Below are 56,262 nucleotides of genomic sequence, written 5' to 3' on the forward strand. Positions count from 1 at the left end.
ATCGCGACCTTGGCCGGCTGTCCCTCGTTGCCCAGCACGAGGTCGCTCCCGCCGCAGCCCACCGCGGAGAGCAGGGTCAGGGACGTGACCAGACGACGGATGAGGCGCACTGACACCGTACCCGTGAGCGTGAGCGAGGAAAAGGGAGCCCCGAAGCTTATCAAGTGCCGATCCCGATGTCGATCTTGAACGTCTGAAAGTCGCTCACGTCCACGCCCCCGTTGGCCGTTCCACCGGTGTCTTGCACCCGGACCGAGACCGTGACACTGACCGGAGAGACCAGGAGGACGCTGGGGGTGTACGTCAGAGTTCCGGTGGCGCTGATCGAGGGGGTTACCAGGAAGGCGGCGTCGTTGTCAGTTGAGGTCTCGAAGGAGAGGGTCTGTCCCGACTCGTCGGCCGGCCCTGGGCTCAGCCCGGTGGCCCAGCCCAGGATCGTCTGGATCCCGCTCAAGCTCCCCACGCTCTGATCGGCTCCCTTGATGAAGCTGGGCGCGTCGTTCACCGGGGACACGGTGATGGTGACCGTGGCCGTGTTGGAAGTGAGCGAGCCGTTGTTGGTCCGATAGGTGAAGCTGTCGGTGCCGTTGAAGTTGGCGGCCGGCGCATAATCGAACGACCCATCGCCATGCAGCGCGAAGCTGCTCGCGTTCGACGGTCCGGCCACCAGCTCGGCGGTCACCCCGCTGCTCGGCGTGTCGTTCTGGAGCAGGCCCGTCCCGGCGTCGACGCTCAGCGACCCGTCCTCGTCCACGCCGAAAGCGTCATTCGTCGCCGCCGGGGCTGCGGCCACCACCTGGGTGATGTCGCTGGAGGTGCTCCCCGCGAAGTTGGTCGAGCCGAGATAGACCGCCGTGATGCTGTGGCTGCCGCTGGCCAGGCTGGTGGTGGAGAGCGTGGCCACGCCACTCCCGTTCAAGGCGCTGTTGCTGCCGATCTGATTCGCCCCATCGAAGAACCGCACTTGCCCCGTCGGCGTGCCCGCGCCTGGCGCGGTCACCGTCACGGTGGCGGTGAAGGTCACGCTCTCGCCCGGATCGGTCGACAGGTCGGACGAGACCACCGTGGTCGAGGTGGCAGCCTGGTTGACCTGGTGAGCCAGGTTACCGGAGGGGTCGGAGTTGAAATCGGCGCTGCCGGCGTAGGTCGCCACGTAGTTCCTGCTGCCGACCGCCGTGGGCACCAGCGAGCAGCTCCCGACCGTGGCGTCGGCCTGGCAGCTCACCGCGCCGCCGCCGCCAGTCCCGGCGACCGTGACCAGCCCCGTCGGAGTTCCGGAGCCGGGCCCGTTCACAGTGACCGTGAAGCTGAACGTGACCGGCTCGCCGAAGACCGAAGGGTCGGGATCGTCCTGGATGAGCTGGGCCGTGGTGTTCGCCTTGTTCACCTGATGGGTGCTGGAGGCCGAGACGCTGCTGGCGAAGTTGGCGTCGCCAGCGTAGCTCGCCGTCAGCGAACGGGTCCCGGCGGTGGTGAAGGTAAGCGTGCAGCTCCCGGCCGCGACACTCGCGGAGCAACTGGTACCCGCACCGTCGCTCACCGTGACCGTGCCGGTCGGGGTGCCGCCGCCGGCGGTGGGAGTCACCGAATACGTCGTGGTCACCGCCTGGCCGGTCACCGATGTCGCCGGGGTGTCTCCATCCAGCGTGGTGGTCGTCCCCGACTTGCCGATGTCGAAGGCATCGCTGACGGCGTTGCTCAGGCCCGAGGCATGCGCGGTCAGCTTGAGGCCGGAGCCCGCTTGGTTGATGGAAAGCCCCGGGAAGACGGCAACGCCGGCAATCGCGTTCACCGCTCCTCCTCCCACCAGCGTTCCACCGACGGAGGAGGTCAGGGTGATGGCATTGGTGGCGGTGGGGACCAGCAGCCCCTGCGCGTCCCGCACCGAGACCTCGACCGCCGGCGTGATCGTCTCTCCCACGCCGGCGCTGCTCGGTTGCACATCGAACGCGAGCTTGGCCGGCGCGCCAACCGTGGCGGTGGAAGTGAAGCTCACCGGCGAGCCAGTGAGCCCGGCGACCGCCGCAGTCGTGCCGTAGGTGCCCGGGACGAGCCCCAGCGTCCGGCTCACCTGGGCGATGCCGCTCGCATTGGTGTTCGAGGTCGGAGCGGACACGGAACCACTGTCAGCGGTCCAGGTGACCGACACGTTGGCGACGGGATTGTTGTTACCATCCGTGACCTTCACGGAGAGCGGGAGCGCCAGCGTGGATCCGACCGGTGCCGACTGATTGTCGCCGCCGTTCAGGACGATCTTCGTCGGCACGTCCGACGTGGCCATCGCGGTGAACGGCACCGAGGGTACGCCGGAGAACACGGCGTTCAGCAGATTCGAGCCGGCCGCCGGGCCGAGGGTCCAATGGGTCGAGGCATAGCCGTTCGCGGTCGTGGTGCTGTTGAGCGGCGTCACGGAGCCGCCCTGGCCCAAGGGTATGACCCAGGTTACGGCCTTGCCGCCCACGCCGTTCCCGTTGTCATCCACCAACCGGACCATCAGCGAATCCGCCAAGGGGAACCCGGCCGGCGCCGTCTGCCCATCGCCCGCCACGTAGACCAGCGAGGTCGGGTTGGCGGCCTCCGCCGTGCTGGTGAAGGTGACCGGCGAGCCGGCCAGCCCATCGACCGTCGCCGCCGCCGTCTGGGTGCCGGCTGAGCTCCCGAGCACCCGCTCGGCCGCCGCCAGGCCATCCGCGCCGGTGGTGACAGTCGCCGGGGTGATCGACCCACTGGACACCGTCCACAGCACCTCGACGCCGGCAACGGGGTTCCCCACCGCGTCGCTCACCTTGACCACGAGGGAATCGGGAAGCGCCGAGCGGACGGCGGCGGTCTGATTGTCACCGCTCACCTGGGAGAGCGCCGAGCCGGCCCCGGTCATTGCGGTGGCCTTGAGGTCAACCGCGACCGTGCCGGTGACGCCGCCGCCGAACGCACGCGCCTGAACCCGCTGCTCGCCCGCGGGCGCCCCCAGCGTCCAGGAGAACGAGGCCTTCCCAGCGGCGTCGGTGAACGCGGTGTCGGGGGTGACACTCCCCGCGCCGCTCTTGACCTCGAAGACGACACCTTGGCCTTCGACCGGCCGGTTGCCCGGGTCGGTGACCAGGACCACCACCGGCTGCTCCAGGGTCGATCCTGCCGGAGCCTGCTGATTGTTCCCGGCGAACGCCGCAATGTTGGAGGCGTCTCCGTTTCCCGGCAGTGCCAGGCCATCGCCGCCGCAACCGTAAGCAGCGGTGGCGAGGCCGATCGCGAGCAGGGACGCGAGACGACGAGTCATGGGCACCGGTGATCGGGTTGAATGATGGACGACAGTCCCGAAACAAGCAGATTACGTGCCTTGCTCTGGACTGCCAATTGCGTTTTAAGTGTCTAAATTACAATAATTTGGAAGTGCAATCGGGAACAGTGTGGCGCGCGCGCAACAACAAGGGTCAGAACAGGACCGTTGCCGTGAAGGTCAGCGGGGAGCCGGTGGCCCCCTCGACCGCCGCGGAGGCCCGTTGCAGCCCGATACCAGGTCCCAAGGTCCAGGCCACCGAGGTGGTCCCGTCCGATCCCGTCGCAGTCTCCTCCGCACTCAGTGATCCGCCCCCACTGGTCACGCTCCAGTGGACCGCCGCGCCGGGCACCGGATTGCCGAACCGGTCGACCACGGCCACCACGAGCGGATCGTCGAGCTGGTGCTCCCGGCGGCCGAACTGATTCTGGGGACTGACGGCACGCACGGTATCAGGGGGCCCCGCATGAGCAGTGGCAGCGAAGGGGATGCTCGGCGGCGCGGTGGAGTCGGTGGTCACCAGGCGTGCCTCGCCCTGGTATTCACCGGGCCTGGTTCCCAGCACCCAACGCGCGGAGGCCTGTCCCTCGGAGCTGGTGATGGCCGTGTCGGGGTCGATGGTGCCAGCCGACGGATCCGAGAGCACGAAGGCAACCCGTCTCCCTCCGATCGGCTGGCCGGCCTGGGTGGCCACCTTCACGACCACCAGCCTGGGTAGCGGCTCACCCACGACTCCGGTCTGCGTCCGTCCGTCCACGATCGAGAGGTCGATCCCGTTACCGGACGCATCCGGCAGCGTCAGGTCGCCGCCGCAGCCCAGGCCGCAGCCCAGGAGGACGGCGAGAGCGACCGGGAGGAAGCCGCGTCGGGACACCAGCGGGACGGCCTGACTCATCGATCGCCGATCATGAAGGGGTATGCCGCGTAGGATAGGCAGCTAGCGACCCGACTGGAAGAGGATGCCCAGGCCGAAGTTGACCAGCCGCTCGTGGTAGCGGTCACCGACGCGTCCGGTGTAGCGATGGCCGACCAGGTCGATGGCCGGATTGAGATACACTCGCCGGCCGACCCGGAGCTCCCACCCCGCGCCGACCAGTCCGGCGAACCCGGTATCTCCCACGTCGAATCCGTTGCGAAAGTCCACCGCGTTCCGGCCCACCCCGAGTCCGCCCTTGAGATAGAGTCCCGCCGTCGAGAGCGGATAGGCCTGCGCGATGAAGAGAAAGCTGCTGAGCGAGGCGGTCTGATCCCCCTGGTCGTCGATCCAGGAGAGGAGCTCTCCTCCGAGGCGGAGATGCTGATTGACGGTGCCGCCGAGGCGGACCGAGATGGTCGGCTTGTAGAGCTCGTCACTGTAGCCGACGCCGTCGAGGAGGTCGAATGCCTCTCCCCCGGCGCCGAGCCCGACACCGCCCCAGAAGCCGGCCCGTCCGCCGCGCGCCACCTCGACCAGGCCGCGGGGGGCGGCCTGCGACCAGCCATCGCCCGGCCCCAGGAGCACGATCGTCGCCGCCAGCGTGAAGCCCCGCCAGATGGTCAGCATACATCGCCTCGCCGCAGTTAAGTTGTCCGCTGGTCCGCTGTGGACCTTCCGGCGCGTGGCAAGGACCGGACCGCGGCGGGAATGCCCGAATCCGCGGGTCGGGGCTGAGCGTCGTCCCTTATCGCGTACAGTCATGTCACCCTGGGCTCGACGCCTGCTCATGGCACTGTTGCTGGTGCTGGCTGCCGGATTCGCCAGGCTGGGCATCTGGCAGCTCTCCCGCCTGCACCAGCGCCGCGGCGCCAATCGGATCACCCTGGCCGCGCGGAGCGCGGCTCCGGTGCGGCTGCCCGGCCCGGCGCTCCGCCGGCCGGACACGCTGGCGGAGCATCGGTTGATCGCCCGGGGGCGCTACGACCACGATCACGACATCGTGCTTCGCGGAGAGGCGCTGCAGGGCGTGCCCGGCGTTCACCTGGTGACGCCGCTCAGGATGGCGGGAACCGATACGGCCCTGCTGGTCGATCGGGGATTCGTCCCGGCGCCCGATGCGGTGAGCGTTCAGCCGGAGCGCCTGCGGGAACCAGGAGAGATCGTGGCGGAAGGCACGGCGGTTCCGGTGGGCACCGGAGGCGGGAAGCCGATCGTTCACGCGGGCCGCACCACCTGGGCCCGGCTCGACCTGCCCGCGCTGCGCTCGCAGCTCCCCTACCCCGTGTTGCCGGTCTATCTCAGGCAGACTCCCGGCCCCGGCGTCCCGAGCTTTCCCCGACGACTTGAGCCGCCACCGATCGACGAGGGACCCCACTTGAGCTACGCGATCCAGTGGTTCCTCTTCGCCGGGCTGGCAGCGGCGTTCGCCTTTCTGGTGGTGGGCCGGCAGACCTGAACGTCAGGTAGCCGGGCGGGTCTGCCGTCCGTCCAGGGCCTCGATGGTGGCGGTCGAGGGCGGCCGGCTCCGCTGCAGCCGCGCAGCCGTCGCCTCCGCCTGATGCAGCACCCGCAGCAAGTTGCCTCCCGCCAGCTTCTTGAGATCGCCGTCGCTCCAGCCCCGCCGGATCAGCTCCGCGAACAATTGGGGAAAGGTGGACGTGTCCTCCAGCCCCACCGGGCCCCCCTCCATCCCGTCGAAGTCGCTCCCGATGCCGACGTGGTCCACGCCCGCGACCGCCCGCACATGGTCGATGTGGTCGGCTACCTGGGCCAGGGTGGCGGTGGGGCTCGGGTGCGCCGTCTTCCACGCCTCCCACTGGCGGGTCTGTTCCGCCGTGTCGGTGACGGCGGCTTTGATCTGCGTGAGCTGGCTGTCCGACCGCGCTTCCCACGCGGCGACAGCGGTGGAGATGAAACCGGGGACAAAGGTCACCATCACGACGCCGCCGTTCTTGGGCAGCCGGGCGAGGATGGAATCGGGCACGTTGCGCGGGTGGTCCACCAGCGCGCGCGCGGCCGAGTGGGAGAAGATCACCGGCGCCTCGGCGACATCGAGGGTATTGCTCATCACTCCCGGCGAGACGTGCGAGAGGTCGACCAGCATGCCGAGCCGGTTCATCTCCCGGACCACCTCCCGCCCGAAGTTGGTGAGTCCGCCGTGGCGGGCCGTGTCCAGCGCGGCGTCGGCCCAGTCCAGGGTGACGTTGTGGGTCAGGGTCATGTAGCGGGCGCCCAGCGTGTAGTAGGACCGGAGCGCACCGAGCGAGTTCTCGATCGCGTGGCCGCCCTCCATTCCCAGAAGCGAGGCCAGCCGGCCGCGCTTGAAGTCCCGCTCGATGTCGTCGGCCGTGAGTGCCAGCGCGAGACGGTCAGGATAGCTGGCGATCATCCGGCGAGCGATGTCGAACTGCTCCAGCTGCACCCGGGCGAAGCCGCTGTCCTTGATCTCGCCCGGAATGTAGATCGACCAGAACTGGGCGCCGACCTCGCCCTGCTTGAGCCGGCCCAGGTCGGTGTGCTTGGGGGCCCGCTGCCGGAGATCGTACGCCGCCACGTCCCGCGGCGCCGTCTTGGAGACCCGGATCTCCCAGGGGAGGTCGTTGTGCCCATCGATGAGCGGGGCGGAGTGCAGCAACTTCCGAGCGTGCTCCAGCGCCCGGTCGGGCGACGTTTGGGCAGACATGGGCAATGGAGTGAAGGCCAGAAAGGCTGCTGCGAGGATGACGGTGGGCGAGCCCAGCTTCATGTGAAGGACCTCGAGGTAGGTGATCAGCGCCGACCCAACTGCACCAGCTCCGGCCGCGCGAGGAACTCCCCGCAGATGGTCCGGTCGTATTCGTAGGGACCGCCGGTCTCCGCGTCGGTCCAGGGAAAGCCGCGGCAGACGGCGGGGTAGTAGCTCTCCGCGTGGATGGTGCACACGTTCTCCCGGAGGAACACGCAGCGCTTTCCGCGGACCCGAGTGCGCCACTCGCCCCAGCGGCTGCGGTAAACCTTCGCGGCGCCGTGGTGCCGGATGATCGCGGCGGCCTCCTGGTCACTCAGGGTGACACCGTAGGCGCAACAGGAGGATTGATGGGGACAGGGATAACACGGCAGCGATGGAAAATCGCGCATGCGAGAAGTTAGCGGGGCGCCCGCGCCGGTGGCAGGGTCACCCGCCCCGAGGCGCTGGCCGGCGACCCGATCAGCTCGGAGACAACGAAACCACTATCGTGACGATCGCCCGGGGGGCCGCGGTGAAGCGGACACCGCGGCGGTCGGCATCGAGCGTCAGCTCCATCGGATCGCCCTGTTCGTCGGCGCGCACCCGCTGGGCGCGGACCGCGGCCCAGGGGAGGCGCCACCCGCCCTCGCTCGGCAGGTCCGACCCGTTGTAGCAGCGGAGCACGATCCCGCCGCCGGAGTCCGCCGGCTTGAGTGCCGAGAAGACCAGGCCCGCTCCCTCCAGCTCGAGTGCGCCGGTGGAGGGGCGAAGCGGGATGGCCTGGCGCAGCCAGACGGCGCGCGGGGGCAGGAAGACATCCTCCCAGAGCCGGGCTAGCGTGGCGCCGTTCTCCAGGTCCCCCGCACCGACGGCCTGCAGCGCGAGCTGGACCCGGTGGCAGCCCTGCTCCTGAGCCTCGGGTGTCGGCGTGGGCCAGCCCGCGTGGCCCTGCCGGGTGGGGAGATCGTCGCGGGAAAGCTGGCCGATGGCACGGAACAGGGTGATGACGAGATCGCCGCGGGCGGTGTGCTCGTACTCGAAGAACCCGGGCGCGAACAGCGCGAGACCCCGGCCGCCGATTGCGGTGGCCACGAACCGCTGAGCGGGAGCCGTCGCCACTGGGGTCTCCCGCGGGTAGCGTCGCTGGTTCGGCTGCACCGGCCGGCGCTCGACATGCCCGAAGGCGGCCCCGGCCACGGCGCTCTGCCCGGGCACTCCGGAGGGGCAACGCACCCGCACGCGATGATCGAGCGCCTGATTATCGAGCTCGAGGGTACAACGGAGCGCCGGGCTCTCCGTGTGGACGGACAGAACCAGTCGCACACCGACCCGACCCGTGGCCAGCTTCAGCACTCCCCGGACTTCCAGGGCACCCACCAGCGGACCACTGGCGAGCACGCGAACCTCGGGTGGCCGTTGCAGGGAACGGATCCGATCTCCAGCCGGCGCCGCGTAGCTGTAGGTATCCCCCACGTCCCCACCCGACTCCAGCGCGAAGAGCCCGGTGAAGCGCTGACCCGTGGCGCGGTCATGCAGACCAACCGATCCATCGGGACCGACCGCGATCTCGATCAGGCCGTTGTCCAGACCGCGCTCGGTGGCGCCGACGCCCGGCCGCGCCGGCTCCAGCGCCTCCGGCCCTGCCGGCGCCAGCTCCGCGAGCCCGAACCCGCTGAGACGCGGCGCGATCAGCGCCACCCGGGTGACCTCCACTTCATCCTGGTCGGGATAATGCCGCGCCGAGTCCAGCCGCTCCTGGGCAGCGTACCTCCCCAGCTCCTGCATCTGGAGGGGACCCGCGGGGCCCATCAGCCGAAGCGGGACTGCAGCGCTCCCCGTCCTCGGGCTCCGGTCACCGGGCGGGCCGATCAGGACGTCGCACCGGAACGAGGTGAGCTCGGCGATGACGACGCCCTCCCGTTCACGGGGAACCGGATTCCAGATCACCAGCCGTGGCGCTGTCTGCTCGGGGTGATCCCGGGCCTGATCGGGGTTGTCGCCGGCCAGAGCGCCGAGGGCGGAGCCGGCGATCTCCCGCGCCAGGCTCTCCGCGTCCTCCATCCGGATCAGCACCCGGCGGGCAACCTCATCCGAGGTGCAGCCGCCGATGGAGTCGTGGAACTGAGATCGCACCAGCGTGCGCCAGGCGTGTCGCAGCAGGGGACCGCGGTCGCCGAGGCCGGCACCCGCCGCCAGTGCCGCGAGGGGCTCGGCCACCCGCTCCAGCCATAGCTCGGCTTCGGCGTGCCGTCGCTTGAGCGAGGCGCGCGTTCCCTGCACGCCTTGCAGCGTCCAGGTGTAGCCGTAAGACCAGCGGAGCTCGCCGGTCAGCTCAGGCAAAGGGCCGGCCTCCTCGGCCGCAGCGATCAGGAAGTCATCCAGCCGGGAGACCCGCACATCTGCCTCCCGCTCCAGCCCGGACAGGCCCTCGCGGAGGCCACCCACCTGGGGGTGGGCGGCGTGATGATCGGCGCCCACGAACACGGCCACCTGGGAGGTGACGGCGCGGGCGGTGAGCGCCGCTCGCAGGCGCGGCCACGCCTGGGCCAGGGAGACGGTGTCGGCCGGTAGCGCGGCGCCGACCTCGTATCCGTCGGGCGGCAGGTGATAGAGCAACACCGAGCGGCCATCCGGTGCGCGCCAGCGGTAGAGATCGCCATCCTGCCCCGCCTCGCCGCCCAGCCCCCGCCAGAGGACGCCGTAGCCGATGCCGAACTCCGCGGCCAGCGCGGGCCAGGCCGCGGGATGTCCGAAGGCGTCGGGCGAGTAGAGCACATCGCTCCGGCCACCCAGGTGTGCCGCATCGAGCTGGCCCAGGAGAAGGTTCCGCACCAGCGATTCACCGGACGGCACTAGCTCGTCGGCCAGGACGTACCAGGGACCAAGCTGCAGTCGTCCGGCGCGAACCAGGGCCCGCACCCGCTCGGTCTGCTCCGGCCGCACGCCGAGGTAGTCGTCGACCAGCACCGTCTGGCCGTCCAGCAGGAAGCTGCGGAAGGCGGGCTGCCGCTCGAGGCGATCGATCAGGTCATCCAGCATCGGAACCAGGCGGGCGAGAAACGCCGCCCGCGGGAGATACCATTCCCGGTCCCAATGGGTGTGGGGGATGAGAAGGAAGGTGAGGCGGGAGCTCGAGCGGACCGGAACGGACGCGGAGGTCACTCGTAGTCGACGAAGGGCTCGGTCAGCAGTCGAGCCCCGCGCGGGCGGTACTCGAACACATGGGTGAGCCGGAGAGCGCCCTCGAGCCGCTCGACCCGGGTTTCCGCCAGGGACAGATCGGGCAGATCGGCCAGTCCGAGCTGGTTGAGCCGTTCGGCTTCGCGGAGGCAGACGTCCCCGGGCGTCGGCCGGCTGGCAGGATAGGCGTCCTCATGGTGCCGGATCAGTCGGTCCCAATGCTCGTCGCCCGCGCGCTCCACCGCGGCCCGCACGTCCTCACGCGTAAACGGCACCGATCTGCCCGTCCATCAGCCGTTCGATGATCTGAATGCCCATCGCGCCACCAGCAGGGCGAAGAGGCCGACCAGGAGATACCGCATGACCGACCAGTCCACGCCCTGCCCCAGCGACTGGAGGTCGGTGGCGAACCCATGAAGGCCGTTGCTCGCGAGCAGCATGGCGTATTCGACCACGGTCCCTCCCGAAGAGGCCTCCCGCTAGTGTACGCCCGGGAAACGGCATCGTCAACGCGGGCTCCCGGCGTCGACCGTCAGGAGCCGGCGGCTGGCGGCCTGGAACCGGTCCCGGTCCAGGAGCCCGGCGATCGATTGTGCAGGCACCTGCATCCAGCCGTCGGTGGACATCGTCAGCTCGATCACGTCGAGGCCGGGGCCGAACCAGCGGGCGCTGGGCTCTAGGTCCGACGGGTAGACGAAGCCGGGGAGGCTGGCCGCCGCCAGGGCCGCCTGGGAGCCGAGCCCCGACTCGGGCATCGTCCCGGCCCAGAGCGCCGCATTGACCGTGCCGGCCGTCCGCACGATCCGGCAGACCTCAGACAACCCTCCCACCCGGTGCACCTTCACATTCCAGGTCCTCGGCCCGTCGAGCGCGACCAGCTGGCGGGCTGCCCGGGCATCTCGCAGCGTCTCGTCGACGCAGACCGGCGTCCGGAGCACTCGAGAAAGCTGGACGTGACCCACCAAGTCGTCCGGAGGAAGCGGCTGCTCGAAGTAGAGCAGCCCGGCGTCATCCAGCGAGCGCAGGGCCGCTTCGTGCTCCGGCCATTCGTAGCCGCCGTTGGCATCGACCGTGAGTGGCAGCCCGGTGCCGGCCAGGACCTGCCGGGCAGCGCCCACGGGCGCCGAGTCCCAGCCGGGCGCCACCTTGATCTTGACCCGCCGGTACCCCTTGGCCACCGCAGCCTCGATCCAACGCTGCAGGGTGCGAGTCAAGCGATCCTGCGGAATGCCGAGCGCGACACCGCACGGAATGGCGGGCGCGGGTGCGAGACCGAGCCGCTCGCCCAGCAGCGCGGCGAGACCGCTGCCCCGGCGATGCGCCTCCAGGTCCCATGCCGCCGTCTCCAGCGCCGCGCGAGCGAACGGATTGCCGCGTACGCCGGCCCGGAGCGATACATCCACCGCCTCGGGCCCGGCGAGCTCCTGGCCAAGCAGCCGGGGAATGAGCAGCTCGGTCAGCAGCAGCCGCGCGCCTCCCAGCGTCTCCTCCGAGTAGAACGGCAGCTCGAAGGGGGGCGACTCGCCGTAGCCGACGTGGCCGTCTTCGTCGTGCAGCGCGACCACGAGAGAGCGGCGTTCCGTCATCGTTCCGCCGGAGATGATGAACGGCTCCACCAGGGGCAGCGTCACCTGGTACAGCTCGATACGATCGATTCGCACAGGGACTCAGGCCGGGTAGACAACATCGAGGAAGCGCAGCTCTCCGCCCCGCCGCTCCAGCCGCCCCTCGGCCTCCAGCGCGAGCATGCCGGCCACCAGACCGTCCTCCGGGTGGAAGAGCAGCGCATGCAGCGCGCGCTGGGTTCGAGTACCCTCAACCGCCGGGTACTGCGAGAGGGGAAGCTGGAAGAAGGTGTGGAGCTCGACGCTCTCGCAGCCGAGCCGAGCGTAGTCCAGCAGCATCCGGCCGGAACAGATGTTTCCGGTGCCGACCAGCGGCGGTCCCGGGCGCCGCTGCCGCGCGGTCTCGAGCACGTGAAGGTTGCGATCGCTCAGGTCATACCCGCCGTAGGCCACGGCCCGGGTGGAGTCCCACAGCCGATTGAAGCAGACCAGCGCGTCCGCGTCGCCGCAGGCATCCAGCATCTCCAGCTGGAAGGCCTCATCGAAGCGCGCGTTCATCAGCTTGACCGCGAGCCGCACCTTGGCCCCGGCGCGAATCTGCCCAGGTACCTCGCGGAGCCAGCGCAGCACCTGGGGCCGCTCGTCGGCGAGGGAGTCGCCGGCAAGCGTGGGAGAGAAGTCCTTCTCCAGCGGCAGCTCCGTGCCGCCCCACGCCGCGGCGAGTCGCTCGGTGGTGTAGCGATACTCGGCCTCCCGGAACGGCTCGTCCAGTCGGGGGAGGTGGTACTTCGCCGAGGGCACGACGACCATTCCGCCGGCGCGGGTGAGGTCCGCCGCGAGCCGCACCAGCACCAGGTACTCGTCGAACGAGCGGTCCCAGCCCCGCCCCTTCCAGGTGACCGTCCAGCCGTCGCGGCCGGTGCTCGAGACCCGGGGCTCCACCCGCATCCGGGTCTCGTGCACTGCCCAGGCGCCCATCGAGCGCTCTCCCGCAGGATCCTCGGCGATCACGGTCTTGAGCACCACGAATGCCAGTCCGGCCGCGCGATCGACCTCGAGCTGTTCGGCATTGAGCGACAGTTGCCCGGAGCCTTTGCCGACGGGGTGTGGCAGGGAATACCCCAGATACCGGGCGCTCAGGTCGATGCGATATGCCTCCCGGATGTGTGCGGCGGGATCGGCGGGCGGCTCGCGCCCGAAGCGCTCGAAGTCACGCCGCAGTTGTCCGAGCATCCCGCACCGTCTGTTCCACCAGGGCGCGCTCCACTGCCGGCAGCGGGGGTCCCCAGGGGTCGTCGCAGGACTCGGGCGGCAGGGCGCCATCGGCGGCCGCGGCCCAGAGCATCCGGCGGATGTACCCCTCCATCGGCGCGATGAAGGTGGTCTGGGCGAAACGGTCGCAGAGCGCGGAGAGGGCCACGAATCGGGCCCAGTCCTTCGCCGCGCAGGCACGGAGCAGATCCACCTGCAGGTCGGGCAGCGCCGCGCCCATCCCCACCAGCGCCGCGCGCGCGCCGAGCAGGAGCGAATAGCCCAGGAATCGATCCTCGCCGGTGATGAGCAGCTTGTCGGGGTGCCGCTGCATCAGTGCGGCGATCCGCTGGAAGGTCATCACCGAATCGAGCGTGGCGACCTTGATGCCGAGTACCTCGGGGAGATCGAGAATGGCATCGAGCGTCGCGTCGTCGTAAGCGACGCCGCCGGCGGCCTCGTAGAGATAGAAGGCGATCACCGGCAGCTCGCGGCTCAGGCGCAGATGATGAGCCACCGGATCGTGCCGCTCGGGAAATGCGAGCAGCGCGTCGGCCCGACCCCGGCGCGCCTCGATGGCCATGCCGATGTCGCGCGCGCCCGCGACGAGCACGCGATCGGGCAGCGCCTCCCGCCAGGCGTCGAGCACCAGGCGGCGCTGTTCCGGCAGCAGGTGAGGGCCGCGTCCGGTGTGCGCCCAGACCGCCACCCCGGCCACCGGCTGCGCGGCCATCCAGCCGGCGTAGCGTCGCTGGGCTCCCTGGTCCAGCTCGCTGCCCCGGAAGGGCACGGGCACCGCGGGGATGAGGCCCCAGGCGAGCCGCTCGGTCAGTGCGGCCACGGCCGGGTCAGGGCCGGGCTCGAAGCGAGCCGGCATTGCCACCCTCGATGGCGGCACGCTGCTCCGCGCCGAGCTCGAGCAGGTCGAGCTTGGCCCCCGCGTTCTCGGGCAGGCGAAGCGGCTGCCCGGTGCCGAGGACGAAGCGGTCGACGCCGACCGTCCGGAGCAGCGTCTGGAGGTGATCCTCCGGCGGTCCCCAGAGCCAACAGATATCCCACCAGATCCTCGCCGCTTCCGCGGGGGTAGAGCCGAAATGCACCTCCTCGACGAACGGGCGATCGGCATGGGTGACCAGCAGCCGAACACCCGGGTCGCTTCGGACGAGGGCGCGGACGGCGGCGGCCGGCAGTTCGGCCGCTCGGTCGTTGGGGTGGCGCTGACGGGCATCCTCCAGCCGAACGGCCAGCACCAGCGGCAGGCCGGCGGCAGCACAAGCAGCGGCGAGGGCCCGCATCTCCAGACCAGCCGGGTCCATGCCGTAGAAGGTGGGATCGGCGCGCACCGCGGGGGCGCCGACGTCCCGGGCTCGGGCGAGTGCTTCCTCCCAGTGGGCCAGCCCGGGGTGAACGGCCGGCACCGGCCGGAGCCGTGGGAGCCGCCGAGCGGACTCGAGCAGCCACGCATTGCCTTCGTTGGGGTCCCGCCAGAAGATGCCCGGCAGATGGGTGATCCAGGCTTCGTCGAGCTCCACCCGGTCCATCGCCGCGAGCAGGGCCTCGGGCGAGGTACCGGGCACGCGACGGAACGGGTAGGCGCCCACGAAGGCGTTGACGTCGATGCGCATCAGTCGCTCGGGAAGGCGCCCGCGGGGAAGATGCGCGCGGCGTTCCGCCAGCCGACCAGCTGGAGCTCGTCGGGCGAGAGCAGATGGGCCAGGTAGCGGAGCTTGGCCCAGCCGGTCTCGATGGTGAGATCGCACCCCCAGAGCAGGCGCTCCACCCCGACGGCCGCGATGCAGGCCTCGAGCATCCCGCCGTCGACTCCGCTGCCGGAGAGGTCCACCAGAATGTTGGGGAGATCGCGGATCACCGGGAGCGAGTGGAGCCAGTCCCCTCCGCCGCCGATGTGGGCCAGGAGAAACGGAACCGCCGGGTGCCGCCGGGCGAGGTCCGCCAGCTCGCGGGCATCGGACGCCTCCTGCCCCGGGTAGTCGCGCCGGCGATGCTGCCAGATGTGGTGCAGCACCGGGACCCCCCGCTCCGCGGCGGCTCGACAGATCGGATCCAGCAGCGGGTGATCGGCCCGGCGGCTCGCGGCCAGCTTGATACCGATCATGCCCGCATCGAGACAGCGCTCGATCTCGCCCAGCGACTCCGCGGTGTAGTTGGGGTTGACGGTCACGTAGCCGCGGATGCGGCCCGGGTGCTCGCGCCCGATCGCGAGCAGAAAATCGTTGGCGTAGCGCAGGTCGGGGAGCGAGGGAAAGTAGGTGGGAGAGGTGTGGCCCCAGCTCCCCAGGATCGAGGCGACGTGGATGGTGATGCCCACGCGCTCGCCCGCGCGGAGCCGGCTGGCGTTGCGCTCTCGCCAGTCGGCCCGCGGGGTGCGGTCGTGCAGGAAGTGCGCGTGAACGTCGATCAACATCTCCCGCTATTCCTCCTCGGGCTGTTCCTCCTCGGGCTCCTCCTCCTGGTCCGCGGCATCGTCGGTGCGGATCGCGTCCTCATCCTCGTCGTGCAGGCTCAGGTCGGTCTCCTCTTCCAGCTCCTCTTCCAGCGCTCCATCCTCGTCGTCGATATCGTCCACGTCATCGATGGTCGGTTTTCTGGGTGACATGTCGCCTCCGGTCCCCTTTGCTGGTGCCCCGCCGGTACACCGCGTGCCAGTCACGCGATCCCGGCCCGGGAAATCTAGGCGGATCAGCCCATGGTCGAGAGGGCCTCCTCCAGACGCTCGAGCGTGCTATCGATGATGGCTTCGTCGTGCGCCAGCGAGACGAAGTTGTAGGCCGAACGCTTGAAGAGCAGGCCGCGATGGGCGGCAGCGGCGGCCAGGCGCCGGGAGGCGGTGTCGTCGCGGAACTGGAGGAAGCACATCTCGGGCAGTCCTCCGACGCCGGTGACCACGGCCGGGTGCCGGACCGCGAGCCGTTCCAGGCCCGCCAGCAATCGGCCGCCCACCCGCGAGAGGTGACGGGGAACGTCGCGGGCCACCATCTCCGCGAGCGTCGCGCGCGCCGCCGCCAGCGCCACCCATTCGGTGGCCAGCGTCGACGAGATCCAGGTATGCGCGATGCTGGCCATCACCGCGGCGCGTCCGCCGACCACCGCGAGCGGAAAGCCGTTCGCGATTGCCTTGCCCAGCACGGCGAGGTCGGGCGCGATGCCGAAGCGCTCGGTCCCGCCCCCGACAGCCAGACGGCAGACCGTCTTGATCTCATCGACCACCAGGAGCGCGCCCGCCCGGGTGGTCTCCTCCCGAAGCACAGCCAGCCATTCGGGGTCGGGCTCCCGCACGATGACCGGCTCGAACACCACGGCGGCCAGCCGGTCGCCGGCCGCGCGGATCAGCTCCCTGGTGCGAGTCGGGTCGTTGAATGGGAGGGCGCCGTAGAGCGCGTGGGTGCCGGCCGGCACTCCGGCCGACTCGACACCCTGGCACCAGTCGAGCCATCCGTGGTATCCGCATCCGAGCACGTATTCGCGGCCGGTCGCGGCACGGGCCAGTCGCACGGCCGCCGCCATCGCCTCGGCGCCGGTCTTGAGGAAGCGGGACTGCTCCATCCATGGCAGATGCCGGCGCAGCGCGGCCGCCACTTCCTCTTCCAGCACCGGTGGGAGCGGGCCGACCACTCCAGACTCCACCGCTTCGACGGCCGCGCGGGTCACGGCCGGGTGCCCGTACCCCAGCGCCACGGCGCCGAGACCCATGATGTAGTCGACGTACTCGCGTCCCTCCGCATCCCAGACCCGGCAGCCGGCGGAGCGCGTCATGCGCGATGGGAGCCCCGGGCCGGGGGCCCCGAACAGCGCCTCAGGCCGCTTGCTCACCGTGGAGGTGAAGCCCGCGATGGGTCCGGTCATTCGAGCTCCAGCACTCCGAAGGCCGTCTCCGGCTGGCGGTCGCCCCGGAGGTAGACCCAACCCCCGCCGCCGCTCCAGACCAGCTGCCCGGCGCGCCGGAGCCGCCCCGGCCGCATCTCGTTCACCAGCAGATCGAACGGAATCCGGTCTCCGCCGCGCACCCGCCAGTCGGCGACGCTGATTCCGAGGGTTATCGAGTACCCGGTCTCGGTCCCCTGCCAGCCACCGTCCACCATCTCCGGAGCGCCCGCGTAGCCGCTGACCGGATGGACCCTGATCGCGCCGTCCTCGTCGCCCGGCACCACCAGAAATCCGTAGACCGGCCCATCGCGATCGGGGCGCAGGTAAACCTGGACACCGTCGGCGTGGATGTCATCGAGCTCGTTATCGAGCCGAAGCGGCGGCGAGTCCGGGGCACGGATGATCACCTCCGACTTGACCACCTCGATACCGAGATAGAGCGCGGACTCGTCCCAATTGGCCAACACCGTGGCGGACAGCTCCTCCGGGCCGGGGTACGGCTCCTCGCTTCGACGGTATTGGTCCTCGTAGTCGAGGGCCATCGGCTCGGTCGGCGTGAAGCCCTCCAGCGTGCCGTCGAGCGCGGGCGGCTCCGGCACGTGCGCGGCGACTCCATGCGCCACCAGCGGCCGGTCGGGATTGATCAGCGGCTTGGAGACGACCGGCGGGCGACGGCCGCCGGCCAGGTGGAGCGGGCCGGCCTCGAGCGTCATCTCCCAGCCGTCGCTCACCGGCAAGTGGCTGTCCACCCCTTCGGCGTGCTCGACCTGCACCAGCTCACCCTCGACCCTCAACGCCTGAACCAGCGCGGCCCCTGCGGCCGGCTCGAGCACCGCGACCAGCCGAGCGTTGCGTCCCTGGGTGCGCACGAGATAGAAAGTCTGCCGCGCGGCCTGTCCCGGACGCCCGGGGCCCACCGCTCGAAGGAGCTGGCCACCATCGAGGTGCAGGCGGAGCGTGATCGCGGCCGACCCGGGTGCACTGGCGCGGAGAACCACCGCATCCGCTGTGTCGCCGGTGAACCGCTCGGGCGAGCTCACGAATTCGTCGGCGAGCTGATCCGGCGCCCAGCCACCGGCGGTGAGGACCTCCACCGTTCCGTCGAGATGCCAGGGAACCTCGAGGAGGTGCTCCTCATCCGCGCTCAGGTCCAGCAGGTCGAGCAGGTAGTGCGGACCGCTCACCAGCGTGCGCGAGAGCGCTCCGTAGCTGCCACGAGCCCAGGACCAGTCGCCCTGGACATCGAAGTTGGTGCAACGCGCGTCGACCGGAGGTTGGGAAACGCCATCCAGCCGGGGCGCGTTGTGTGCCAGGGTGGAGCGGTACCAGAAGAGGTCGCGATCGACGTACGATCCGGTTCCCGGATCTGCCAGCCAGTGGCAGCCGCCGGCGTGCAGGGTCAGATGGAGCCGATCGGGGTGTCCATGACCTCCGCCGTATGCGCCGCACTCGAGGCTGGTGTAGCGATCGCCCTCCCGCAGCACGGCCAGCCCCTGCTGTTCCAGCAGCACGGACCCCGGTGCCCACCGACCCTCCACCTCGGGCATGGCAGGCATCATCTCCAGCAGCGACCACCAAGAGAGATCGGCGCGCGTGCGCGGCCGATCGGGGGGCGGCTCATCCATCTCATGCAGGTACGAGTCGAACGGCTGGGCCGGAGGCGCGGGCACCGAGTAGAGCTCGCGGAGCCATCCCCAGAGGTCCGAGTCGGTGCGGCCCAGACGGGCGAGACCTACCTCCCAGAGCTCCAGGTACATCGGCTGTGCCAGTGAGACGCCGAAGCGCGAATCCTTCCGGGCCGGAAAGGTATGGTCGGGAAGCGCCGTGACCGCCGGGGCGCGAAGCGCGGCGTGAAGCCGGAGGGCGAGTCGCTCGTCGGCGAGCAGATCGACGCCGGTCCACCGGGCCCACCCCAGCGCGAGGAGCTGGCCCCGTAGGGCGAACAGATGGTAGTTCTCCCCCTCGAACCACATGCCGTCGTCTCGAAATCCCTGGAGCAGGTGGGCCAGGATGCCGGTGGGGCCTTCGACGGTGCGGGTGGCGAGCTCCTCGTCCTCGAACCAGACCGCCGCGGCCGTCAGCGCCGCGTTGTGCCAGGTCTGCCGGTTGGAGAGGCCCTCGTCGAACTCGCCGATCAGGTTGGCGGCCTCGTCGGCGACCTGGTTCACCCCCTCCGCCGCTTCCGGGGAGAGCTGACCGCTCTCGCGCAGCAGCACCGCCGCCGAGAGATAGTCAGTGAGCCAGATCGACTCCAGGTAGGTCGAAAAGAAGAGCCGGCCGGGGCCGAGCACGTTGTCCCGGTTGGGGAACTCCAGGTAGGCGCCGGCATAGTCGATGAGGATCGCCTGGGCCGTGCCGGCCGCCGCCTGGTGATCGGCGAGCGATGCCAGCGTCGCGAGCGTTGCCGCCCGCTCGGCCAGCCAGAGATGCTGGTAGCGCGCCCAAGCGAGGTCGTGCCGCTCACCGGTGAACTCGCACCCGCAGCGGGGACACCGGTGAACCGATGGGCTCCATGGGTCGAAGCGTAGCGGGCTCCGGTCCTGGGGACAGAAGCCGCCGTCGGTGGAGAGGAGCGCCTTGGCCCGGGGCGCCGGCGGACGCCGGGCCAGCAGCGGGGCGGCACGTTCGGCAAGCCGCCTGATCAGCGCCGACAGGTCGGGCGATGGGCCCAGCGCCTCGCGTCGGACCGACAGCTCCGCGGCGGTCAGCACGGGTGGACGCCCTCCTCGGCCCAGCGCAACGGCAGCCGCGTCATGCCCAACGCGCGCGCGGCCTCGGCGGCAGGCCGAAGATCCTCATCGCCCAGCAGGAAGAACATCGAACCCCCGGCACCGGAGCCGGCCGCTTTCCCCCCGAGCGCACCAGCCTCGACCATCGCCCGCTCGAGCCGGGACATGAGCGGGGTGCACATGGCCGGATCGAGCGCCTGTTGGTGCAGCCAGTTCCGGGAGAGGAGCTCACCGATTCGGGGCAGATCGCCGGACCGGAGCGCCTCCGGCATCCGCTCGGCGGCCGTCCGGAGGCCATCCAGCGCGCCCGCGATGGCGGGTTCGCCGCGCTCGTACGCCTGCATGACCCGGTCGATGGTGGCCCCGGAGAAGCGGGACGCGCCGGTGTAGAAGAGCAGCATCCGCCGCTCCAGCTCCGCGGCCACATCAGCGGGCACGGCCACCTGCTCGACCGCCACCGTCGGGTCGCGGAACTCGAGCCGGAGGAATCCGCCGAACGCCGCGGCGAACTGATCCTGGCGGCCGCCGGGAATGCCCGCCTCCGCCGCCTCCAGATGACAGGCCAGCTCGGCGATGCGCCGGCGGTCGGGGAGCTCGCCCCTGACGTGGCTGAGCGCCGTCACCAATGCCACGTCGAGGGCGCCGGAGCTGCCGAGCCCCGAGCCCGGCGGTGCATCGGAGCGGGTGATCAGGGTGCAGGGGCCCACCGGAAGCATCCGCAGCCCGGCCGCGAGCAAGGGCAGCGATCCTCGCGAAGGAATCATCGCGGCATCGGACACCTCGATCTCCTGCCCCAGGTCCTCAGCCACCAGCCGGTAGCTGGCGCCGCCTGGTCGGACCTCCGCATGGGCATAGAGCTGGACGGCGGCAGACACCACCAACCCGCCTTCTCGCGCCGAGTAGGGCGGCACGTCGGTCCAGCCCCCGGCGAGGTCGAGCCGGACCGGTGCCGCCGCCCGGACCGGCTCGATCACGGCGCCACCCACCAGTCGTGTACCGTTGCCAGCTCTCCCCGCAGATCCATCGTCACCCCATGTACTCGCCGGTTCATGCCCTGGAGCCCGCGCGCGTGGTAGAGGAATGCCACCGGCACCGAGTCCGCGAACCATCGCTGCGCGGCCGCGGGATCGGCCGGGGCCGTCCGGCCGGCCAGCTCCGCCAACGGCCGCAGGTAGCCCAGCCCGAGGTCGCCCGGCACGCCCAGCACCGCGGCCTCGAAGTCGTGCGCCGGACCGTAGACCCGGGCGAGAAAGGCGGTGAGCTCGAGCTGGCGGATGGTGACCTCGAATCCCTCCGTGGCCAGACGGCTCTGGATCATCTGCTCCATCGGTGCTTCTCCGCTGCCGACCGTCAACAGCTCGAAACCGATCGCGGCACCGCTCCGGGCCGGCGGCGCACCGTCTGCCGCAGGGATGGGAAGATAGCCGGGCACTTCGGGAGGAACCGGCCCTTCGGCGGGAGTGCCGAAGCCGTAGAGGTAGCCGTCGACGATCTCCCGGCGGTCGATACCCCGATTCAGCCGGCGGCGCACCCCGATGGCGTCGAACGGACCGCGCCGAGTGTTGAGCACGAGGCCATAGGTCATGAGAATCGGATAACTCAGGACGGCGAGCGCGGAATCCCGGCGGACGAAGTCGGCGTGCGCCGGCTGGATGCCCGCGAAATCGAGCTCGCCCGCCGCGAGCGCGGCCAGCTTGGTGGTCGGCTCGTCGACCACGACGAGGATGAAGCGCCGAAGCCGGGGCGGACCGCCCAGGCGCGCCGGGAAATCGGGGTTGGCCGCGAAGACCCACCGGCGATTGGCCTCGTGCGCCACGAAGCGAAAGGGACCATTGCCCACCGGGGCCGTGTTCCAGGCGGCCTGCCGCAGGCGGTCGTGCGGCACCGTGTCCAGCAGGTGGGCCGGGAGGATCGCGAGGTCGGTGAGCACGTCGGGAAAGCGGGACTGGGGCGTCGTGAACCGGAGGACCACGGTCGAATCGTCGGGCGCGATGACCGAGTCGACGCCGGCGAGCTCGCTGCCTCGAGGGTAGCCGGTCGCGGGGTCGGCCGCGGCCCGGAGGGTCCATGCCACGTCAGCCGCGGTCGTCGGGAGCCCGTCGTGCCAGCGCACCGCGGATTCGAGATGAAAGGCGAGCCGACGCCGGTCGGCCGACCAGTCCCAGCTCCGCGCAAGGTAGGGCCGAGGAGCCAGCACGCTGTCGTAGCGGGCCAGTGTCGTCAGCAGCACGTAGCGCTGGACCTGCCGGGCCAGCGGATGCAGCGTGAGCAGGGGGTTGATGCTCTGGAGGTCGGCGCCGGAAGCGAAGAGCACCGTCGCCCCGCGGCGCGACGCCGACGGCTGGCAGGCCGCCAGGGCCAGGCAGATGAGCGGTGACCAGCGCGGGCGACGGGGCACGGCGTAAGGTAAATTGCCCGGCATGTCCCTGCTGGCACGCCGCGCGCTCACCGGCATCAGCGTCATCCTCGGCGTGGTGACCCTGATGTTCTTCCTGCTTCGACTGGCGCCCGGTGACCCCGCCCTGCTCCTGGTGGGACCGGCCGCGACGGCCGAGCAGGTGGCGAGCCAGCGGCACGCATTGGGGCTCGACCGGCCGCTCCCCCTGCAATACGCCGCCTGGCTCAGCCGTTTCGCCCGGGGCGATTGGGGCACCAGCATCGCCACCGGCCGGCCGGTGCGCGCCATGCTGGGCGAGGCGTGGCCCGCCACCGTGCGGCTGGTCGGCATCTCCCTGCTGCTCAGCTACCTGCTCGGCATCGCCGTGGGCGCGGTGCAGGCCACCCGGGGCGGCGGTCTGGATGCCGCGCTCTCCGTGTTGAGCGTCGCGCTCTTCGCGCTGCCGGGCTACTGGCTGGGTCTCATGCTGGTCATGCTCTTCACCTATCAGTTGAAGCTGCTGCCGGCCTTCGGCTCCGCCGGGTTCGATGCGGACTTTCTGACCGGCTGGGAGCGTGAGGCCGACCGGCTCCGCCACCTGGTCCTTCCCCTCGCCACCCTCACGCTGATCGGCATCGGGGGCACGGCGCGGTTCGTTCGGGGCGCCATGCTCGACGTGGCCGGGCTGCCCTATGTCGCCATCGCACGAGCAAAGGGGCTCTCGGAGACGCGCATCGCGCTGCGGCACGTGCTGCGGAACGCGCTCATCCCGGTGCTGACGCTGCTCGGGCTTTCGCTGCCAACCCTGTTCTCAGGCGCGGTCTTCATCGAGGCGATCTTCGCCTGGCCCGGGGTCGGCCGAGTCCTGGTCGAGGGCGTCCAGGCTCGCGACTATCCGGTGGTGATGGCCGCGACCGCGGTGAGCGCAGTGCTGGTGGTGCTGGGGAATCTTCTCGCCGAGCTGCTGGTGAGCTGGGCCGACCCTCGGGTTCGATGAGCGGGTCGCTCCTCCGAGACCGACGGGCTGCCTTCGGCCTGGGCGTGCTCGGCCTCGCGGTGCTGGCCGCGCTCGGTGCGCCGTGGATCGGCGGCGATCCATTCGTCCATCGTGACATCGTGACCACCCGGTTCCTCCCGCCGTTGAGCGCGGACGCAGGGGGCACCCTCCATCTCCTGGGCACCGACCGCTTCGGCCGGGACGTGTGGGCCCGGCTCCTGTTCGGCGCCCGGGTCTCGCTCGGCGTGGGCGCGCTGGCGGTGCTGATCTCGGTGCTGCTCGGCGTGGCGGTCGGCGCACTGGCCGGCTTCTGGCGCGGCTGGGCCGGGGCGGCGTTGCTCGCGCTCACCGACTTCGCCCTGGCCCTCCCCCGGGTCGTCCTCCTGTTGCTGCTCGCTTCGCTGTGGCAGCCGAGCGCCTGGCTGGTGATCGTGGTGCTCGGCGTGACCGGCTGGATGACGATCGCTCGCCTGGTGCATGGAGAAGTGCGGGCCCTCGCGGTCAGACCGTTCGTCGAGAGCGCCGTCGGGCTGGGGGTACCGGGGCCACGAATCCTGCTGCGGCACATCCTGCCGAACGCGCTGACGCCGGTCATCGTGGCGGCCGCATTGGGCCTCGGGAACGCAATTCTGCTCGAGGCCGGCCTCTCCTTTCTCGGTCTCGGCGTGCAGCCGCCGACGCCGTCGTGGGGGAATCTGATCGCCTCCGGGCGGGACACCCTGGTGAACGCGCCGTGGGTCGCCACGGCACCCGGGGTGGCGCTGGTGCTGGTCGTCGTGGCGGCCACGCTGCTGGGGGATGCAGTTCGGGACCGGCTGGATCCGGGGCGGCGGACCCAGACACAGGCCATTGGAAGGATGTGAGACCATGGAGATCCGACCGGCACGTCGGGAGGACCTCGACGCGGTTCGAAGGCTACTGGCGGATGCCGCCTTGCCTCTGGATGGACTGGAGGATCAGTTCGGCAGCGGCTATGCGGTGGCTGTCGAGTCGGGCCGGCTGACGGGCGCGGCCGGCGTGGAGCGGTACGGCCGGTACGGGCTGCTGCGCTCGGTGATCACTGCGCCGGATCGGCGCGGCCGTGGGATCGGTGAGGCTTTAGTGCGCGATCGTTTGGACTGGGCCGGGCAGGAAGGGCTGGAGGAGGTGTACCTCCTGACGACGACGGGGGCGAGCTACTTCCCCAGGCTCGGATTCATGCCGGTGGCGCGCGAGAAAGTGCCGGCGGAGATTCGCGCCTCAGGAGAATTCAGCAGTGTATGCCCGAGCAGTGCGGTGGTGATGCTCTGCCCACTGGGCACGCCTGGCTCTGGAGGAGCCCGGCCCTAGCGTCCCTGCCCGACCCACCGCCGAGTGTTCAGGACCTCATCGATCCTGTCCTCCAACCGGCTCAGGCTCAGGGGCGCGGCGGAGCAGCCTCGGTAATGCTCGATCCGCTTGGTTCGGCCGCCGAGGGTGACCGAGGTGGTGACCGTGGGCAGGTCGGTGGCGGCATTCCCGCAGGCTGGGGACCCGGGCACGTATCGCTCGTCGAAACGGAAATAGCCCCCAGCATCCAGCTCGGCGATCAGGCTGTCCATCCGCGCCTTGGGAATATGCGCGAGGGCGGATCCGAGATGCGAGACGAACGATTTCCCTTGGAAATGTACGGTGCCGTCGGCAGACACGGTGACCCGGTAGACCGGGCAGGCTCCGAAGCAGGGCGTGCGCTCCAGCGTCAGCACCGCGGAATCCGTCGCCGCGGAGTCGGTCGCCGCGGAGGCAGATTGTCCCGCCGACACGGGCACCGGCGCCGGGGGCCGTGGAGCACATCCGGCGAGGCTGCCCGCGAGGATGAGCATGGCGCGGCGCCGCGGCATCAGCGTGGGACCACCACTCTGAGCTGCCGGCTCTGGACGCTGTTGGAGAGCACCAGATCGAGGTCGCTCTTGTCGGTGAAGACTTCGGTGGCACCACCGCGGGCCAGCGACAACACCTCGCCGGTCTTCGCGTCTCGAACCATCACCATCGGATGACGGCTCGCATCCCACCGGAGGGCGACCCGGCCCGGCGCGCTGCGGCGCGCCTCCAGCGACACGGGCGCCGAGCGCATCTGGCGGGTCATCGAGTAGCTGCGCCGGGTCTGCGCCGCCCGCCCCTCGCCCGCCATCCGCAGTGAAGCGATGCGGGTGACGCGCTCCGACGGGAGGGGGATCGCGAAGGAAAAGAGCTGGGCGCCATGCGGATCATCCGCCACCTGCTCCGGGGTGAAGCTCAGGCTGAACACGCGGGATCCGGACTCGTCGGTGCCTTCCACGGTGTAGGGACCGGCGCCGGCCGGCAGGCGGGGGTGGGTCAGGACCTCGAAGGCAGGCTCCAACACCGCCCGGCCATCCACGATCCGGCCCCACACCAGGAGACACGGCTGCGCCGCCTGGACCGAGGCGGACGCCACCGCCGGGCTGGTCGTCAGATAGTCGAGCACGCCGAGATAGGTGTAATCGCTGATCCACTGGTTGTTGCAGTACCCCATCACGTCAGTGGCGGTGGGCGGCTTGAGCGTGGGCGTGGAGGCGGTCACGTCCAAGCCGTAGACCCCGATGGCCGCGTTGGCGTAGGGATAATCCGGGTCGACTCCAGTGGGACCGCCGCAGGGAGCGTGGTTCCTTCCCCAATTGTGTCCCCACTCGTGCGCCGCCACGTTCGCTGCGCTCGGCAGGTAATCCCACCCCATCGCGGCCCTCCCATCCACATACCCGATCCCAGCGACTCCGCTGGTGTAGCCGGGATGGAGCACGCCGAAGTAGTACCGGCTGCTGCCATCGGTGTTCCGCAGCGTGGACAGTTCACTCAGGATGGTGGTCCACGCGTTGTTGGTGTTGTTGGCGTCGACGACCGGCGCGGAGGTGGTGTAAGGCGTGCCCCGGACGTCGGCATCGTACGCGGCAAGAGGATGAATCTTCATTGTGGTGGTGAGGAACTGGTCTTTGTTCGCCGAGGTCACGTTGCCCACCGACCCGTTGCTCTGCTTGATCGGAACCAGGTGGACCCTGAAGGTGGGGGTGGTGCGCACGCTCAAGGCGAGTGCCGTTCCCGACGCGGGGAACACGTTGTCCGTCTCGTTCGATTCGGCGATCGCATTGGTCGGATCGACGTCGGCCAGGATCGAGAGGTTCGGCTGGATCAGCGCCCCGGAGACCGGGATGTTCCAGGAGCTGTTGAGCGTGCCTTCGTCAGGCGACTGGGGCACCGACCCGCTGGGCGCATTGATGGTCACCGTCGAGGTCAGCAGGCCGCTGTTGAAGAAGCGGACCCGAACGGTGGGCCTGGAGGCATTGATCTGGTTGGCGGTGACGAACACCCGGAGATAACCGTCGCGACCCTTCACCAGTGGCACGCTGCCGGAATAGGTCTGCACGCTCTGAGTGAGATACAGGCCGTCGATCCGCAGATTGAGGCTGCCCACCGCTCCCGTGCTGTAGACCACACCGGCCGACGAGGTTGTGTTGCCGGCCACCGCCACGGTCTGGCTGGCGGGAGTGCCGTTGTACTGGGCTCCTCCGGAGGACACCGGCCCGGCGCCGACGACGTAGCTGCCCTGCGCGAGCCCGGTGAGCGTCTGCGTGGCCGTGACGCTTTGGGAGAAGCCGTTGGGCCCGGAGACGGTGACGGCGGCCGCGGTACCGGGCGGCAGTCCCACCACGGTGACGGTGAGGGCGCCGCTGGCGGTGCCATAGCTGACCGAGGCGGTCGAGGGTGTATCGCTCTTGCTCACCGCCACCGACTGCGATGCCGGCGTGGCCACGAAGGCAGTACTCCCGGCAGACACGCTGGAGGCGGCGATGGTATAGGTGCCCGGCGTGAGTGCCGTGAGCGTCTGAGACGCTGCGAGCGGGCGGTTGAAGCCGCCTGGGCCGGTGACCACCAGGTCGGCGGAGGTGCCCGCCGGGAGGCCGCTGACCTGCACGGCCAGGCTGCCGGTGGATGGACCGGTGGGGTCTCCACCGCAGCCCAGGAGCAACGCGAGGAGAAGAGTGGCCGGTCGGATTGGGCTGAATCGGCCGCTCATGAGGCACCTGAAAGGAAGGGTCTGATTTGCCGCTCTGGAGACGTCTGACATCCCGCGATCTGCATCCTCAGCTGCTCACCGGGCGCAACGCGCAGCCGGGCGATGCCGGTGGGCCACATCGGCGCCCCACTCGAAACGCCAGGATCCTGCCAGAGGATCCGCGGTACTCGGCGAGCCTGCCCATGCTAGCCAAACCGGTTGGACAACTTAAGTTATACCTACCCCACCAGGTGAGGCGTCCGAGCGATGGAGGAACTCGCACCGCAAACTTACTGCCAGCGTGCTTCGCTCGAGCTCGCGGCCCTCATCCGGCATCAGCGCCGGCCGCGCGGCCGGCTCCGGCGCGACTCTACCCTGCTGCGCCGGTTCATCGCGGAAGTGCTGGGGACCGAGAACCCGGTGGCGGACCTGCAGGAGGGTCCGTGGCAGGTGACCACCAAGCCACTCAAGAAGCCCGGCCGAGGAGGCCTGGGGTTCATCCCCCAGGTGCAACGTGGCGAGACCGTGATCATGGTCAACACGCCGCGCGAGGCGGAGGAGCTCGCCGCCTTCCTCAACCTGTGCGCGATGGAGGAGTTCAGCAGCCACTGAAGGCGCCCGCCCAGACCCACGCTTGACCTGACATCTGCTAGTTCCTACGTTGGTGGCTTGCCTGGTCATCTTTGTTCCGCCTAGCTCCGCCGCTCGCCGCGGGACATATAGACCAGTGCAGGCCTGACCGCCGTACCAGCCCTACGTCACCAAGTGTTTTTCCCCGCAGCACCGGTCCCTTCTCGTAGAAAGGGAGACAGCGATGCATAGTCCGTGTGCGATCCGCCGCAGCGCGGCCATGGCGATCATGGCGGCGAGTCTGAGTTTCGGTCTTACGGCCTGCAGCGACGACAACAACAACGATGGAGGGGTGGGGCCGTCCGGCAGTGCTAATCTGCCGACCCAGGCGCAGTTGCTCACGGCGCTGCAGACGGCGCAGGACACGACGGACCCCAACGGCGGCTTCAATCTCAACATGTGGGCCACCGTGGTGGACCGGAGCGGCATCGTGCGCGCGGTCGCGTTTACCGGCGCGAAGGAAGGCGACCAGTGGCCTGGCTCGCGGGTCATCTCCGCGCAGAAGGCGAACACGGCGAACGCGTTCAGCTTGCCCGGGCTGGCGCTCTCGACGGCCAATCTCTACTCCGCCACGCAGCCCGGCGGGACCCTGTTCGGTCTGCAGGAGAGCAACCCGGTCGACCCGTCGGTGGCGTATGGCGGCAACGCCGATGACTACGGGACCGACAGCGACTTCATGGTCGGCAAGCGCATCGGCGGGATCAACGTGTTCGGCGGAGGGCTGGCGCTCTACGACTCCAGTGGCGAGCTGATCGGCGCGGTCGGCGTCAGCGGCGACACCTCCTGCGCCGACCACAACATCGCGTGGAAGCTGCGGGACGCGCTGGGCCTCGACTTCGTGCCCGGCGGCGTCAACCCGGTGAGCGGCGACGACAACATCGTCTACGACATCCAGCCCGACGGGACCAGCACCAGCGGCTGGGGCCATCCCGAATGCAGCGCGGCGGCAACCACCGTGGCGAACGGCCTTCCCTCCGCCTTCCCGCTCGGCACAGCGCCCTGACAGGGCCCGCGCCCGAGTGCCGGGCGGGGGAGCGTAGCCGCGGGAGCGTACCGATGGAACAAACCGGGCCGGCGTGAGCCGGCCCGGTTTGCGTCTGGACCAGGCGGAGAACTACCAGCTGACCGAGTACTGGCCGCCCAGCGTGATCAGCATCTCAGAGGCGCGGATGTCGGACGCCGGCTGGGCGTTCGGCCAGGCGCTCCGGTGATTGGTCAGTCCCAGGTTGAGCGCGAAGTTATCGAGCAGGTCCAGCGATGCCGTGAGCCGTTCGACCGCGTCCCGCCGCCGGGAGACCACGGCTCCCGATCCGAACGAGAACGTCTTTTCCGCGGCCAGCGTGACCGGGCTCCGCACTTGGGTGAGGTCGCCGTTCACCGCGACCCGGGTGCTCACCACCTGGAGCGCCTCGCGCCCGTCGGTGTAGATCCCGAGCTGGGAGCTGGCCGTGATCCCCTTGATCATGACGCTGGGGCCCGCGCTGAACTGATAGACCGTTCGGTCGATGAGCAGCGGACTGCTGTGTTCGGGCAGCCACCCGCTGCGTGCGATGCCGGCATGAAAGGCGATCCCGTACCCCAGGGCCTCGCCCCCGTGCTTGAGCACCCGGGAGAGATCGAGATGTCCTCCCTGCTCGTCGGGTCCGATGTAGCCTTGGAGTTGCGCGCTCCAGTTGTGCGCGGCCATGTCGGCCTGCACCGTCCAGACGGTGTTGTTCAGCGCCTCCTTGAAGAGCACGCTCTCCCGCTCACCGGTCACCGCACGGCGGGCGAACATCGTGCTCCAGCCCGCGGCGAGCACCACCTTGCGCCGGTTGCGCTCGAACAACTGGACCGGGAACTCGTGATAGAACTCCCGGCACTGACCGGCCCGGCAGGCCACGATGCGGGCGGGTTTGACCATCCGGTCGAGCAGCCGGCCATGCCAGCGCGCGGCGGACAGGATCCGCGGGAGGGAGTCACCGAAACCGCCGCTCAGCGAGGCCCGGAGCAGCGGCCCAGTGGTCCAGTAGCGGTCCAGTCCGTTGACCGACTCGAGCGCGATGCTGTCCGAGCCGGGACTCTCCACCGTGACCACGGTCTCGAATCCGTTGTGCAAGACGGCCGGCCGCATCCGCAGCCGCACCGGTCGCGGTCCGCCGGCGAGCTGCGTGGTGTTGAGTTGAGCGGTACAGCCGGCCAGCGTGAGTCCGGCAACGGCGATGAGTGTCAGGCGGTGAGGCACCGGCGGATCTCGGAGCTCGGCGACGGGTCGATGATCGCGACCCGCTCTGGGGCCGCGTATCGAGCCGCGGACGATTCTCTTGTCGTGGGAGTTGGTAATGCAGTTTACGGCGCGGGAGCCCTTCTCGCCAGATCGACCCTCGACCTCAGCCAGCCGGCACCCCCGCCGAACGCCGCTTCCAGAACAGGTACACCGGCACCCCCAGTCCGAGCAAGCCGGTGCCGATCAGCGCGTTGGTCGGATTGGCGGCAACCGAGCTCGCAACGACATAGAGTGCCGCCCCGACGAAGAGGCCCGGTGTCCAGGGATATCCCGGCACCCTGAACGCGCGCGGGCCGGCCACCACGCCCTCGGCCCGGTCCCGGGCGCGATAGACGTACAGCCCCGCCACCGTGAGCCCGAAAAAAATCCAGTCGCCGAACGCAACGTAGTCGACCAGCTGGCTGAAGCTGCCGGAGACGGTGAGCACGATTGCCCAGGCCGCCTGGAGCAACAGCGCCGCGGCGGGTGTCCGGTGCACCGGGTGCAGCACGGCGAGCCGCGGCAGGAACGCCCCGTCCGCCGCCATTGTCTGAATCACCCGGGGGGTGACCAGAATGACGAGGTTGAGGAACCCGAAGGTGGACGCCGCGATGCCCGCGGCGATCAGCCTTCCTCCCGCGGGGCCCAGCACCGCCCGCATCGCGTCCGCCGCCGGGGCCGAGCTCCGGGCCAGCGCGGGCAGACCGAGGACGCGCAGGTACACCAGGTTGGCCAGCAGGTAGACGGTGACCACGACGCTCACTCCGGCCACCAGCGCGCGCGGGAGATTCCGTTCCGGCTGGATGATCTCCTCGGCGATGAAGTTGGTCTGCTGCCAGCCGCCGTAGGTGAAGAGAATCGGCACCAGCGCGGCCCCGACGCTCACGATCAGCGCCGGCCAACCCGCCGCCGCCGGGGGAGCGGCGATCGCAGTCGGAGCAGGGTTCGCCAGCAGTCCAGCCGCGATCAGAACGGCCAACGCGCCGAGCTTGAGGAGGGTGAAGATATTCTGGGTGAAGGCGCCCGGCCGGACGCCCCGGTAGTTCACTGCCGTGAGCAGAATGATCGCACCGACGGCCACCGGCGTGGTGAGCCGTTCGGAGAGGCCGGCGAGCGCCAGCGCGTAATTGGCAAAGGTGACCGCGACCGCCGCGATGGCCCCGGTGGCGATGACCAGGAGCAACCCCCAGCCATAGAGAAATGCAGGGAGCGGCCCCCAGGTCTCCCGCAGGTAGACGTATCCCCCGCCCGCCTTGGGGCAGCGCTGCCCCAGCTCACCGTAGCAGAAGGCCCCGATCAGCGCGACGACACCGCCGATGACCCAGGCCGCGAGCGCCAGCCCCGGGGAGCCGACCCGCTCCGCCACGGCAGCCGGCGTGCGGAAGATGCCGCCGCCGATGATGCCACCGACGACGGCCATCGTGCCGGAGAAGAGTCCCAGCCGGCGCGCGTACGAGACCGGGGACGCGGCGCCTACTGCTCTCAGGTCTCCGACGGCTCGACCCATTTGCCCACCCTGGGCGCCTCATAGCTGGCGAACCGGGCGAGCAGCTCGTCGGGCGACCCTGCGGTCACCAGCATCCTGCGATGGGCCGGTGAGACGAAGCCGGTGGCCACCAGGTGATCGAGGAAGCGGACCAGCGGCGCGAAGAACTCCTCGGCCTCGAGCAGCCCGCAGGGCTTGGCGTGGAGACCGAGCTGTGCCCAGGTCCACACCTCGAACAGCTCCTCTAGCGTACCGATCCCTCCGGGGAGTGCCACGAAACCGTCGGCCAGCTCCGCCATGATCGCCTTGCGCTCGTGCATCGACCCGACCACCTGGAGCTCGGTGAGTCCCCGGTGGCCGATCTCCCGGTCCAGCAGCGCTTGCGGGATCACTCCGATGACCACGCCGCCGGCCTCGAGCGCAGCATCCGCCAGCACGCCCATGAGTCCCACCCGGCCGCCGCCGTACACCAACTCGATGCTCCGCCGGGCCAGCGTCTGCCCCAGTTGCACAGCGAGCGAGCGATAGGCAGGAGCGTGGCCCGAATTCGACCCGCAGAAGACGCAGAGACGCCGCATCATGCCCCGTCGGCCTCCGGCCATGCTCGCCACGGGGCGCCGTTGTCATTGCCAGTCAAGCGTTTGCCGAACGTCTGATCGACGGCACGTCGGTTGCCTTGACAAACGACGTGACTCGCCAACCACTCCTTCGCCTGATACCGGCCTCGCTGCTCCTCGCCGTGATCGCCTGCGGCTTCGATCCCGCGGGGGAGAGGCCGATGGATGCGCCCGCCGTGTACCGCCAATGGTGGGCGAAGACGCAGGCCTGCTCCGGCCTGGTGGGCGACTTCGATCGGGTGCGCTGGCAGGTGGTCCCGGGACACAGCTTCTCCTGCTCGAGTGGCAAGTGCGCCGGGCATTGGGAGCCGGACCACGAAATCTTCATCGCCGCCGATTGGACCCAGAACGAGATGGTAGTCCGCCATGAGATGCTGCACGATCTGCTCGACCGCGCCGGGCATCCCGATCCACCGTTCGGCTTCGGCTGCCCGCTCACCTGGGCCACCTGGAGCGGCAGCACGGTGCGCCTGCCCACCGATTCGTCGGCCATCGACATCGATTGAGGAGCGCGGGCCGAGGCGGCAGGTCGTCGCCACGGCTCAGACCGCCCGCACCAGGCCGCCGTCCACCAGCAGACTCTGCCCCGCGATGTAGCTCGCCTCCGAGGAGAGGAGAAACGCGGCGGCGCGCGCCACTTCGTCCGCCGTGCCCGGCCGCCCGGCCGGAATCGTCCCCACCACCTCCGGCGCCACGGCGTAGGTGTCGATCCAGCCTGGCAGGATGTTGTTCATCCGCAGCCCCCCGGAGCCATACCGCTGGGTGTAGAGCTTGGCGAAGCTGCCTAGTGCCGAGCGCAGGGTGGACGAGACCGGAGTGCCCAGGCCCGGCTCCGCGGCGGCGAAGCTGGAAATGTTCACCATCGCTCCACTCCCCTGCGTCAGCATCAGCGGAGTCACCAGCCGCGCCATCCGCACGACAGCCAGAAGCAGCAAGTCGAGCCCGGCGTGCCACTCCTCATCGCTCAGACTCAGCAGGTCGCCCTTGGGCGGATGGCCGGTATTGTTCACCACCGCGTCTACCTGTCCGAATTTGAGGCGTGCCGCCTCGACCACGCGTTCCAGCGCATCCGCATCCGTGACCGAGCCTCGCACCGCGACGCCACCCAGCTCCGCCGCGAGCGCCTCTACCTCCGCCGACCGCGCCAGCAGCGCGAGCCGGTAACCCCGCCGCGCCAGCTCGCGCGCGCAAGCAGCGCCCATGCCGCGGCTCGCGGCGGTGACGATCGCCACCGGCGGGATCGCAGGAGTCATCGATTCTCTCCCGGGTGCGGCAGTCTGGCCTCGACCTCCGCCAGGTAGTCGATGGCGGTGGCCTCCGCCTCGCTGCGCCGGACCAAGGCAGGCCCGGAGCCTCCGGCCAGATGTTGCTGGTAGAGAGCGACAGCCGAGCGCAGGGCCCGACAGCAATCGGCCGGATCGTACGAGGCCACCACCTCGCGCAGCCTCCGGCCGGCTTCGGGAGCCGCCGACTCGAGCCGGCGCACGCCGGTGGGCCGGGCCCCCGCGGCCTCGAGTGCCAGGGGGCCCAGCACGCGGGCCCGGAGGAAGGCGAGCATGTCGAGCGCCTCGAACAGCTCTCCCCGGGCGACCTTCGCGGCCCCATAGTGGATCCAGACCCAGAACCGATCCTCCAGCCACTGCCGGTCAGGAACCGGAAACTCGGCCTGCCCACGGCCCAGGGCCGCGCTGATGCTGCCGTCACGCTCCCAAAGAACTAGCGGATCCTCTACACGGGCGAGCAGGTCATCCGGGGTGATGAACTTGAGATCGACGTGGAGGACCGGAGGTCCGTAGAGGCAGATCAACAGTCGCGGCTCGCCCACGTGATCGCCGGTGAAGCCGGTGAGCAGCGGGCCCAGGGCTCGAGCGAGGCCGAGTCGTTCGGCGAGCTCGAACGGCGGGCCCGCGGGGTCGACCAGTACGAGGAGATCGAGATCGGAATATTGGTCCAGCCCGCCAACGGCAAACGACCCGCCCGCCGCGAGCCCCAGGAGAGATGTCATCTGCCGGCAACGCCCCACCGCCGCGAGCAGAAACTCGCGATGGGGCGCGGGCAGCGCGGGCCAGCGCTCCGGCGGAAGCAGGGAGTCGGCCAACAGGCTCAGACGATCGGGATGCCGGCGTCCATGATTCCTCCGGTGAGCGCGGTAAGCTATCACCCGCCGGAAGGCTTTGCGAGCGGCCGGAAGGAGCGCGGGATCAGCCGGCGACTGACCTGACCGACTCTGGCATAGGGCGAATGCCGGCGCGGCTCGCGAACCTGCCGCACGTAGGGAGATGCGATCGCGAGTGCAAGAGTTGTCGTACCCACCCCGCGCCGCTGCAACATTCTTCCTACAGTCGACGGCAGCTCCACCACCCAGGGTCTGGACGGCCCTCAAATGGCGCATCATGTTAGTCGGATCGTTGGAGTTACCGATCCGACTCGAGCGTGAGATATCCGCGACGGCGCGTACGGCGGCGGCGCAGAATCTGCATAAGTGCCCTCGATCTCCTGGAATAGCAGGCGTCGATCCTCGGCGACGCGCGCAGCTCTCGACATCTGGTCCGGATGCCGATACGACGCTCGTAGCCGTTCGCTCGCCGACACCTTCCCCTGGGTGAGACCATGGTCGAGTCGGAACAGTCGGATCATTACGAGGTTCTACAGGTATCGCCTCGGGCCGATCACGAGACGATCCAGCGGATCTTTCGGCATCTGGCCAAGCGATTTCACCCCGACAATACCGAGAGCGGCGATCCCGAGCGCTTCAAAGGGGTGATGGAGGCGTTCCGGGTGCTCTCTCATCCCAACCTGCGCGCCAAGTACGACGCGGAGTACGAGCAGGTCCGCGAGCTCCGCTGGCGGATCTTCGATCAGGAGACCTCGGTCAGTGACGTGTCCGCCGATCGCCGGATTCGGGACGCGGCACTCACGCTACTCTACACCGCTCGCCGGAACGACCCCGACCGTCCGGGCATCGGTGTGGTGGAGCTCGAGCGCCTCCTCGGCTGCCCGGAGGAGCATATGAAGTTCCACCTCTGGTATCTCAGAGAGAACGGCTGGATCCTGCGCACCGAGAGCGGCGCGTTCGCCATCACGGCCAGCGGAGTGGACCGGGTACTCGAGCTCGGCGGACCCGCGAAGAATGGCGTCCCGTTGCTGCAGGCGGAAAACGGCGGCAACGTTGCGGCACATCGGAACGGGTCCGGCTGAGCCTCCGCCCCGTCCGTCACCTCCGGCGACGAGCTCAGACAGAGATCGGGGTTGATCGTGATCCGATAGCAGCAGAATCTGCAGCACCAGCTTCATTTATCTTCCCGCCTGTATCGCCGCGACACACTTGACAGCCGCGTGCCCCATTCCCATTGTGTGGCCGTCGCGAGCACCTGAAAACGAGATGGCGCCACCTCGGCGTCCGTTCCATCGCGATCGATCGGCTCTCGTCGCAGCCACCCCCACCAGTACTCATCGATACTCGTAGGCACGCCTGACAGGCCGGTCTTTGGTCCTGTCGGAGTGCGCGTCTCCCGCTCAGTGAAGTCCCGAGCGGAGGCATGACGTGCATACCCTGTTCTCCAAGACTGGGGTCTCTATGACGCGTATACCCCTCGTTCTTCTGGCGCTCGGGATCATCGCCTGCTCGGATGACACCAGCGTCATGGCGCCGGATCAACCCGCACTCGCTTCCAACGACACGCTCTCCACTTCCACGCTGGAGCTCTCCTTCGACACCCGCGGCCTCAGCGCCCGCACGGCCCTCTCCGGCGGCGCGGCCACCGTCTTCGACGCCACGGTGGAGGCCTTCTCACTCGCCGCGCCCAACCTCCAGGCACTGAGCCTCGCGCGGCACGAGACCGGCGACGCGGAGTTCGAGGTCGAGTTCGTGCCCTCGCCCGCGGCGGCGAACGCCGGGCTGGGCCCGGTGTTCGACAACGTGTCCTGCGAAGCCTGCCATGAAGGGGATGGACGAGGACGCCCGCCCGCCAGCGGCGAGCCGTTCAGCTCCCTGCTCTTCCGTGCCAGCGTGGCCGGAACCGGCCCGCACAACGGGCCCGTCGCGGTGCCGGGCTTCGGCACTCAGCTCCAGTTGAGGGCGGTGCCTGATTTCACGCCGGAGGTCTATGCCGGTGTCTCCTACACGGACTCGGCCGGCAGTTTCACCGATGGCACCGCCTATCACCTCCAAGTGCCACACTATACGATCTCCAACGGCTACGCGGCGCTGCCGGCTGGCGTGCTGCTCTCGCCACGAGTCGCTCCCTTCGTCTTCGGACTCGGCCTGCTCGAGGCGGTGCCCGAGGCCGACGTGCTCGCGCTCGCCAGCAAGAAGGTGCACACCTTCAAGGTGTCGGGCCGGCCCAACTATGTCTGGGACGAGGTCCTGCAGCGCACGGCGCTGGGACGCTTCGGCTGGAAGGCGAACGTTCCCAACCTGGTGCAGCAGACCGCCGGCGCCTACAACGGCGACATGGGCATCACGTCACCCCTCTTCAGTGCCGAATCCTGCGAAGGGGAATACGCCGGGTGCACGGCGCACCCGCCGGAAGTCGATGACCAGACCGTCCAGGACGTCGCGTTCTATGCCCGCACCCTGGGCGTGCCGGCGCGGCGGAATCTCTCCGAACCACTGACCCGGCAGGGTGAGAGCGAGTTCTACGCGGCGGGGTGCGACGACTGTCACGCGCCGACGCTGCGTACCGGCAGCTTGGCGGGGATTCCGGAAGTCTCGAACCAGGTGATCCATCCCTATACCGACCTCCTGCTCCACGACTTGGGCCCGGCCCTGGCGGACCAACGGCCGGACTTCCAGGCATCGGGCAGCGAGTGGCGGACCCCGCCACTCTGGGGCATCGGACTGGTAGAGACGGTGAACGGGCACACCAACTTCCTGCATGACGGGCGGGCGCGCTCGCTGCTCGAGGCGGTGTTATGGCATGGGGGCGAGGCCGCGGCATCGCAAGATCGGGTGCTCGGCATGTCGGCCCAGCAGCGGGCGGCGCTGCTGGCGTTCCTCGGGTCGCTTTGACCCCCGGGGGACCGAGCCGCCTCACCCCCGCCGCTCCATGAGGTCGTCGCGGACGGCGAAGCCGTGCCGCGCGTACAGGCTCCGGCTCTGTGGCGTGGGCCAGAGGATCACCGCGTCCACCCCCAGGGCGTCGGCCTCCCGCAAGCACTCCGCCAGCAGCGCCGAACCGAGCCCGCTTCCGCGCTGGAGCGGCTGCACGTAGAGGTTGCTGATGTAACCGTGACGCTCGAGCTCCCCCACCGGATTGGGCAGCTTCTCGATGAGCTGGAGCCAGATGCTGCCGACGATCGCCTTGCCCGACTCGGCCACCCAACAGCGCCAGGTCCCGCGCGGGTGGAGACGCTCGCCCATCCAGGCTGTGCAGCGCTCGACGAACGCCGCCTCAGACTCGGCGGCCTCGGCGATGCCGGCCCGGAACTCGTAGCGGAGCCGGGCGAGTGCGGCGGCGTCCGACGACAGCGCCAATCGGACGGACACCTGGGGGTCTCTATCGAGTGAGCTGGGTGGCTTCATACCGTCCGTGACACCGGGGCAACGTCGCCATCGCGCGTGCGGAAGAGCAGGTGCGGCGATCCCGCGTGGAGGAACTCCCGCTCGTACACCAGGCCCACCTTCCGCATCACCCGCTGCGAGGCCGCGTGTTCCGGACGGGTGACCGCCACGATCGTGGCGAGCCCCAGCCGTTCGCGGCCGAGGCTCACGCAGGCGCGAGCCACCTCGGTGGCCAGGCCACGGCCCCAGACCTGGGGTACAAATCCGTAGCCTACCTCCACCTCGTCGACGCCCTCGACGTCCAGATGGCGCAGCACCGCCCGACCCACCATGCCACCGGTCTCCGAGTCTCGGAGCATCCAGAGCCCGAACCCGTACTCGGCCCAGTGCTCCAGGTTCCAGCCGAGGTATGCGGCCGTGCCCTCCCCGTCCCGCACGCCTCCCAGGTGCGCCATGAACCGGGGGTCCTGATCCATGCGCCGGAGCTCGGGGAGATGCCCGTCGGTGAGGCGCTCGGCCCGGAGGCGGGCCGTCGAAAACGTGTCCAGCGTCATCGGAGCTCCCTACCTTTGCCCCAGCCGCACAGCTCGTCTCTCTCGTGACCCCGGTCACCGCTGCTCACCCGAGGGGGGCCTATCCTCCCCGTTTGTACCCGCTGGAGGGAAGCACCATGACCGACACGTACACACCGCCGAGACCGGTTGTCGGCCACCGTCTGCGCCATCACACGCCGGCGCGCCGGTGGGCACCCGCGCTGCACGCCCTGCTGCGCATTGGGGCCGGACTGCTCTTCATGGAACATGGCCTGCAGAAGCTGTTCGGTCTCTTCGGGGGTATGGGACCCACGGGCGGCACCGCGCCGTTGGTTTCCTTGATGGGGCTGGCCGGCGTGCTCGAGTCCGGCGGCGGACTCCTTCTGGTATTGGGACTCTTCACCCGTCCAGTGGCTGTCCTGGTACTGCTCGAGATGCTCTTCGCCTTCGTGACGGTCCACCTGCCCAGGGGCGGTGCGCCGATCCAGAACGGCGGCGAGCTCGCGCTCCTCTACGCTCTGATCTTCGCCTTCCTTGCCGGCAACGGCGCGGGCCCGGCGAGCCTCGATTCCCGGAGGCACGACTAGCGGCCCGTGCCCGCCTTCCTCACATCGTGGCGCCATCGGCGTGAGCGGCTGGGGGGCTGGCTCCGAACGCTGGCCTGGTACTGGATCGCCATCGTGTCCGCCTCGCTGCTCGGACTCTCCCTCTTCGCCTGGGTGGGCAGTGAGGTGGTCGAGCAGGAGACGAGGGGCTTCGACGAAGCCGTACGCACCTGGGTGCTGGCCCATCAGATTCCGCAGGTTTCGGCGGTGTTTCGGGTGATCACCATCGTCGGCTCGGCCAACGCACTGACCTGGTTGGCGGTGGCCATGGCGGTGTGGCTGTGGAACAGCCGCGGGCGGCATATCGCCGCCGTCGTTGCGAGCGCTCCGGCCGTGGCCAGTGCGCTGTTCGTCGGAGTCAAAGACCTCGTTCATCGCATCCGGCCACCGGGGGCGGTACCTCTGCACCTGGTCTCCTATTCGTTCCCCAGCGGACACGCCACGGCCTCAACCGCCGTGCTCATCACCTTGTCCTACCTCCTGGCCCGTGAGGGACTCCTGTCCCATCGAGCGGCCCTGCTGATCGGCTGGCTCGGACCACTGCTCGTCGGACTGAGCCGGATCTACCTGGACGTCCACTGGACCACGGACGTGCTGGGCGGCTGGGGATTGGGTTTGGTGGTCGCCGGGCTGAGCGCGAGCGCCTACGAGCACCTGCGTGCCCGGATTGCGCGGGCGAGTCTGCATCCGACGCTGTGAAGCTCAGCGCGTTCCTGCCTTCCGCCTGGCTTCCTCGCGGAGCTTCTCGCTGGCGTAGATCGCCACCTCGACCCGGCGGTTCTGGCTGCGGCCCGCGTCGTTGGCATTGCTCGCGATCGGCTCCTCTTCACCCAACCCGCCGGTCCCGATCCGGGAGCGCTCGACGCCTTGGGCCACCAGATACTCCGCTGCCGCGTCGGCGCGCCGGACCGAGAGTCGCTTGTTGTACTCGTCCGTGCCCACGCTGTCGGTATGGCCCAGGATCAGCAGGTCGGAGCCGGGGTACTTTTCCAGGCTCTGGGCCAGTGCCCGGAGGTTGCTTCGGGCGGCAGGCTTCACCACGTCGGAGTCGAAGTCGTAGAGCAGCCCGGACTCGAAGGTGACCTGGATGCCCTCGCCCACCCGCTCGACCGTCGCGCCGGGGATGTTCTGTTTGAGCTCGTGGGCCTGTCGGTCCATCTGGTCGCCGATGATGGCACCGGCGGCACCCCCGACGGCGGCCCCGATGATGGCACCCTTGGCGGTGGAGCCGGAAACCTTGCCGATCACGCCCCCGATCACGGCTCCGCCGGCGGCGCCGATCACCAGGCCTCGCTGAGCGTTGCGAGCGCATCCCTGGAGTGCGCTCGAGCCGACGGCGGCGAGCATGAGGACGAGGACATGGCGGCGGATGCGGAGCACGGCGCACCTCACGGCAGGGGTTGGAGTTGCACGGGGTATCCGATCAACTCTATCCCCCTGCCCTGATTCCTTCCGTGAGCGGGCTCTCACCCGGCTCCCGGCGCTAGTCGCCGGCAGATACCCGGTCACGCCCGAAGGGATCACCCGCAATCGCCTCGGTGTGCAGAGCGCAGACCCAACGGCCCTCTCGACGCACCCAGGTGGACGAGTCCGCCGCGTTCAGCGTCACCGGCTTGCCGTCCACGGTCAGCTCCTCGTGGACGCTATACGCCAGGACGGCAACATCGTCGGTCAGCAGACGCACCTGCGCGTCGTGCTTCAGCTCGAAGCGATGCAGGGTATAGGACGCGGCGCTCAGCATGCCACCGAGCCGTTTACGATCGATGCGCCCGACCCCCTGCGCCCCGGTGATGATGCAGGGGTCGTCGCTCAGGCGCATCGCGGCGTTCGCGTCCTTGTTCTTGATCGCCTCCCAGTATTGCTTCTCCAGGTCCAGCAGCTCGGATTCGATCGTATTGGTTGCCATATGGGCCTCCTCATGGTCCCCGAAAGCTGAGCGCGGCCCAGAGGATGGTCAACACCACCGCGAGCCGTCTACTCCACCTCGCCGGGGCCAGATGCCGCGCCGCCCTCGCCCGCCAGGGTCCGCGCCGTCTCCACCATCCCGATGAACTCCCCGCGGTACCCCTGCTCGTCCTCTCCTCGCGCGCCCCGGGCCAGCGACAGCACCTGCTCCCAGCTTGCCTGCCCGCGGTGCTCCGACTCCCGCAGCAGCATGGCGAACTCGGCCACCGCCGAGGCGAAGCGCATGTCCTCCGACGCCGCGCCGGTCCGATCGGTGACGGGCACTTCCAGCAGTTTGCTGCTTGAACCCCTGGGATCCTTGTAGCGTAGGCGCACCGTGAGCAGCTCCGAGCTGTGCCGGGCACCCGGCCGTAGGGAGACCTGCTGGTAGGTCAGGCTGTCGTCGTCCAGCGCCACCTCGCGGGCGCCCACCGGCACCACCTCGTACAGCGCGGTGACCGAGTGGCCCGAGCCCAGTTCGCCGGCGTCCTTCTTGTCGTCCTTGAAGTCCTCCTTCGCGAGGAGCCGGTTCTCATAGCCCAGGAGCCGGTAGGACTGCACCCGTGCCGGGTTGAGCTCGACCTGGATCTTCACGTCCTTGGCGACGGTGAAGAGCGTCCCGCCGAACTCCTGCACGAAGACCTTCTGCGCCTCGCGGAAGCTGTCGATGTATGCGTAATGGCCGTTTCCCTTGTCGGCCAGCTGCTCCATCTTCGAGTCCTTGAGGTTGCCGGTGCCGAAGCCGAGCACGGTGAGGAAGGTGCCTTCCTCCCGCCGCTGCTCGATCAGGCGCACCATCTCCGCGTCGCTGCTTGCCCCGACGTTGAAATCGCCATCGGTGGCCAGGATGACGCGGTTGTTGCCCTCCGGGTCCAAGTGCTCGCGCGCCACGTCGTAGGCCAGCCGGATCCCCGCGCCGCCCGCCGTCGAGCCGCCCGCCTGGAGCTGGTCGATCGCTCCCAGGATCGTTGCCTTATCCGACCCGCTGGTGGACGGCAGCACCAGGCCCGCAGCGCCGGCGTACACCACGATCGCCACGTGGTCCTCGGGCCGCAGCTCATGCACCAGCGTCCGGAACGCCTGCTGGACCAGCGGCAGCTTGTCGGGCGAGTTCATCGAGCCGGAGACGTCGATCAGGAAGACCAGGTTGCTCGGCGGCAGGTCGCGGGTGGGCAGACGCCGGGACTGGAGGCCGATGCGGACCAGCCGATGGTCTGTGGCCCATGGACAGGGCGCCACCTCGGTCGAGACCGCGAACGGGTGCTCGCCACTCCGGTCGGGGTACCGGTAGGGGAAGTAGTTGACCAGCTCCTCCAGCCGCACCGCGTCCTTGGGCGGCAGCGTGCCCTGGCTCAGGAACCGGCGCACGTTGCTGTAGGAGGCGGCGTCGACGTCGATGGAGAAGGTGGAGAGCGGATTCGTGGCCGCTCCGAGGAAGCGGTTCTCGTTGACCAGGTTGTACGCCTCGGTGTTGGACGGCTCGGCCGGGCTGGGCCATCTGGCCGCCCCAACGTACCCGAGCGCGGCGGTCCCTCGGCGCATCACCTGGTCCGTGTTCCTGAGGGCCTCGCTCCGGGGTATGGGAGTGGGTTCGGCGGCCTTTTCCTGGGCCAGCTGTTTCCGCATTGGACCCGGCGCGAGGGTGAAGTTGAGTGTCAGTGTCCGTCCGGCCCTGACCGTGCCGCCGCTTTCGGCCGGTGCGTAGCCGGTGCGCGAGGCCCGCACGGTTACCGGGCCGGCAGGCACCGCAGGCACCAGGTAGACACCAGCGCTGTCCGTGAGCGCCGAGAGAGCTGTGCTGACGACCTGCACCTCGGCGTGAATCAGCGGCGCGCCCCGGGCGTCGCGCACCGATCCGGTGATACGTCCGGTCGTCGGGGCCGTCCGGACGGGGGCTGCCCCGGCGGCGGCGAGCGTCAGACACAGAACGGCGACCAGGCCCGGCGTCCGCCGGGCGAGCGACCAGGGTGCGGCTCGCATCGAATCCTCCAACATCTGTGGGTTGTCGCGTGAGACGGCGGCGATTCTGCCGCGGAGCACAGGCGGGAGATGCGCGAGGGGTGTTTTATGCACACGGCAGGCTGCGGGGCTCTGGCCGGCTGCCCCTGAGCCCTCTCGACCGGCGTGGAAGCGACGTGCATCTTTGGTGGTGAGCCGATTCGTGGGGCTTGTTCCCCGCAACCTCGTCTGGCGGGCGTCGAGCGGCAGGCCGAGGTGTTTCCCTCAGGCGGACACGCGCAGGAGATCTGGTGACAGCACGAAGAGATGAGCTCCAGACGCTGCCCGGGATCGGCCCGAGCTTGGCGGCTGATCTACGAGCGCTTGGAGTTCGACGGGTCGCTGATCTGAAGCGGCGCGACCCCGAGCGCCTCTACGCCCAGCTGAATCGTCTGCGCGGCACGCGCCAGGATCCGTGCGTCCTGTACGCGTTTCGCTGCGCCTTCTACTCGGCACGCACGAAACGGCCGAAGGCCGAGCTGCTGAAGTGGTGGAACTGGAAAGATCGTGCGGTGCGCGCGACGTAGCCCGCCGGCCGTCTCGCGTGACCCGCGGCCCCCTCCATGGTCCCTTCATCAGGTACCCGGCGGAGCGCTGGGATGTTGACGCTGAAACAGCTGATGGGCATTGCGGCCCTGGGGGTCACGCTTGCGGCTCGGCTCTCAGCGCAGGCCGCCGAGGCGCCCCGCGCGCTGTCGGCGGCTGAGACCGGCTGCGACACGTCCCGGGCAGCGGCGATCGACTCGATCTTCGAGTTTGACGCGGTAGATGAGCCGGTCCAAGCCGAGCGCCTGCCGATCGAAGACATGCCGTTGCGCGTGCGGGAGGTCCTGAATGGTCGCTCGGTGTTTCGGTTCATCGTCGAGCCGACGGGCCGGATCGAGCGGTGCAGCATCGAGCTGGTGGAGGAGAGCGCGCCAGCATGGACCGACGCGGTGCTCAAGGAGCTCCGGCAGGCGCGCTACCGTGCCGCGCGGCGAGGGGGCGTGAAGGTGCGGCAACGGGTCTACCAGATCTTTACCTATACTCAGGACGGACGGTTCCTTCACGGTCGGTAGGGACCTGGTAACAGATGCCGGGGTCACCGCCCGGCGAAACGCAGATGGTGGCTATGTCGTAGTAGCACCGCCAGGTCGGAGCTGGATTCGTCCGATGGCCCATTTCTCATAGGATGTCCCATGGGGCTCGACTCCGGGCCACCGCAGGTCGCCACCATTCACAACATCATCAAGGGTTGACGCCCGAGCGCGTCGCCCGTGTCGACAGGATCTCGCCATGACTCTCAAACCCGCTATCTGGTACCCGGTCGCCGTCGGGCTGAGCGGCATCAATCTGGTCGCAGTCGGCTTCGCGGCCGGAGGGTGGCATGGCACGACGCACGCGGCACTTGCCTTGGGCTTCGGGCTCTGGGCCCAGCACCTGCGCCGGGCTCCCGCCGCGAGCGAGCTCCCGCCCGGGCTCGACACCATCGAACTCGAGGTAAGCCGGCTGCGGCAGGAGCTGGGTGAGACGCAGGAGCGCCTCGACTTCGCCGAACGAGTGCTGGCGCAGGAGTCCGAAGCCCGCCGAGTGGAGCCGCAGCGCTGAGCACTCGACCAGGCTGGTGGCCAGGTGCATCTTTGGTGACACCCCGCCATACACCGTCTGGAGAGTTGCCATGGCTGACGACCCCCGTCCGACGTCCGCGATCGACATCGCTACCAAGGGCATCACCGTCGTGTCGCTGGCCCTCGGGGTGTTCGCGACGTGGAAGGCGCTGCCCGCTGATGCGGAAATCAAGCGGCTGCAGGCCGAGGCCACGCGCCTGGACCTCGCGATCAAGCAGGCCGACGCCGACCTCAAGGGCCTCGAGTCGAGCCGCAAGGTCACCCTCGAGCTGTACCAGGAAGTGAAGAACGTGATCGAGAAGAAAGGCAAGGATCCGAGAGAAGAGGACGCCGTCCGAGTGCTGGTCGAATCGCTGGCGGACGATCCGTTTCGGTACAAGCTGCTCAAGGTGATCGCGATCGGCGCCAAGGACACTCTCGTCAAGCAGGAGGCCGCGGCTACCTCGGCGTTCTATGAGGACGAGGCTGCCGTCCCGACCCAGGTCCTGCCGGCCAACGCCGACGAACCGCGCACGGCGGCCGCGGGGCTCGGCGGGTACAACGTGGACTTCTTCTTCTGTGAGCGGAAGCGGGCCACCAGCGAGCCAATCGCCCGCGCGGCCTTGAACATCAAGGGCAAGGGGGACACCGGACGCTGGCGGGTACGACTGCTGCCCGAGAGCATCAACCAGCAGCCGGGGTACGGCATCGCCGGAAACGAGATTCGGTTCACCCCGCCGGACGAGCGACCGGCCGCCGAGGCACTGGCCGCGGCGCTGTCCAAGTCGAACGTGCAGGCTCGGCTGAGAGAGACGTTGTATCCTACCCCGCATTACATCAGCGCGTTCGTATGCCAGTAGCTGGCCTCTAATCGGGAGGGCACCATGGGTCAGTTCGCGTGGGTGGAGCAGGTAGCGGCCCTGAGCGCCATGCTGTCGACCCTCGAAACCCAGGCCGGACAGGGGACGCTAGGTGCGACAGGACTGGAGGAGCTCAAGAGCGGATTGGATGACCTGCGGCTCCGGGCCTGGGGTCTTCTCACCGCCTCCAGCTCGGATGATCCACAAGGGTTCCAGGAGCGGTTTCGCACCCGCCGGGGCATCGAGATGTGTCGTGCCCTCAGCACCGACGTGCGGACCGGAAAGCTGAGCGGGCGCCGGGCCGAGCTGCCGGGGCTGGGTGACGCCGCCGGGGAGCTGGCGACGGCGGTGAAGGCCGTGACGCGGAAAACGCCGGAGGGAAAGCCTGCGAAGCGCACCCCTCCCAAGCGGCGGGACAAGGGCGCGGGGTGAGATGAAGCAGGCGCTCGCCGGCCTCCAATCCGCCCTTGAGCGCCGGTACGAGATCGAGCTTCCCTACGAGGCCGCCCGGAGCAGAGTGTGGCCCGCGCAGTGAGGACCGCGGCGCCAACCCTGGCGATCCGAAGCCCCTACTCGGGCGAGCTGGTTGGTCACGCCCCGCTGGCCGGCCCCGGCGAGGTGGCCGCCGCCATCGATGCCGCCGTGGCGGCCGCGCCCGCGGCGCAGGCTCTGCCGTCCCACGCGCGCGCTTCGGCGCTCGACCGCATCCACGGGGGTGTGGCCGGGCGCCGGGACGAGCTCGCCCGTCTGCTGGCCCGGGAGGCGGGCAAGCCACTCGCGCTGGCACGCATGGAGATCGACCGCGCGGTTTTCGTGTTCCAGCAGGGTGCGGAGGAGGCCAAGCGGATGGGCGGCGAGGTGATCCCCATGGACCTGCTGCCGCACGGCGAGCGGCGTTGGGGCCTCACCCGACGGTTCCCGCTCTCGCCCATCTCCGCGATCATCCCGTTCAACTTCCCCGTGCTCCTCGCCGCCCACAAGCTGGCGCCCGCGATGGCGTGCGGCGCCGCCATGATCCTCAAGCCGCCGCCGCAGGACCCGCTCGCCACCCTGCTGCTGGGCGAGATCATCCGGGAGAGCGGCTACCCGCCTGGCGCCGCCGCCGTCCTGCTCTGCACCAACGAAGACTCGGCAGCGCTCATCGACGATCCCCGGGTGCGGATGATCAGCTTCACCGGCTCGGCCCGGGTCGGCTGGGAGGTGCGCCGGCGAGCTCCGACCAAGCGGGTGACGCTCGAGCTCGGCGGCAACGCCGCCGTGATCGTCGAGCCGGACGCGGACCTGGAGCACGCGGTGCGGCGCTGCGTGGCCGGCGGGTATCTCTATGCGGGGCAGTCCTGCATCTCGACCCAGCGGATCCTGGTGCACCAGTCGATTTACCAGCGGTTCGCCGAGCGCTTCGTGACGGCGGTCGGCGCACTCCGGACCGGAGACCCGTTGGCGGAGACGACCGACGTCGGGCCGATGATCGACCAGGCGAGTGCCGAGCGCGCGGCGACGTGGATCGCCGAGGCGGCGGCGGCCGGAGCCCGGGTCGCGGTCGGTGGCGGACGGACGGGGGCCACGCTCCAGCCGACGGTGCTGCTCGACAGCACCAGCGCCATGCGAGTCAACTGCGAAGAGATCTTTGCCCCGGTCACCACGCTTCGCCCGTACCCCGACTTCGACCACGCCATCGCGACGGTCAACGACTCGCAGTACGGGCTGCAGGCCGGGCTCTTCACCAACGACATGCGGCGGATCCTGCGGGCATTCGAGCGAATCGAAGTGGGCGCCCTGGTGGTGAACGACGTGCCCGGCTTCCGGGTGGACCACGCGCCGTACGGCGGGGTGAAGGCGTCGGGACAGGGGCGCGAGGGCGTCCGCTACGCGATCGAGGAGATGACCGAGCTCAGACTGCTCGTGGTCGGTGACGTGTGAGTTTCCCATCCTCCCGGGAGGGGTGATGCGATTAACGACGGTGCTCAGTCTGCTCTGCCTGGCCTCGGTGCTCCACGCGCAGGCCCCCACCCCGCCCTCATCGGCGGCGTTTCGGGACAAGCACATACCCTACGAGCCGGGCTTCCGGGTCTTCATCGTTCCCGACATGGAGGGGATGGGGAGCGTGGTGAACATCCACGAAGTGATCGCCGGCAACGAGGCCCCACGGTACAAGGATCTGACGGGTCCGGACTACTGGGATCACTTCCGCGTGCTGCTCACCCAGGAGGTCAACGCCACGATCCGCGGCGCTCGTCTGGCCGGGGCGCGAAGCTTCGTGGTGAATGAGGGGCACGGGGGCAACCTGTTCGCCAACGTGCTGCCGTGGGAGGTCGACAGTAGCGCCATCCTGGTGCGCGGCTTCCCCAAGCCGCTGGTCATGGTCACCGGCATCGACAGCAGCTTCGGCACGCTGATGTTCACCGGCGCGCACGCCAACGCCGGCAGCCCGGGCGTTCTGGCGCACAACTTCGCCTTCGACAGCTTCACGGTGAACGGGAAGTCGCTGAACGAGGTGGGCATCAACGCGCTGATCGCGGGGGAGATGGGGGTCTCCGTCTCCCTGGTGAGCGGAGACGATGTGCTGATCGAGGAGACCAAGGGCATGGTGCCCGACGGCTTCGTGGCGATCGTGACCAAGTACGCCGTGGGACACAGCGCAGCCATCACCTACAGTCCCGCCCGGGTGCGGCGGATGCTGCGTGACGGTGCCGCCGAAGCGGTCCGCCGGGAACGGCGCGGCGAATTCAAGCCGTTCACCATGGATCGGCCATACCGGGTCGAGTTCACCCTCCGCCGGAGTTATCCCGACAGTACGGTGCAGGGGGTGGCGGCGCTCTCGGAGTTCAAGCTCGAGCGGACCGGCGACCGGACCTTTCGCTACCTCACCGACAGCGCCCGCCAGATGGGTTACCTGCTCGACGCCATCGAAGAGACGGTGCTTCGATAAGACGGTTGCTGCTCACCGGGCGCTCGCGTTCCGCGGATCCGCGGCGGCGCTAGCGCTCCTGTACGACCACCGCCGCGATGCCACCGGCGGGGTCATCCGTGAGCACGACGGTGGCCGCCTGGTCGGCCGCCAGCGTCACCGGGTCCACGATCAGCAGCGTATCCTGAGGCTCCGCGGGCGGCACACCGCCGACACGCGCCTCGGTGGCGACCAGTACCTGCCAATCGCCAGGATCACTCTGCACGTAGCCGCTCATGGTGCGATAGTCGAACGGGAACGCCAGGTCGATGATTCCGTCGAAGTCCGGCTGGCGGCGGTACACGTCGATCGGCCCCGCGAGCCGCGCCAGATTGGCCACCTGCAGCTTGCTCTTGCCGGCAGCGGGAACCGCTCCGGTATCGGTCACCACAATGGGATTCAGCACCGAGGACGAATCGATCACCACGGCCGTGTACTGGGAGTCCGCGGCGACGGCGAGGTGAAGCGTTGTCGGGCTCGGGCTTCCCCCCGAGGGCCTGACCTCGACGGTACGTTGGCCGGTCGAGATCGGGATGGCGGAAGAGACCGTTCCCGCGTCCAGTCCGGATGCGACGACGCTGCCGTCCACCAGCACGTCCAGCGCTGTGGTGCTCTGGGATGCCTGGATGACGCGGAGGGTGCCAGTGAGGTCGCCGGGACCGGTGCCGTCGCTGTCACTGTCGCTGCATGCGAGCGCGGCAACAAGGGCCGCGCCGATCAGCAGACGAACCTGTGCGATGTTGCGCATGCATTCCTCAAGGGCCAGGGGACAGCACCAGTATACCACCGTGGCGTCCCTCCAGCGTGACCTGGGGCGTTTCGGCCGGCAGCCGAGGACGGGCCGTCACGGCGACGGCACCAGCAGCTGGTACATCACCAGATTGTCGTACGCTTCTCCCTCTGGACCGATGCTGTATCCGGGAATCAGCCCCACCTCTTTGTATCCGAGCCCGCGGTAGAACCGCTCGGCGCGATCGCCGCGGCGAGTATTAAGCAGGAGCAGCGGGCGGCCGAGCTGCCGCGCGGTCTCGTGCAGGGCCTTCATCAGGCTCCCGCCGATCCCCCGCCCTCGCCACGCCGCCGCGACCATCAGCTTCTGCACCTCGGCCCGGTGCCGGCCATTGGGCCACGAGGAGAGCGCGAGCTGGCCTGACCCGACGAGCCGGCCCGCCACGGTGGCTGCGAAGAGCATCCGTGAGCCACCCCGGACCTCTGGAGTGAGCGACCGCCAGTAGCGGCGGCCTTCCTCCTGCGTCAGTGGCGGGAGGAACCCAAGCGAGGCTCCGCCGTGCACCGACTCGCGCAGCACGTCCATGAGCTCGGGTAGAAGATTCTCGATGTCAGTGGACGTGATCAGGCGCACGCGCGACGGCACGATCGGCGGCATTATCGCGACGCCTCCGCTCGTGCAGCCAGGCCATCCGTACGGGTTCCTGCTGGCGCGGGGAACGAGCCATCCCAGCGCGCCATCACCACCGTGGCCAGACAGTTCCCCACGACGTTCACCGACGTCCGCGCCATATCCATGAGGGCGTCCACGCCGAGAATCACGGCGACTCCCTCGAGCGGGAGCCCGAATTGCCCGAGCACGCCCGTGAGGACTACCAGAGATGTTCGGGGAACCGCGGCGAGGCCTTTGCTGGTGAGCATCAGCGTGAGCATCATCAGCACCTGACGGGACAGCGGCATGGCAATGCCGGCCGCCTGCGCCACGAAGACCCCGGCCAGCGTGAGGTAGAGCGCGGTGCCGTCCATGTTGAAGGTGTAGCCTGCGGGCAGGACGAACGACACGATGCGCCGCGGAACCCCCAGCTGCTCCATGTTCCGGAAGGCGAGTGGGAGCGCCGCCTCGGACGAGGCGGTGGTGAACGCGATCAGGCAGGGTTCTCTCGTCGCCGCCCAGAAACGGCGGATCGGGACCTTCCACGCAAGCGCGATCGGCACGAGGACCAGGGCCACAAAGGCTAGCAGAGACCCGTAGAGGGTGAGCACCAGGACGCCGAGACGGGCCAGCGCGCCGAGTCCGCTCCGGCCCACGGTCACGGCAACGGCGGCGCCGACGCCGACTGGCGCGAACTGCATCACCATGCCGACGAGGCGGAACATCACCTCGCTCAGGCTCTCGCAGAACGACAGCATGACCTGTCTTTTCGGCCCGGCGACCTGCGCCAGTGCCACCGCGAACGCGACGGCGAACACCACGATCGGCAGGGACTCGTTCCCTGCGGCTGCCTCGAACACGCTCCGAGGCACGCTGTGTTCCAGCACCGCGGCGAAGGTGGGCGCCGCCGCCGTCGGTATGACGGGGCCGGCGGTGCCCGTGCCCAGGCTCACGCCGATGCCCGGCTGCACCAGATTCACTGCCAGCAGCCCCACGGCGAGCGCGAGCGTGGTGACGACCTCGAAATAGAGCAGCGACCGCAGGGCCAGCCGGCCCACCCGCTTGAGGTCGTCGCCGTGCCCGGCGATACCCACGACCAGCGTCGCGAACAGCAGCGGGACGATGGTGGCGGCAACCATCCGGAGGAACAGCGTCGAGAGAATCTGGAGATCGGCGGCGTGGAAGCCGTGGCCCCGCCGCCCGTCGGGGAAGCTGACGCCCAGCCCGAGGCCGATGAGCATGGCGACGATGATGCGCTGGGCCGGCCCGATCCGGGTCGGGCGCGGGACGCGGCTGGCGATCATGGTGGATCCGGTCTCCCGAGGCAGTCGCTTCACGCCGGGTGGGCTCGGCGGACCGGCAAGATCGCGCCGAGCCACCATTCTTGTCCAATACTGGGTTTGTATGTATTGATATCGGTATGAATATCACTGACCGACTGGGACTTCCGGCTCTCCGCTACTTTGCGACGCTGGCCGAGGAGCTGCATTTCGGGCGCGCCGCCACCCGTCTCCGCATCGCCCAGCCGTTCCTGAGCCAGAAGATCCGAGCCCTGGAGGAGGCCCTGGGGTCGCCGCTCTTCCTCCGCACCAGCCGGCACGTGGAGCTGACCGAGGCCGGCGCCGCGTTCCTCGAGTCCACCCGCAAGACCCTGCGCGAGCTCGAGCGAGGAGTGCACCGGGTCCACGCGCTCGGCCGCGGCGAGCTGGGGACGATCGACATCGGCTACGTCATGATCGGGATGCTGATGGTGGTGCCGGACCTGCTGAAGACGTTCCGATCGCGCTACCCACGGGTGCGCCTTTCCCTGCACGAGGTCTCCACCGTCCCGGGGGCGGCGCAGCTTGGGCAGGGCGAGTTCGACCTCGGCTTCCTCAGCCAGCCGGTGACCGAGCCCGGGCTGCGCATCCACCGGACCTGGAGCGAGCCGTTCTGCGCGGCCGTACCGAGCGATCACCCACTGGCGAAGGCCCGGAAGATCCGCTTGCGCGACCTGGCCTCGGAACCGTTCGTGTCCGTGGTCCGGTGGTCCTCGTACGAGATGTACGATCAGATGATGCGCGACTGTCAGGCGGCGGGCGTGACGCTCTCGATTGTCGAGGAGGCAGGATCCTGGCAGGCGGCGATCAGCCTGGTGGCAGCCGGGATGGGGGTGGCGATCGCACCGGCCTGCGTCAGCCGGCTGCGCTTTCCGGGGGTGCGCTATCGGGAGCTGTCGGGTACGACCCCGGCTTACGGCCTGGCGCTGTGCACCGGCGAGGGGGTGCTGTCACCGGCGGTGGAGTCGTTTCTGACCACGATCTCACCCGGCCACGGGTAGCGCCACGCGGAACTCGGTTCGCCCGGGCTCGGACGCCACCTCGACGGATCCCTCGTTCCGGTCCACCAGGCGCCTGACGATGTCGAGGCCAAGGCCGGTGCCCATGCCCACCGCCTTGGTAGTGAAGAACGGATCGAAGATCCGGCTCTTCACCTCGATCGGTATTCCCGGCCCGTCGTCGGTCACTCGGACCACGACCATGGCTCCTTCCCCGGCCGCGGTGACCATCACTCGCCCACCTTCCGGCACCGCGTCGAGGGCGTTGTCGACCAGGTTGGCCCACACCTGATTCAGCTCCCCACCGAAGCCGCGCACGCGCGGGAGGTCCGCCGGGACCGTCAGGGTCAATATCGCTGACCTGCCCCGCGCCTTGCCCGCCAGCACGGCCAGGGTATCGGTGAGCCCCTTCCCCACGTCCACCGAGTCGGGCGTGGCCGCGCGATCCATGTAGGTGAAGCCTTTCACGGCGCTCACCAGCTCGTGCACCCGCGATGCGGCCCGCTCGATGTCACGGGCCAGCCCGCGCACCGTGCACCCGGCGGCCACCCAACGCAGGGACGCGTGCAGCTTGTCGCCACCGATCGCGGTCGCGAGCTCGCCGAGCTGTCCGAGCGTGACGTCGGTCTCGGCGAGCGGGGCGGCAAGCGCATCGTCCGCACCGTGATCCAGGAGCCAGCCGGCCAGGGACTCCTCGCGGTCCGCGCGCTCGAGCGGGGAGAGCAGTCTGGGGGCGCCGCAGGCCGAGCGGACGCGTGCGAGCATCGCGAGCGCGCCAGCATCGAGAGCCGCTGCGCCGAGCGCGCGTGACGCGTCGTCGGCCTCGTCCAGCGCCTCCGAGATGAGTTGCGCGCTCCGGGCGGCCGCGGACGCCGGGTTGTTCAGCTCGTGCGCCAGCCCCGCCGCCAGCTTCCCCAGGGAAGCCATCTTCTCCACCTGCAGGTCACTCACCTTGAACGCACGCGCCCGGTCCACCATCACGTGCACCAGCTCCGCCGTCACCTGCGGGCACTCGACCGGGAGCACCGGCAGGTGCTCGCATGCGACCCGAAACAGCTCGCTCGGCACCTGGATCACGGAATTGCCGGGCGCGGTGGCGAGCCGCGAGTACGGGAGCATCCCGACCACGTCCCCCTCGCGCCAGTCCATGACCTTGCGCCAGGTGCCGCCCTGATCGGTCAGGTGCGACACGTGTCCGGTGAGAATGACGTACAGTGCCTCCACCGGCTCGCCCTTGCGGGCGATCATCCAGCCCGGCTCGTAGCGCTCGAGCGTCCCGTGGGCGACCAGCCACTCCAGCTCCGCACGCGGCACCTTCCCGATCGCGCGGTGCGCCGCGAGGCGCGCCAGGACGTCGCCGCCATCTCCGGCAGTCCCCGACTCAGGGCGCGGCTTGGTCATCGGCTTACACCGTTTGCAGGTATTGGTGGACCATGCTCACCGTCGCTGATCCTTCGCCGACGGCCGCCGCGACGCGCTTGCCGGAGCCGTGGCGGGCATCGCCGGCACAGAAGATTCCCGGCACGTTGGTCTCGAAGAGGTAGGGATCGCGCGCGACCGTCCAGCCCGAGGGACGATGGCCCTCGGTCATCACGTCGCGCCCGGTGAGCACGAAGCCCTGCGAATCGCGCATCACGAGGTCGCGGCACAGCTCGGTTCGCGGGGCCGTCCCGATGAAGATGAACATGGCGGCGGCAGGCAGCTCCCGTCGCCCGCCGCTTACCCCGTCGACTACCGCCACGGCATCGAGCCGCCCGTTTCCGCACGCGGAGACCACACTGGTGTTCACCAGCACTTCCACGTTCGGCGTCTCCTGAATGCGATCCACCAGGTAGCGGGACATGCCGGCCGCGAGGTCGGGCCCGCGCACGAGTATCGTCACCTTCCGGCAGTGTCGCGAGAAGAACATCGCGGCCTGGCCGGCCGAGTTCGCGCCGCCGACCAGGACCACGTCCCTGCCGCGATAGGTGGCGGCCTCGCTGAGTCCCGCGCCGTAGTACACGCCCGCGCCCAGGAGCGGCTCGAGGCCCTCGGCCGCAAGGTGCCGCACCTGCATCCCCGGTGCGATCAGGAGCGCGTACCCGGTCAGCTCCGAGCCGTCCGAGAGGATCACCTTCCGGTACGGATCCTCGCGTCTGATCTCGACCGCCTCCTGCGCCGTGATGATCTCAGCCCCGAAGCGCCTGGCCTGTGTGGCCGCACGTCGCGCGAGATCGGCCCCGGTGACGCCGCCGGGGAATCCGAGGTAGTTCTCGATGTTCGAGCTCGTTCCGGCCTGACCACCAGGCGCGCTTTGTTCGACGAGGATCGTGCGCAGCCCTTCCGACGCGCCGTACAGGGCGCCGGCGAGACCGGCCGGCCCCCCGCCGACGACGATGAGATCGTAAAAGGGTTTCTGCGCCCGTGTCTGCAACCCGATCTTCTCGGCCAGCTCGCGCGTCGTGGGCTGCACCAGCGTGCTGCCGTCGGGGAAGAACACCACCGGGAGACGTGCCGCGCCGCCATTCACACCCGAGAGGAGCTCGCGCACGGTCACATCGTCTTCGGTGTCGAGCCACTGGTACGGTACCTGGTTCGACGCGAGAAAGTCTTTCACCGCAAAGCTCGCGGGCGAGAGCGCGCTGCCCGCCACGCGGATGCCGTCGAACGGCGGCCGGGCACGGGCGAACCAGTCCGAGAGAAGATCCTCGAGCACCGGGTAGAGCCGCACCGTGGGCGGCTCCCAGGGCTTGAGGAGGTAGTGGTCGAGTCCGACCTGGTTGATCGCGGCGATGGCGGTCTCGGTGTCGGCATAGGCAGTGAGCAGCACGCGCCGCGCGTCGGGGTAGATCTTGATCGCCTCGAGCAGGAACTGCGTGCCGGTCATGTGGGGCATGCGCTCATCGACCAGGAAGAGCGCCACCTGGGCGCCGCGCCGCAGGAGCTGGCGGACGGTGTCGAGTGCTTGGGCACCGGATGATGCCTTGACCACCCGGTAGTCGGCACGGAAATGTTGGCGAAGGTCGCGCTCGATGGCGTTCAGGACTTCGGGGTCGTCATCGACGGTTAGCAGGACGGGCTTGTTCATGCAGTCGAGTGGATACGCTGTCGGTTAGGCGGTCCGTCGGTTAGGCGCCGGCGCGCGCGAGCTCGGCGCGGTGGCGGGTACGACGCAGGTCTTGCATCGGGCACAGCCACGACTCTACAACGGCCGGGCGATCCGCGCCAGCTTGCCCGATCTCGATCGCGGCCTCGCAATGCGTCAGACCTGAACTGCGTGGGAGGCGTCCACCGCTCCAGGGGGAGCCGTGATCTCGAAACAACATCGGGGCCGCTCGCCTCGTTCGCAGCACTCACGCACCGGCGCTTCCAGCAAATCGGCAAGAAGGCTCTGCATGGCGTGGCACACCTCAGGCCGCCCGTGAACCGCGGCGCCCAGCAGGCAACTGCGGCCGCGGATCACATACCCTCCGTTCTGCTTTTCCACCACGTTGAGGGCTCCCAGGTCGTCGAGGAGTGCCGACGCCGCTTCGACTCGCTCGGGGAACTTGCCCCTCAAGCGGGGCCACTCCGATGCCAGGCTCCGACCCACCAGGTGCATGATCTGGTCTAGTTCACCTTGCCCCATCTGCTCCTGGAGCACCCGCATCAAATGAGCGACGAAGGGGATATACGCCTTCGAGAAAATGGTTTCCGCCTCTGGTACGACCTCGTAGAGCACGGCGGGACGGCTGCTGCCGCGCTGCCACCCGGCTTCCCGGACGATACCGTCTCGCTGGAGCGCGGCCAGGTGGCCGCGGATCGCGTTGTGAGTGAGGCCGAGGTGTGCGGCGATCTCATTCGCGGTAAGAGCGGACGTTCGCAACAGGTTCAGAATCCGTCCCTGGGTGCCTCGGAAGGCTTCGCGCCGTGCCATGCGACTCTCCGGGTATTGACACTGCAATGTATACAACCGATAATGTGGTAAGAAATTTAATAAGAATCTTAACTATCATTCCACCGCTGCTCTGGCCATAAGATAACGTTATGCCGCACAATGCGTTGCACCACAAGCACCGGCCTGACACCCCTGTCGGCGTAGCTCGCCGACGGGCCGGCAGTGGCACTCGGGTCCCCCTCCTCGCCCTCTGCGGCGTAGTCCTGGGTCTCGGAGCCTGCAGCGATAACGGCCATGCCCCCACGGAGCCCACTCCAGACCAGCTCGCCGAAGGCAAGCACACCTTCCGGTTCGACACCTTTGGCGATGAGACCTTCTGGACCGACACCCTTCGAATGCACGAGGTGATTCAGACGGCGGTGAGTCCGCAAACCGCGCTCAGCGTGGGCCTCAAGGTCGATGCCGACGCGCTCCCCCCCGGCACCCTCGAGTCGGCTGATCTGAGTGACCCAGCGACCACCGTTGCGCTGCTCAAGCTCAATGCGGTCGTGGGGCTCAAGGGCACCGTCGAAACGGTGGGTGGGAAGGATACCCTCACACACATCGGGATCACTTGCGCCCTGTGCCACTCGACCGTGGATAATCGAGCCGCGCCGGGCATCGGCTCCCGACTCGACGGTTGGCCGAACCTCGACCTCGACCCGGGAGCCATCATCGCGCTGTCTCCTGCGCTCACGCCGGATCAGAAGGCGGTCTACAACTCGTGGGGACCGGGCAAGTACGACGCGCGGTTCAACATTGACGGGCAGAGCGATCCGGCAGTGATCCCGCCCGCGTACGGGC

Annotated in this window: 56 protein-coding genes (1 of these 56 only partly in view); 20 read left to right on the forward strand and 36 right to left on the reverse strand. The window is 69.3% G+C overall.

The window, feature by feature from the left end; genetic code table 11:
• Positions 1–160: 160 nt before the first annotated feature.
• The 3 genes from VHR41_02960 to VHR41_02970 form a co-directional block, all read right to left on the reverse strand.
• Entirely contained in the window at positions 161–3,277 is a 3,117-nt protein-coding gene (locus VHR41_02960) for an Ig-like domain repeat protein (GenBank protein ID HEX3233130.1), read from the reverse strand.
• A 154-nt stretch (positions 3,278–3,431) separates the two neighbouring features.
• Entirely contained in the window at positions 3,432–4,172 is a 741-nt protein-coding gene (locus VHR41_02965; protein ID HEX3233131.1) for an Ig-like domain-containing protein, read from the reverse strand.
• 42 nt (positions 4,173–4,214) lie between these two features.
• On the reverse strand, positions 4,215–4,820 hold the full coding sequence (locus VHR41_02970) for a hypothetical protein (protein ID HEX3233132.1): 606 nt from the start codon (positions 4,818–4,820) through the stop codon (positions 4,215–4,217).
• 160 nt (positions 4,821–4,980) lie between these two features.
• Here VHR41_02970 and VHR41_02975 point away from each other — a divergent pair, with 160 nt between their 5' ends.
• A complete protein-coding gene (locus VHR41_02975; protein ID HEX3233133.1) occupies positions 4,981–5,649 on the forward strand; it encodes an SURF1 family protein in 669 nt (222 codons plus the stop codon).
• A gap of 3 nt (positions 5,650–5,652) precedes the next feature.
• On the opposite strand, the gene VHR41_02980 is transcribed toward VHR41_02975, so the two are convergent.
• The 15 genes from VHR41_02980 to VHR41_03050 form a co-directional block, all read right to left on the reverse strand.
• Positions 5,653–6,939: a dipeptidase gene (locus VHR41_02980; GenBank protein HEX3233134.1), complete on the reverse strand. Its 1,287-nt coding sequence runs from the start codon at positions 6,937–6,939 to the stop codon at positions 5,653–5,655.
• 23 nt (positions 6,940–6,962) lie between these two features.
• The gene (locus tag VHR41_02985; protein HEX3233135.1) at positions 6,963–7,310 is read right to left on the reverse strand and encodes a YkgJ family cysteine cluster protein; all 348 of its coding nucleotides are present in this window, start codon (positions 7,308–7,310) and stop codon (positions 6,963–6,965) included.
• A gap of 70 nt (positions 7,311–7,380) precedes the next feature.
• Positions 7,381–10,062 (reverse strand): glycoside hydrolase family 38 C-terminal domain-containing protein, encoded by a 2,682-nt coding sequence (locus tag VHR41_02990; protein ID HEX3233136.1) that lies wholly within the window; start codon positions 10,060–10,062, stop codon positions 7,381–7,383.
• Positions 10,059–10,355 (reverse strand): hypothetical protein, encoded by a 297-nt coding sequence (locus VHR41_02995; GenBank protein ID HEX3233137.1) that lies wholly within the window; start codon positions 10,353–10,355, stop codon positions 10,059–10,061. The genes VHR41_02990 and VHR41_02995 overlap by 4 nt, the downstream gene beginning before the upstream one ends.
• Before the next feature lie 15 nt (positions 10,356–10,370).
• The gene (locus VHR41_03000) at positions 10,371–10,535 is read right to left on the reverse strand and encodes a hypothetical protein (GenBank protein HEX3233138.1); all 165 of its coding nucleotides are present in this window, start codon (positions 10,533–10,535) and stop codon (positions 10,371–10,373) included.
• A 51-nt stretch (positions 10,536–10,586) separates the two neighbouring features.
• Complete coding sequence (locus VHR41_03005; protein ID HEX3233139.1) at positions 10,587–11,741, reverse strand: enolase C-terminal domain-like protein; 1,155 nt, start codon at positions 11,739–11,741, stop codon at positions 10,587–10,589.
• Positions 11,742–11,747: 6 nt separating this feature from the next.
• Positions 11,748–12,878, reverse strand: a complete 1,131-nt coding sequence (locus VHR41_03010; GenBank protein ID HEX3233140.1) for a hypothetical protein — start codon at positions 12,876–12,878, stop codon at positions 11,748–11,750.
• Entirely contained in the window at positions 12,856–13,773 is a 918-nt protein-coding gene (locus tag VHR41_03015; GenBank protein ID HEX3233141.1) for a dihydrodipicolinate synthase family protein, read from the reverse strand. Before VHR41_03015 ends, VHR41_03010 begins: the two co-directional genes overlap by 23 nt.
• Positions 13,745–14,521, reverse strand: a complete 777-nt coding sequence (locus VHR41_03020; GenBank protein HEX3233142.1) for a hypothetical protein — start codon at positions 14,519–14,521, stop codon at positions 13,745–13,747. The genes VHR41_03015 and VHR41_03020 overlap by 29 nt, the downstream gene beginning before the upstream one ends.
• Positions 14,521–15,321 carry an amidohydrolase family protein gene (locus VHR41_03025; GenBank protein ID HEX3233143.1) on the reverse strand — a complete coding sequence of 267 codons (801 nt, stop codon included), beginning with the start codon at positions 15,319–15,321 and terminating at the stop codon, positions 14,521–14,523. Before VHR41_03025 ends, VHR41_03020 begins: the two co-directional genes overlap by 1 nt.
• A gap of 6 nt (positions 15,322–15,327) precedes the next feature.
• Positions 15,328–15,513 (reverse strand): hypothetical protein, encoded by a 186-nt coding sequence (locus VHR41_03030; GenBank protein ID HEX3233144.1) that lies wholly within the window; start codon positions 15,511–15,513, stop codon positions 15,328–15,330.
• An 83-nt stretch (positions 15,514–15,596) separates the two neighbouring features.
• Complete coding sequence (locus tag VHR41_03035; GenBank protein HEX3233145.1) at positions 15,597–16,760, reverse strand: aminotransferase class III-fold pyridoxal phosphate-dependent enzyme; 1,164 nt, start codon at positions 16,758–16,760, stop codon at positions 15,597–15,599.
• Positions 16,757–19,492: a heparinase II/III family protein gene (locus tag VHR41_03040; protein HEX3233146.1), complete on the reverse strand. Its 2,736-nt coding sequence runs from the start codon at positions 19,490–19,492 to the stop codon at positions 16,757–16,759. Before VHR41_03040 ends, VHR41_03035 begins: the two co-directional genes overlap by 4 nt.
• Positions 19,486–20,484, reverse strand: a complete 999-nt coding sequence (locus VHR41_03045; protein ID HEX3233147.1) for a hypothetical protein — start codon at positions 20,482–20,484, stop codon at positions 19,486–19,488. The genes VHR41_03040 and VHR41_03045 overlap by 7 nt, the downstream gene beginning before the upstream one ends.
• Positions 20,481–21,908 carry an ABC transporter substrate-binding protein gene (locus tag VHR41_03050; protein ID HEX3233148.1) on the reverse strand — a complete coding sequence of 476 codons (1,428 nt, stop codon included), beginning with the start codon at positions 21,906–21,908 and terminating at the stop codon, positions 20,481–20,483. The genes VHR41_03045 and VHR41_03050 overlap by 4 nt, the downstream gene beginning before the upstream one ends.
• A gap of 22 nt (positions 21,909–21,930) precedes the next feature.
• On the opposite strand from VHR41_03050, the gene VHR41_03055 reads away from it, so the two are divergent.
• Genes VHR41_03055 through arsN2 form a run of 3 tightly spaced genes read left to right on the forward strand, consistent with a single transcriptional unit; the run spans position 21,931 to position 24,213 of the window.
• On the forward strand, positions 21,931–22,884 hold the full coding sequence (locus VHR41_03055) for an ABC transporter permease (GenBank protein ID HEX3233149.1): 954 nt from the start codon (positions 21,931–21,933) through the stop codon (positions 22,882–22,884).
• On the forward strand, positions 22,881–23,747 hold the full coding sequence (locus VHR41_03060) for an ABC transporter permease (GenBank protein HEX3233150.1): 867 nt from the start codon (positions 22,881–22,883) through the stop codon (positions 23,745–23,747). Before VHR41_03055 ends, VHR41_03060 begins: the two co-directional genes overlap by 4 nt.
• Before the next feature lie 4 nt (positions 23,748–23,751).
• Entirely contained in the window at positions 23,752–24,213 is a 462-nt protein-coding gene (arsN2, locus tag VHR41_03065; protein HEX3233151.1) for an arsenic resistance N-acetyltransferase ArsN2, read from the forward strand.
• On the opposite strand, the gene VHR41_03070 is transcribed toward arsN2, so the two are convergent.
• Positions 24,210–24,743 carry a DUF6438 domain-containing protein gene (locus VHR41_03070; GenBank protein ID HEX3233152.1) on the reverse strand — a complete coding sequence of 178 codons (534 nt, stop codon included), beginning with the start codon at positions 24,741–24,743 and terminating at the stop codon, positions 24,210–24,212. The genes arsN2 and VHR41_03070 overlap by 4 nt on opposite strands.
• Positions 24,743–26,932, reverse strand: a complete 2,190-nt coding sequence (locus VHR41_03075; GenBank protein ID HEX3233153.1) for a hypothetical protein — start codon at positions 26,930–26,932, stop codon at positions 24,743–24,745. The genes VHR41_03070 and VHR41_03075 overlap by 1 nt, the downstream gene beginning before the upstream one ends.
• Before the next feature lie 246 nt (positions 26,933–27,178).
• Between VHR41_03075 and VHR41_03080 the strand changes: the two genes are divergently transcribed.
• A complete protein-coding gene (locus VHR41_03080) occupies positions 27,179–27,523 on the forward strand; it encodes a hypothetical protein (protein HEX3233154.1) in 345 nt (114 codons plus the stop codon).
• A gap of 202 nt (positions 27,524–27,725) precedes the next feature.
• A complete protein-coding gene (locus VHR41_03085) occupies positions 27,726–28,544 on the forward strand; it encodes a heme-binding protein (protein HEX3233155.1) in 819 nt (272 codons plus the stop codon).
• Between the two features lie 111 nt (positions 28,545–28,655).
• Here the strand turns inward: VHR41_03085 and VHR41_03090 are convergent, their stop codons facing one another.
• From VHR41_03090 to VHR41_03100, 3 genes are all read right to left on the reverse strand, one after another.
• Positions 28,656–29,765 (reverse strand): hypothetical protein, encoded by a 1,110-nt coding sequence (locus VHR41_03090; protein HEX3233156.1) that lies wholly within the window; start codon positions 29,763–29,765, stop codon positions 28,656–28,658.
• Positions 29,766–29,910: 145 nt separating this feature from the next.
• Positions 29,911–31,293 (reverse strand): amino acid permease, encoded by a 1,383-nt coding sequence (locus tag VHR41_03095; protein ID HEX3233157.1) that lies wholly within the window; start codon positions 31,291–31,293, stop codon positions 29,911–29,913.
• Positions 31,269–31,853 carry a TIGR00730 family Rossman fold protein gene (locus VHR41_03100; GenBank protein HEX3233158.1) on the reverse strand — a complete coding sequence of 195 codons (585 nt, stop codon included), beginning with the start codon at positions 31,851–31,853 and terminating at the stop codon, positions 31,269–31,271. The genes VHR41_03095 and VHR41_03100 overlap by 25 nt, the downstream gene beginning before the upstream one ends.
• A gap of 107 nt (positions 31,854–31,960) precedes the next feature.
• On the opposite strand from VHR41_03100, the gene VHR41_03105 reads away from it, so the two are divergent.
• Complete coding sequence (locus VHR41_03105; GenBank protein ID HEX3233159.1) at positions 31,961–32,395, forward strand: hypothetical protein; 435 nt, start codon at positions 31,961–31,963, stop codon at positions 32,393–32,395.
• A 36-nt stretch (positions 32,396–32,431) separates the two neighbouring features.
• On the opposite strand, the gene VHR41_03110 is transcribed toward VHR41_03105, so the two are convergent.
• Positions 32,432–33,142 (reverse strand): SDR family oxidoreductase, encoded by a 711-nt coding sequence (locus tag VHR41_03110; GenBank protein HEX3233160.1) that lies wholly within the window; start codon positions 33,140–33,142, stop codon positions 32,432–32,434.
• Positions 33,139–33,987 carry a nucleotidyltransferase domain-containing protein gene (locus tag VHR41_03115; GenBank protein ID HEX3233161.1) on the reverse strand — a complete coding sequence of 283 codons (849 nt, stop codon included), beginning with the start codon at positions 33,985–33,987 and terminating at the stop codon, positions 33,139–33,141. The genes VHR41_03110 and VHR41_03115 overlap by 4 nt, the downstream gene beginning before the upstream one ends.
• Before the next feature lie 512 nt (positions 33,988–34,499).
• On the opposite strand from VHR41_03115, the gene VHR41_03120 reads away from it, so the two are divergent.
• Positions 34,500–35,087, forward strand: a complete 588-nt coding sequence (locus tag VHR41_03120; GenBank protein ID HEX3233162.1) for a DnaJ domain-containing protein — start codon at positions 34,500–34,502, stop codon at positions 35,085–35,087.
• 379 nt (positions 35,088–35,466) lie between these two features.
• Entirely contained in the window at positions 35,467–36,900 is a 1,434-nt protein-coding gene (locus VHR41_03125; GenBank protein ID HEX3233163.1) for a di-heme oxidoredictase family protein, read from the forward strand.
• A 21-nt stretch (positions 36,901–36,921) separates the two neighbouring features.
• Here the strand turns inward: VHR41_03125 and VHR41_03130 are convergent, their stop codons facing one another.
• Together VHR41_03130 and VHR41_03135 are read right to left on the reverse strand one after the other, a co-directional pair.
• The gene (locus tag VHR41_03130) at positions 36,922–37,377 is read right to left on the reverse strand and encodes a GNAT family N-acetyltransferase (protein ID HEX3233164.1); all 456 of its coding nucleotides are present in this window, start codon (positions 37,375–37,377) and stop codon (positions 36,922–36,924) included.
• A gap of 32 nt (positions 37,378–37,409) precedes the next feature.
• Entirely contained in the window at positions 37,410–37,946 is a 537-nt protein-coding gene (locus tag VHR41_03135; GenBank protein HEX3233165.1) for a GNAT family N-acetyltransferase, read from the reverse strand.
• Positions 37,947–38,062: 116 nt separating this feature from the next.
• On the opposite strand from VHR41_03135, the gene VHR41_03140 reads away from it, so the two are divergent.
• Both VHR41_03140 and VHR41_03145 read left to right on the forward strand, forming a co-directional pair.
• A complete protein-coding gene (locus tag VHR41_03140) occupies positions 38,063–38,512 on the forward strand; it encodes a DoxX family protein (protein HEX3233166.1) in 450 nt (149 codons plus the stop codon).
• Positions 38,513–38,518: 6 nt separating this feature from the next.
• Entirely contained in the window at positions 38,519–39,229 is a 711-nt protein-coding gene (locus VHR41_03145; GenBank protein HEX3233167.1) for a phosphatase PAP2 family protein, read from the forward strand.
• Between the two features lie 3 nt (positions 39,230–39,232).
• On the opposite strand, the gene VHR41_03150 is transcribed toward VHR41_03145, so the two are convergent.
• From VHR41_03150 to VHR41_03160, 3 genes are all read right to left on the reverse strand, one after another.
• Positions 39,233–39,910: an OmpA family protein gene (locus VHR41_03150; GenBank protein HEX3233168.1), complete on the reverse strand. Its 678-nt coding sequence runs from the start codon at positions 39,908–39,910 to the stop codon at positions 39,233–39,235.
• Between the two features lie 103 nt (positions 39,911–40,013).
• Positions 40,014–40,436: a nuclear transport factor 2 family protein gene (locus tag VHR41_03155; GenBank protein HEX3233169.1), complete on the reverse strand. Its 423-nt coding sequence runs from the start codon at positions 40,434–40,436 to the stop codon at positions 40,014–40,016.
• A gap of 68 nt (positions 40,437–40,504) precedes the next feature.
• Positions 40,505–42,454 (reverse strand): von Willebrand factor type A domain-containing protein, encoded by a 1,950-nt coding sequence (locus tag VHR41_03160; protein ID HEX3233170.1) that lies wholly within the window; start codon positions 42,452–42,454, stop codon positions 40,505–40,507.
• A 269-nt stretch (positions 42,455–42,723) separates the two neighbouring features.
• On the opposite strand from VHR41_03160, the gene VHR41_03165 reads away from it, so the two are divergent.
• From VHR41_03165 to VHR41_03195, 7 genes are all read left to right on the forward strand, one after another.
• On the forward strand, positions 42,724–42,999 hold the full coding sequence (locus tag VHR41_03165; GenBank protein ID HEX3233171.1) for a helix-hairpin-helix domain-containing protein: 276 nt from the start codon (positions 42,724–42,726) through the stop codon (positions 42,997–42,999).
• 72 nt (positions 43,000–43,071) lie between these two features.
• Entirely contained in the window at positions 43,072–43,530 is a 459-nt protein-coding gene (locus VHR41_03170; protein HEX3233172.1) for a hypothetical protein, read from the forward strand.
• 217 nt (positions 43,531–43,747) lie between these two features.
• Positions 43,748–44,059 carry a hypothetical protein gene (locus VHR41_03175; GenBank protein HEX3233173.1) on the forward strand — a complete coding sequence of 104 codons (312 nt, stop codon included), beginning with the start codon at positions 43,748–43,750 and terminating at the stop codon, positions 44,057–44,059.
• 70 nt (positions 44,060–44,129) lie between these two features.
• On the forward strand, positions 44,130–44,918 hold the full coding sequence (locus VHR41_03180; protein HEX3233174.1) for a hypothetical protein: 789 nt from the start codon (positions 44,130–44,132) through the stop codon (positions 44,916–44,918).
• A gap of 24 nt (positions 44,919–44,942) precedes the next feature.
• Positions 44,943–45,350 (forward strand): hypothetical protein, encoded by a 408-nt coding sequence (locus VHR41_03185; protein ID HEX3233175.1) that lies wholly within the window; start codon positions 44,943–44,945, stop codon positions 45,348–45,350.
• Positions 45,351–45,437: 87 nt separating this feature from the next.
• Positions 45,438–46,838, forward strand: coding sequence for an aldehyde dehydrogenase family protein (locus tag VHR41_03190; protein HEX3233176.1), 1,401 nt, complete (start codon positions 45,438–45,440; stop codon positions 46,836–46,838).
• 25 nt (positions 46,839–46,863) lie between these two features.
• Complete coding sequence (locus tag VHR41_03195) at positions 46,864–47,847, forward strand: M55 family metallopeptidase (GenBank protein ID HEX3233177.1); 984 nt, start codon at positions 46,864–46,866, stop codon at positions 47,845–47,847.
• A gap of 49 nt (positions 47,848–47,896) precedes the next feature.
• Here VHR41_03195 and VHR41_03200 read toward each other — a convergent pair whose 3' ends face one another.
• From VHR41_03200 to VHR41_03210, 3 genes are all read right to left on the reverse strand, one after another.
• Positions 47,897–48,613, reverse strand: coding sequence for a DUF4397 domain-containing protein (locus VHR41_03200; GenBank protein ID HEX3233178.1), 717 nt, complete (start codon positions 48,611–48,613; stop codon positions 47,897–47,899).
• A gap of 96 nt (positions 48,614–48,709) precedes the next feature.
• Positions 48,710–49,252 carry an N-acetyltransferase gene (locus VHR41_03205; GenBank protein ID HEX3233179.1) on the reverse strand — a complete coding sequence of 181 codons (543 nt, stop codon included), beginning with the start codon at positions 49,250–49,252 and terminating at the stop codon, positions 48,710–48,712.
• Positions 49,252–50,583 carry a dicarboxylate/amino acid:cation symporter gene (locus tag VHR41_03210; GenBank protein HEX3233180.1) on the reverse strand — a complete coding sequence of 444 codons (1,332 nt, stop codon included), beginning with the start codon at positions 50,581–50,583 and terminating at the stop codon, positions 49,252–49,254. The genes VHR41_03205 and VHR41_03210 overlap by 1 nt, the downstream gene beginning before the upstream one ends.
• 83 nt (positions 50,584–50,666) lie before the next feature.
• Here VHR41_03210 and VHR41_03215 point away from each other — a divergent pair, with 83 nt between their 5' ends.
• Positions 50,667–51,566: a LysR family transcriptional regulator gene (locus VHR41_03215; protein HEX3233181.1), complete on the forward strand. Its 900-nt coding sequence runs from the start codon at positions 50,667–50,669 to the stop codon at positions 51,564–51,566.
• On the opposite strand, the gene VHR41_03220 is transcribed toward VHR41_03215, so the two are convergent.
• The 3 genes from VHR41_03220 to VHR41_03230 form a co-directional block, all read right to left on the reverse strand.
• The gene (locus VHR41_03220; GenBank protein ID HEX3233182.1) at positions 51,549–52,964 is read right to left on the reverse strand and encodes an ATP-binding protein; all 1,416 of its coding nucleotides are present in this window, start codon (positions 52,962–52,964) and stop codon (positions 51,549–51,551) included. The genes VHR41_03215 and VHR41_03220 overlap by 18 nt on opposite strands.
• Before the next feature lie 4 nt (positions 52,965–52,968).
• Positions 52,969–54,630 (reverse strand): FAD-dependent oxidoreductase, encoded by a 1,662-nt coding sequence (locus VHR41_03225; protein ID HEX3233183.1) that lies wholly within the window; start codon positions 54,628–54,630, stop codon positions 52,969–52,971.
• Between the two features lie 174 nt (positions 54,631–54,804).
• The gene (locus tag VHR41_03230; GenBank protein HEX3233184.1) at positions 54,805–55,458 is read right to left on the reverse strand and encodes an ArsR family transcriptional regulator; all 654 of its coding nucleotides are present in this window, start codon (positions 55,456–55,458) and stop codon (positions 54,805–54,807) included.
• 110 nt (positions 55,459–55,568) lie between these two features.
• On the opposite strand from VHR41_03230, the gene VHR41_03235 reads away from it, so the two are divergent.
• On the forward strand, positions 55,569–56,262 hold the 5' portion of the coding sequence (locus VHR41_03235; protein ID HEX3233185.1) for a hypothetical protein. It continues 548 nt past the right edge of the window; the window shows 694 of its 1,242 coding nt (coding positions 1–694); its start codon is at positions 55,569–55,571; the stop codon falls past the right edge of the window.

It is taken from the genome of Gemmatimonadales bacterium (genome assembly GCA_036265815.1).
Lineage (GTDB): Bacteria > Gemmatimonadota > Gemmatimonadetes > Gemmatimonadales > GWC2-71-9 > CAVVWJ01.

What these genes read in the sequence shown, in the direction of transcription:
- VHR41_03230 (HEX3233184.1), bottom strand. Translation starts at nt 55,458, where the DNA reads ATGGCACGGCGCGAAGCCTTCCGAGGCACCCAGGGACGGATTCTGAAC.
- VHR41_03170 (HEX3233172.1), top strand. Translation starts at nt 43,072, where the DNA reads ATGTTGACGCTGAAACAGCTGATGGGCATTGCGGCCCTGGGGGTCACG.
- VHR41_03135 (HEX3233165.1), bottom strand. Translation starts at nt 37,946, where the DNA reads ATGACGCTGGACACGTTTTCGACGGCCCGCCTCCGGGCCGAGCGCCTC.
- VHR41_03110 (HEX3233160.1), bottom strand. Translation starts at nt 33,142, where the DNA reads ATGACTCCTGCGATCCCGCCGGTGGCGATCGTCACCGCCGCGAGCCGC.
- VHR41_02975 (HEX3233133.1), top strand. Translation starts at nt 4,981, where the DNA reads ATGGCACTGTTGCTGGTGCTGGCTGCCGGATTCGCCAGGCTGGGCATC.
- VHR41_02985 (HEX3233135.1), bottom strand. Translation starts at nt 7,310, where the DNA reads ATGCGCGATTTTCCATCGCTGCCGTGTTATCCCTGTCCCCATCAATCC.
- VHR41_03185 (HEX3233175.1), top strand. Translation starts at nt 44,943, where the DNA reads ATGGGTCAGTTCGCGTGGGTGGAGCAGGTAGCGGCCCTGAGCGCCATG.
- VHR41_03015 (HEX3233141.1), bottom strand. Translation starts at nt 13,773, where the DNA reads ATGCCGGCTCGCTTCGAGCCCGGCCCTGACCCGGCCGTGGCCGCACTG.
- VHR41_03160 (HEX3233170.1), bottom strand. Translation starts at nt 42,454, where the DNA reads ATGCGAGCCGCACCCTGGTCGCTCGCCCGGCGGACGCCGGGCCTGGTC.
- VHR41_03080 (HEX3233154.1), top strand. Translation starts at nt 27,179, where the DNA reads ATGGAGGAACTCGCACCGCAAACTTACTGCCAGCGTGCTTCGCTCGAG.
- VHR41_03075 (HEX3233153.1), bottom strand. Translation starts at nt 26,932, where the DNA reads ATGAGCGGCCGATTCAGCCCAATCCGACCGGCCACTCTTCTCCTCGCG.
- VHR41_03180 (HEX3233174.1), top strand. Translation starts at nt 44,130, where the DNA reads ATGGCTGACGACCCCCGTCCGACGTCCGCGATCGACATCGCTACCAAG.
- VHR41_03140 (HEX3233166.1), top strand. Translation starts at nt 38,063, where the DNA reads ATGACCGACACGTACACACCGCCGAGACCGGTTGTCGGCCACCGTCTG.
- VHR41_03020 (HEX3233142.1), bottom strand. Translation starts at nt 14,521, where the DNA reads ATGCGCATCGACGTCAACGCCTTCGTGGGCGCCTACCCGTTCCGTCGC.
- VHR41_03120 (HEX3233162.1), top strand. Translation starts at nt 34,500, where the DNA reads ATGGTCGAGTCGGAACAGTCGGATCATTACGAGGTTCTACAGGTATCG.
- VHR41_03220 (HEX3233182.1), bottom strand. Translation starts at nt 52,964, where the DNA reads ATGACCAAGCCGCGCCCTGAGTCGGGGACTGCCGGAGATGGCGGCGAC.
- VHR41_03010 (HEX3233140.1), bottom strand. Translation starts at nt 12,878, where the DNA reads ATGCTCGGACAACTGCGGCGTGACTTCGAGCGCTTCGGGCGCGAGCCG.
- VHR41_02980 (HEX3233134.1), bottom strand. Translation starts at nt 6,939, where the DNA reads ATGAAGCTGGGCTCGCCCACCGTCATCCTCGCAGCAGCCTTTCTGGCC.
- arsN2 (HEX3233151.1), top strand. Translation starts at nt 23,752, where the DNA reads ATGGAGATCCGACCGGCACGTCGGGAGGACCTCGACGCGGTTCGAAGG.
- VHR41_03095 (HEX3233157.1), bottom strand. Translation starts at nt 31,293, where the DNA reads ATGGGTCGAGCCGTCGGAGACCTGAGAGCAGTAGGCGCCGCGTCCCCG.
- VHR41_03125 (HEX3233163.1), top strand. Translation starts at nt 35,467, where the DNA reads ATGACGCGTATACCCCTCGTTCTTCTGGCGCTCGGGATCATCGCCTGC.
- VHR41_03030 (HEX3233144.1), bottom strand. Translation starts at nt 15,513, where the DNA reads ATGTCACCCAGAAAACCGACCATCGATGACGTGGACGATATCGACGAC.
- VHR41_02970 (HEX3233132.1), bottom strand. Translation starts at nt 4,820, where the DNA reads ATGCTGACCATCTGGCGGGGCTTCACGCTGGCGGCGACGATCGTGCTC.
- VHR41_02965 (HEX3233131.1), bottom strand. Translation starts at nt 4,172, where the DNA reads ATGAGTCAGGCCGTCCCGCTGGTGTCCCGACGCGGCTTCCTCCCGGTC.
- VHR41_03025 (HEX3233143.1), bottom strand. Translation starts at nt 15,321, where the DNA reads ATGTTGATCGACGTTCACGCGCACTTCCTGCACGACCGCACCCCGCGG.
- VHR41_03195 (HEX3233177.1), top strand. Translation starts at nt 46,864, where the DNA reads ATGCGATTAACGACGGTGCTCAGTCTGCTCTGCCTGGCCTCGGTGCTC.
- VHR41_03035 (HEX3233145.1), bottom strand. Translation starts at nt 16,760, where the DNA reads ATGACCGGACCCATCGCGGGCTTCACCTCCACGGTGAGCAAGCGGCCT.
- VHR41_03060 (HEX3233150.1), top strand. Translation starts at nt 22,881, where the DNA reads ATGAGCGGGTCGCTCCTCCGAGACCGACGGGCTGCCTTCGGCCTGGGC.
- VHR41_03070 (HEX3233152.1), bottom strand. Translation starts at nt 24,743, where the DNA reads ATGCCGCGGCGCCGCGCCATGCTCATCCTCGCGGGCAGCCTCGCCGGA.
- VHR41_03100 (HEX3233158.1), bottom strand. Translation starts at nt 31,853, where the DNA reads ATGATGCGGCGTCTCTGCGTCTTCTGCGGGTCGAATTCGGGCCACGCT.
- VHR41_03085 (HEX3233155.1), top strand. Translation starts at nt 27,726, where the DNA reads ATGCATAGTCCGTGTGCGATCCGCCGCAGCGCGGCCATGGCGATCATG.
- VHR41_03155 (HEX3233169.1), bottom strand. Translation starts at nt 40,436, where the DNA reads ATGGCAACCAATACGATCGAATCCGAGCTGCTGGACCTGGAGAAGCAA.
- VHR41_03215 (HEX3233181.1), top strand. Translation starts at nt 50,667, where the DNA reads ATGAATATCACTGACCGACTGGGACTTCCGGCTCTCCGCTACTTTGCG.
- VHR41_02960 (HEX3233130.1), bottom strand. Translation starts at nt 3,277, where the DNA reads ATGACTCGTCGTCTCGCGTCCCTGCTCGCGATCGGCCTCGCCACCGCT.
- VHR41_03200 (HEX3233178.1), bottom strand. Translation starts at nt 48,613, where the DNA reads ATGCGCAACATCGCACAGGTTCGTCTGCTGATCGGCGCGGCCCTTGTT.
- VHR41_03055 (HEX3233149.1), top strand. Translation starts at nt 21,931, where the DNA reads ATGTCCCTGCTGGCACGCCGCGCGCTCACCGGCATCAGCGTCATCCTC.
- VHR41_03225 (HEX3233183.1), bottom strand. Translation starts at nt 54,630, where the DNA reads ATGAACAAGCCCGTCCTGCTAACCGTCGATGACGACCCCGAAGTCCTG.
- VHR41_03175 (HEX3233173.1), top strand. Translation starts at nt 43,748, where the DNA reads ATGACTCTCAAACCCGCTATCTGGTACCCGGTCGCCGTCGGGCTGAGC.
- VHR41_03205 (HEX3233179.1), bottom strand. Translation starts at nt 49,252, where the DNA reads ATGCCGCCGATCGTGCCGTCGCGCGTGCGCCTGATCACGTCCACTGAC.